General features: G+C 61.6%; 57 protein-coding genes (1 of these 57 only partly in view). 27 read left to right on the top strand and 30 right to left on the bottom strand.

Translation table 11 applies throughout. The features are described 5' to 3' along the window. A protein-coding gene (locus J4D25_RS23880; RefSeq protein WP_057712894.1) for a class I SAM-dependent rRNA methyltransferase crosses the window boundary here: on the bottom strand, nt 1-1,166 show its 5' portion. Its footprint begins 31 nt before the window's first position; 1,166 of the gene's 1,197 nt are visible here — the first part of the coding sequence; the start codon lies at nt 1,164-1,166; its stop codon lies beyond the left edge, outside the window. A 153-nt stretch (nt 1,167-1,319) separates the two neighbouring features. Here J4D25_RS23880 and J4D25_RS23875 point away from each other — a divergent pair, with 153 nt between their 5' ends. Together J4D25_RS23875 and mutM are read left to right on the top strand one after the other, a co-directional pair. Further along, entirely contained in the window at nt 1,320-2,189 is an 870-nt protein-coding gene (locus tag J4D25_RS23875) for an HDOD domain-containing protein (protein WP_057712895.1), read from the top strand. A gap of 42 nt (nt 2,190-2,231) precedes the next feature. Beyond that, a complete protein-coding gene (gene mutM, locus J4D25_RS23870; protein WP_057712896.1) occupies nt 2,232-3,044 on the top strand; it encodes a bifunctional DNA-formamidopyrimidine glycosylase/DNA-(apurinic or apyrimidinic site) lyase in 813 nt (270 codons plus the stop codon). Between the two features lie 135 nt (nt 3,045-3,179). Here the strand turns inward: mutM and J4D25_RS23865 are convergent, their stop codons facing one another. The 5 genes from J4D25_RS23865 to J4D25_RS23845 all read right to left on the bottom strand — a co-directional run bounded on the left by J4D25_RS23865 (nt 3,180) and on the right by J4D25_RS23845 (nt 7,938). After that, complete coding sequence (locus tag J4D25_RS23865) at nt 3,180-3,431, bottom strand: YfhL family 4Fe-4S dicluster ferredoxin (RefSeq protein ID WP_003195146.1); 252 nt, start codon at nt 3,429-3,431, stop codon at nt 3,180-3,182. A gap of 171 nt (nt 3,432-3,602) precedes the next feature. Next, nucleotides 3,603-4,082 carry a pantetheine-phosphate adenylyltransferase gene (gene coaD, locus J4D25_RS23860; protein WP_046039203.1) on the bottom strand — a complete coding sequence of 160 codons (480 nt, stop codon included), beginning with the start codon at nt 4,080-4,082 and terminating at the stop codon, nt 3,603-3,605. Between the two features lie 115 nt (nt 4,083-4,197). Continuing rightward, entirely contained in the window at nt 4,198-5,793 is a 1,596-nt protein-coding gene (locus J4D25_RS23855) for a GMC family oxidoreductase (RefSeq protein WP_057712897.1), read from the bottom strand. Between the two features lie 140 nt (nt 5,794-5,933). Further along, complete coding sequence (locus J4D25_RS23850; protein WP_057712898.1) at nt 5,934-6,479, bottom strand: hypothetical protein; 546 nt, start codon at nt 6,477-6,479, stop codon at nt 5,934-5,936. A 28-nt stretch (nt 6,480-6,507) separates the two neighbouring features. After that, entirely contained in the window at nt 6,508-7,938 is a 1,431-nt protein-coding gene (locus tag J4D25_RS23845; protein ID WP_057712899.1) for a coniferyl aldehyde dehydrogenase, read from the bottom strand. A 145-nt stretch (nt 7,939-8,083) separates the two neighbouring features. Here J4D25_RS23845 and J4D25_RS23840 point away from each other — a divergent pair, with 145 nt between their 5' ends. Both J4D25_RS23840 and J4D25_RS23835 read left to right on the top strand, forming a co-directional pair. Next, complete coding sequence (locus tag J4D25_RS23840; RefSeq protein WP_057712900.1) at nt 8,084-8,755, top strand: TetR/AcrR family transcriptional regulator; 672 nt, start codon at nt 8,084-8,086, stop codon at nt 8,753-8,755. A 32-nt stretch (nt 8,756-8,787) separates the two neighbouring features. Continuing rightward, nucleotides 8,788-9,642 carry a sulfurtransferase gene (locus J4D25_RS23835; protein ID WP_057712901.1) on the top strand — a complete coding sequence of 285 codons (855 nt, stop codon included), beginning with the start codon at nt 8,788-8,790 and terminating at the stop codon, nt 9,640-9,642. A 131-nt stretch (nt 9,643-9,773) separates the two neighbouring features. On the opposite strand, the gene J4D25_RS23830 is transcribed toward J4D25_RS23835, so the two are convergent. The 5 genes from J4D25_RS23830 to J4D25_RS23810 are packed head-to-tail and all read right to left on the bottom strand — an operon-like array spanning nt 9,774 to nt 15,121. After that, complete coding sequence (locus J4D25_RS23830; RefSeq protein WP_057712902.1) at nt 9,774-10,613, bottom strand: AraC family transcriptional regulator; 840 nt, start codon at nt 10,611-10,613, stop codon at nt 9,774-9,776. Between the two features lie 3 nt (nt 10,614-10,616). Further along, complete coding sequence (locus J4D25_RS23825; protein WP_057716541.1) at nt 10,617-11,615, bottom strand: hydrolase; 999 nt, start codon at nt 11,613-11,615, stop codon at nt 10,617-10,619. 56 nt (nt 11,616-11,671) lie between these two features. After that, entirely contained in the window at nt 11,672-12,283 is a 612-nt protein-coding gene (rsmD, locus tag J4D25_RS23820; RefSeq protein WP_057712903.1) for a 16S rRNA (guanine(966)-N(2))-methyltransferase RsmD, read from the bottom strand. Then, complete coding sequence (locus J4D25_RS23815) at nt 12,283-13,773, bottom strand: pitrilysin family protein (RefSeq protein WP_057712904.1); 1,491 nt, start codon at nt 13,771-13,773, stop codon at nt 12,283-12,285. Before J4D25_RS23815 ends, rsmD begins: the two co-directional genes overlap by 1 nt. Beyond that, on the bottom strand, nt 13,766-15,121 hold the full coding sequence (locus tag J4D25_RS23810; protein WP_057712905.1) for a pitrilysin family protein: 1,356 nt from the start codon (nt 15,119-15,121) through the stop codon (nt 13,766-13,768). Before J4D25_RS23810 ends, J4D25_RS23815 begins: the two co-directional genes overlap by 8 nt. A 342-nt stretch (nt 15,122-15,463) precedes the next feature. Here J4D25_RS23810 and ftsY point away from each other — a divergent pair, with 342 nt between their 5' ends. The 4 genes from ftsY to rpoH all read left to right on the top strand — a co-directional run bounded on the left by ftsY (nt 15,464) and on the right by rpoH (nt 19,667). After that, entirely contained in the window at nt 15,464-17,005 is a 1,542-nt protein-coding gene (gene ftsY / locus J4D25_RS23805) for a signal recognition particle-docking protein FtsY (protein ID WP_057712906.1), read from the top strand. Further along, on the top strand, nt 17,002-17,673 hold the full coding sequence (gene ftsE / locus J4D25_RS23800; RefSeq protein ID WP_007975383.1) for a cell division ATP-binding protein FtsE: 672 nt from the start codon (nt 17,002-17,004) through the stop codon (nt 17,671-17,673). The genes ftsY and ftsE overlap by 4 nt, the downstream gene beginning before the upstream one ends. Beyond that, on the top strand, nt 17,670-18,692 hold the full coding sequence (ftsX, locus tag J4D25_RS23795) for a permease-like cell division protein FtsX (RefSeq protein ID WP_057712907.1): 1,023 nt from the start codon (nt 17,670-17,672) through the stop codon (nt 18,690-18,692). Before ftsE ends, ftsX begins: the two co-directional genes overlap by 4 nt. A gap of 120 nt (nt 18,693-18,812) precedes the next feature. Next, the gene (gene rpoH, locus J4D25_RS23790) at nt 18,813-19,667 is read left to right on the top strand and encodes an RNA polymerase sigma factor RpoH (RefSeq protein WP_007975386.1); all 855 of its coding nucleotides are present in this window, start codon (nt 18,813-18,815) and stop codon (nt 19,665-19,667) included. A gap of 162 nt (nt 19,668-19,829) precedes the next feature. Here rpoH and mtgA read toward each other — a convergent pair whose 3' ends face one another. Beyond that, nucleotides 19,830-20,552: a monofunctional biosynthetic peptidoglycan transglycosylase gene (gene mtgA / locus J4D25_RS23785; RefSeq protein WP_057712908.1), complete on the bottom strand. Its 723-nt coding sequence runs from the start codon at nt 20,550-20,552 to the stop codon at nt 19,830-19,832. 74 nt (nt 20,553-20,626) lie between these two features. On the opposite strand from mtgA, the gene J4D25_RS23780 reads away from it, so the two are divergent. From J4D25_RS23780 to trmB, 4 genes are all read left to right on the top strand, one after another. Continuing rightward, complete coding sequence (locus J4D25_RS23780) at nt 20,627-21,007, top strand: DUF423 domain-containing protein (RefSeq protein ID WP_057712909.1); 381 nt, start codon at nt 20,627-20,629, stop codon at nt 21,005-21,007. 71 nt (nt 21,008-21,078) lie between these two features. After that, nucleotides 21,079-21,279: a sulfur carrier protein ThiS gene (gene thiS, locus J4D25_RS23775; RefSeq protein ID WP_198530228.1), complete on the top strand. Its 201-nt coding sequence runs from the start codon at nt 21,079-21,081 to the stop codon at nt 21,277-21,279. A gap of 60 nt (nt 21,280-21,339) precedes the next feature. Then, a complete protein-coding gene (locus J4D25_RS23770) occupies nt 21,340-22,134 on the top strand; it encodes a thiazole synthase (RefSeq protein WP_008019974.1) in 795 nt (264 codons plus the stop codon). Between the two features lie 9 nt (nt 22,135-22,143). Beyond that, nucleotides 22,144-22,869, top strand: coding sequence for a tRNA (guanosine(46)-N7)-methyltransferase TrmB (trmB, locus tag J4D25_RS23765; RefSeq protein WP_057712910.1), 726 nt, complete (start codon nt 22,144-22,146; stop codon nt 22,867-22,869). Between the two features lie 116 nt (nt 22,870-22,985). Here the strand turns inward: trmB and J4D25_RS23760 are convergent, their stop codons facing one another. The 10 genes from J4D25_RS23760 to J4D25_RS23715 all read right to left on the bottom strand — a co-directional run bounded on the left by J4D25_RS23760 (nt 22,986) and on the right by J4D25_RS23715 (nt 29,966). Further along, complete coding sequence (locus J4D25_RS23760) at nt 22,986-23,309, bottom strand: DUF3392 domain-containing protein (protein WP_057712911.1); 324 nt, start codon at nt 23,307-23,309, stop codon at nt 22,986-22,988. 9 nt (nt 23,310-23,318) lie between these two features. Further along, a complete protein-coding gene (gene hemW, locus J4D25_RS23755) occupies nt 23,319-24,524 on the bottom strand; it encodes a radical SAM family heme chaperone HemW (protein ID WP_057712912.1) in 1,206 nt (401 codons plus the stop codon). Next, on the bottom strand, nt 24,521-25,117 hold the full coding sequence (rdgB, locus tag J4D25_RS23750) for an RdgB/HAM1 family non-canonical purine NTP pyrophosphatase (protein ID WP_007987823.1): 597 nt from the start codon (nt 25,115-25,117) through the stop codon (nt 24,521-24,523). The genes hemW and rdgB overlap by 4 nt, the downstream gene beginning before the upstream one ends. After that, nucleotides 25,114-25,548, bottom strand: a complete 435-nt coding sequence (locus tag J4D25_RS23745) for a DUF4426 domain-containing protein (RefSeq protein WP_057712913.1) — start codon at nt 25,546-25,548, stop codon at nt 25,114-25,116. Before J4D25_RS23745 ends, rdgB begins: the two co-directional genes overlap by 4 nt. A 26-nt stretch (nt 25,549-25,574) precedes the next feature. Beyond that, a complete protein-coding gene (gene metW, locus J4D25_RS23740) occupies nt 25,575-26,195 on the bottom strand; it encodes a methionine biosynthesis protein MetW (protein WP_056726485.1) in 621 nt (206 codons plus the stop codon). A gap of 7 nt (nt 26,196-26,202) precedes the next feature. Beyond that, nucleotides 26,203-27,342 carry a homoserine O-acetyltransferase gene (locus J4D25_RS23735; RefSeq protein WP_008046479.1) on the bottom strand — a complete coding sequence of 380 codons (1,140 nt, stop codon included), beginning with the start codon at nt 27,340-27,342 and terminating at the stop codon, nt 26,203-26,205. A 181-nt stretch (nt 27,343-27,523) separates the two neighbouring features. Beyond that, nucleotides 27,524-27,820: a DUF167 domain-containing protein gene (locus J4D25_RS23730; protein WP_008046477.1), complete on the bottom strand. Its 297-nt coding sequence runs from the start codon at nt 27,818-27,820 to the stop codon at nt 27,524-27,526. Between the two features lie 4 nt (nt 27,821-27,824). Further along, entirely contained in the window at nt 27,825-28,415 is a 591-nt protein-coding gene (locus tag J4D25_RS23725; protein WP_057712914.1) for a YggT family protein, read from the bottom strand. Nucleotides 28,416-28,425: 10 nt separating this feature from the next. After that, complete coding sequence (gene proC, locus J4D25_RS23720) at nt 28,426-29,244, bottom strand: pyrroline-5-carboxylate reductase (RefSeq protein WP_057712915.1); 819 nt, start codon at nt 29,242-29,244, stop codon at nt 28,426-28,428. A gap of 35 nt (nt 29,245-29,279) precedes the next feature. Beyond that, nucleotides 29,280-29,966 carry a YggS family pyridoxal phosphate-dependent enzyme gene (locus J4D25_RS23715; protein WP_057712916.1) on the bottom strand — a complete coding sequence of 229 codons (687 nt, stop codon included), beginning with the start codon at nt 29,964-29,966 and terminating at the stop codon, nt 29,280-29,282. 56 nt (nt 29,967-30,022) lie between these two features. Here J4D25_RS23715 and J4D25_RS23710 point away from each other — a divergent pair, with 56 nt between their 5' ends. After that, nucleotides 30,023-31,057, top strand: coding sequence for a type IV pilus twitching motility protein PilT (locus J4D25_RS23710; RefSeq protein WP_057712917.1), 1,035 nt, complete (start codon nt 30,023-30,025; stop codon nt 31,055-31,057). Nucleotides 31,058-31,201: 144 nt separating this feature from the next. Here the strand turns inward: J4D25_RS23710 and J4D25_RS23705 are convergent, their stop codons facing one another. Further along, entirely contained in the window at nt 31,202-31,822 is a 621-nt protein-coding gene (locus J4D25_RS23705; RefSeq protein WP_057712918.1) for a C40 family peptidase, read from the bottom strand. 251 nt (nt 31,823-32,073) lie between these two features. Between J4D25_RS23705 and J4D25_RS23700 the strand changes: the two genes are divergently transcribed. Next, entirely contained in the window at nt 32,074-32,502 is a 429-nt protein-coding gene (locus J4D25_RS23700) for an NINE protein (protein WP_057712919.1), read from the top strand. A 115-nt stretch (nt 32,503-32,617) separates the two neighbouring features. Here J4D25_RS23700 and J4D25_RS23695 read toward each other — a convergent pair whose 3' ends face one another. The 7 genes from J4D25_RS23695 to gshB all read right to left on the bottom strand — a co-directional run bounded on the left by J4D25_RS23695 (nt 32,618) and on the right by gshB (nt 38,624). Continuing rightward, nucleotides 32,618-33,889: a dihydroorotase gene (locus tag J4D25_RS23695; RefSeq protein WP_057712920.1), complete on the bottom strand. Its 1,272-nt coding sequence runs from the start codon at nt 33,887-33,889 to the stop codon at nt 32,618-32,620. Continuing rightward, nucleotides 33,886-34,905 (bottom strand): aspartate carbamoyltransferase catalytic subunit, encoded by a 1,020-nt coding sequence (locus tag J4D25_RS23690; RefSeq protein ID WP_046039254.1) that lies wholly within the window; start codon nt 34,903-34,905, stop codon nt 33,886-33,888. The genes J4D25_RS23695 and J4D25_RS23690 overlap by 4 nt, the downstream gene beginning before the upstream one ends. Before the next feature lie 27 nt (nt 34,906-34,932). Then, nucleotides 34,933-35,436 (bottom strand): bifunctional pyr operon transcriptional regulator/uracil phosphoribosyltransferase PyrR, encoded by a 504-nt coding sequence (gene pyrR, locus J4D25_RS23685; RefSeq protein ID WP_057712921.1) that lies wholly within the window; start codon nt 35,434-35,436, stop codon nt 34,933-34,935. Nucleotides 35,437-35,515: 79 nt separating this feature from the next. Beyond that, nucleotides 35,516-35,953 carry a Holliday junction resolvase RuvX gene (gene ruvX, locus J4D25_RS23680; protein ID WP_056726497.1) on the bottom strand — a complete coding sequence of 146 codons (438 nt, stop codon included), beginning with the start codon at nt 35,951-35,953 and terminating at the stop codon, nt 35,516-35,518. Beyond that, a complete protein-coding gene (locus tag J4D25_RS23675; protein WP_057712922.1) occupies nt 35,953-36,525 on the bottom strand; it encodes a YqgE/AlgH family protein in 573 nt (190 codons plus the stop codon). The genes ruvX and J4D25_RS23675 overlap by 1 nt, the downstream gene beginning before the upstream one ends. A 181-nt stretch (nt 36,526-36,706) precedes the next feature. After that, entirely contained in the window at nt 36,707-37,606 is a 900-nt protein-coding gene (locus J4D25_RS23670; protein ID WP_057712923.1) for an energy transducer TonB, read from the bottom strand. 64 nt (nt 37,607-37,670) lie between these two features. After that, nucleotides 37,671-38,624 carry a glutathione synthase gene (gene gshB, locus J4D25_RS23665; protein WP_057712924.1) on the bottom strand — a complete coding sequence of 318 codons (954 nt, stop codon included), beginning with the start codon at nt 38,622-38,624 and terminating at the stop codon, nt 37,671-37,673. Between the two features lie 348 nt (nt 38,625-38,972). Between gshB and pilG the strand changes: the two genes are divergently transcribed. The 13 genes from pilG to mdcH all read left to right on the top strand — a co-directional run bounded on the left by pilG (nt 38,973) and on the right by mdcH (nt 55,322). Further along, nucleotides 38,973-39,377, top strand: coding sequence for a twitching motility response regulator PilG (gene pilG / locus J4D25_RS23660; RefSeq protein WP_057712925.1), 405 nt, complete (start codon nt 38,973-38,975; stop codon nt 39,375-39,377). Nucleotides 39,378-39,434: 57 nt separating this feature from the next. Then, nucleotides 39,435-39,800 carry a twitching motility response regulator PilH gene (gene pilH / locus J4D25_RS23655; protein ID WP_007897961.1) on the top strand — a complete coding sequence of 122 codons (366 nt, stop codon included), beginning with the start codon at nt 39,435-39,437 and terminating at the stop codon, nt 39,798-39,800. A gap of 10 nt (nt 39,801-39,810) precedes the next feature. Beyond that, the gene (locus tag J4D25_RS23650) at nt 39,811-40,350 is read left to right on the top strand and encodes a chemotaxis protein CheW (protein ID WP_057712926.1); all 540 of its coding nucleotides are present in this window, start codon (nt 39,811-39,813) and stop codon (nt 40,348-40,350) included. 156 nt (nt 40,351-40,506) lie between these two features. Continuing rightward, nucleotides 40,507-42,567 (top strand): methyl-accepting chemotaxis protein, encoded by a 2,061-nt coding sequence (locus J4D25_RS23645; protein WP_057712927.1) that lies wholly within the window; start codon nt 40,507-40,509, stop codon nt 42,565-42,567. A 37-nt stretch (nt 42,568-42,604) separates the two neighbouring features. Then, a complete protein-coding gene (locus tag J4D25_RS23640; protein WP_057712928.1) occupies nt 42,605-48,625 on the top strand; it encodes an Hpt domain-containing protein in 6,021 nt (2,006 codons plus the stop codon). Beyond that, a complete protein-coding gene (locus J4D25_RS23635) occupies nt 48,618-49,079 on the top strand; it encodes a chemotaxis protein CheW (RefSeq protein ID WP_057712929.1) in 462 nt (153 codons plus the stop codon). The genes J4D25_RS23640 and J4D25_RS23635 overlap by 8 nt, the downstream gene beginning before the upstream one ends. Before the next feature lie 232 nt (nt 49,080-49,311). Continuing rightward, a complete protein-coding gene (gene mdcA / locus J4D25_RS23630) occupies nt 49,312-50,982 on the top strand; it encodes a malonate decarboxylase subunit alpha (protein ID WP_057712930.1) in 1,671 nt (556 codons plus the stop codon). Further along, entirely contained in the window at nt 50,982-51,857 is an 876-nt protein-coding gene (locus J4D25_RS23625; RefSeq protein ID WP_057712931.1) for a triphosphoribosyl-dephospho-CoA synthase, read from the top strand. Before mdcA ends, J4D25_RS23625 begins: the two co-directional genes overlap by 1 nt. Continuing rightward, the gene (locus tag J4D25_RS23620) at nt 51,857-52,156 is read left to right on the top strand and encodes a malonate decarboxylase subunit delta (protein ID WP_057712932.1); all 300 of its coding nucleotides are present in this window, start codon (nt 51,857-51,859) and stop codon (nt 52,154-52,156) included. Before J4D25_RS23625 ends, J4D25_RS23620 begins: the two co-directional genes overlap by 1 nt. Then, nucleotides 52,149-53,000 (top strand): biotin-independent malonate decarboxylase subunit beta, encoded by an 852-nt coding sequence (locus J4D25_RS23615; RefSeq protein WP_057712933.1) that lies wholly within the window; start codon nt 52,149-52,151, stop codon nt 52,998-53,000. Before J4D25_RS23620 ends, J4D25_RS23615 begins: the two co-directional genes overlap by 8 nt. Next, nucleotides 52,997-53,800, top strand: coding sequence for a biotin-independent malonate decarboxylase subunit gamma (mdcE, locus tag J4D25_RS23610; RefSeq protein WP_057712934.1), 804 nt, complete (start codon nt 52,997-52,999; stop codon nt 53,798-53,800). Before J4D25_RS23615 ends, mdcE begins: the two co-directional genes overlap by 4 nt. After that, nucleotides 53,794-54,414: a malonate decarboxylase holo-ACP synthase gene (locus tag J4D25_RS23605; protein WP_057712935.1), complete on the top strand. Its 621-nt coding sequence runs from the start codon at nt 53,794-53,796 to the stop codon at nt 54,412-54,414. The genes mdcE and J4D25_RS23605 overlap by 7 nt, the downstream gene beginning before the upstream one ends. Then, nucleotides 54,411-55,322: a malonate decarboxylase subunit epsilon gene (gene mdcH, locus J4D25_RS23600; protein ID WP_057712936.1), complete on the top strand. Its 912-nt coding sequence runs from the start codon at nt 54,411-54,413 to the stop codon at nt 55,320-55,322. Before J4D25_RS23605 ends, mdcH begins: the two co-directional genes overlap by 4 nt. Nucleotides 55,323-55,370 lie beyond the last annotated feature (48 nt).

The raw sequence follows: 55,370 nt of genomic DNA, 5'->3' as shown, positions 1-55,370 counted from the left end.
CTCTTGATGTAGCGGGTTTCCGGGATGGCCGGATGCACCGGATGGTCCGGACCCTGGCCGCCGCGCTCTAGCATCTGGATATTGCGGTCCAGGTGACGGGCGCTGGTCAGCAGGATGTTCTGCAGGTCGTCTTCCGGCAGGTGCATCGAGCAGGATGCGCTGACCAGGATGCCGTCCTTGGTCAGCAGGCGCATGGCTTGCTCGTTCAGGCGGCGGTAGGCGCCTTCGCCGTTCTTCATGTCTTTCTTGCGTTTGATGAACGCCGGCGGGTCGGCCACGATCACGTCGAAGCGTTCTTCGCTGGCTTTCAGCTCTTTGAGGGCTTCGAACACGTCGCCTTCGATGCAGGTCATTTTCTCGGCGAAACCGTTCAGCGCGGCGTTGCGCTCGACGCCGTCGAGGGCGAAGGCCGATGCGTCGACGCAGAACACTTCACTGGCGCCGAATGCGGCAGCCTGCACGCCCCAACCGCCGATGTAGCTGTAGAGGTCCAGTACGCGCTTGCCCTTGGCATAAGGCGCCAGGCGTGCGCGGTTCATGCGGTGGTCGTAGAACCAGCCGGTTTTTTGACCCTGGATGACCGGGGCTTCGAACTTCACGCCGTTCTCTTCGAGGGCAACCCACTCCGGCACCAGGCCGAACACGGTTTCGACGTAGCGGTTGAGGCCTTCGGCATCACGGGCAGCGGAGTCGTTCTTGAACAGAATGCCGCTTGGCTTGAGCACTTGGGTCAGCGCCGCGATCACGTCGTCTTTATGGGCTTCCATGGTCGCCGATGCGATCTGCACCACCAGGATGTCGCCGAAACGGTCGACCACCAGGCCTGGCAGCAGGTCGGAATCGCCGTAGACCAGGCGATAGAACGGCTTGTCGAACAGGCGCTCGCGCAGGGACAGGGCCACGTTCAGGCGGTGCACCAGCAGCGATTTGTCCAGCGGCAGCTTGATGTCGCGCGACAGCAAACGGGCGCAGATCAGGTTGTTCGGGCTCATGGCGACGATGCCCAGCGGCTTGCCGCCGGCGGCTTCGAGGATCGCCTGGTCGCCGGCCTTGAAACCGTGCAAAGGCGTAGCGGCTACATCGATTTCGTTGCTGTAGACCCACAAGTGACCGTTGCGCAGACGACGGTCGGCGTTGGCTTTGAGGCGCAGGCTAGGCAGGGACATGTCGTCGCTCCGGAAAAAAGAGCGGGAGTATAGCGTGTTGAGGCCCCGGATTGGCCTGCAAGTGGACATGTGGCGAGCGTTGTCTTGCGATTTGGTATGTCGGATCCAACTTCATAAAGGTTAGAATCGCCGTCTCACCCAGAGTGTGCACACATGTCCCAAGAGCTGACTTCCGAACAGATCCAGCAAGCCCTGCAGGGCATCAGCGTACCGGCCCAGCCGCAAATCATGGTGGATTTGCAGATGGAGCAGTACATGCCCGACCCGGATCTGGAAGTCATCGCCAAGCTGATCTCCCAGGATCCGGGCCTTTCCGGTTCCTTGCTGAAAATCGTCAATTCGCCGTATTACGGCCTGAGCAACAAGATTGCCTCGATCCAGCGTGCGGTGAATCTGCTGGGCAGCCGCTCGGTCATCAACCTGATCAATGCACAGTCGATCAAGGGCGAGATGAATGACGACACCATAGTCACCCTGAACCGTTTCTGGGACACCGCTCAGGACGTGGCAATGACCTGTCTGACCCTGGCCAAGCGCATCGGCGTTGAAAATGGCGACGAAGCGTACGCCCTGGGTTTGTTCCACGACTGCGGCGTGCCCTTGATGCTCCAGCGTTTCCCCGACTACATGGGCGTTCTGGAGCAGGCCTATGCCAACGCCAGCGCCGAATGCCGGGTGGTGGACACGGAGAATCAGGTGTTCAATACCAATCACTCGGTGGTCGGGTATTACACGGCCAAGTCCTGGCGTCTGCCGGAACATGTGAGTGCTGCGATTGCCAATCACCACAATGTTCTGGCGATATTCAGCGATGAATCTTCGCGCAACAGTTCGTTGAAGAATCTGTTGGCGATCCTGAAGATGGCCGAGCATATTTGCGCGTCGTACCGGGTGCTGGGCAATCAGGCCGAAGATCATGAGTGGAACAGCATCGCGCCGCTGGTGCTCGATTATGTCGGCCTCTCGGACTACGACTTCGAGACCCTCAAACAGACGATCCGCGACCTCGGCACTCATCGCTGAGTGTCGGAACCTTCCAGGCCATGCGCCTGATCCGAGAGCACCATGCCTGAATTGCCAGAAGTCGAAACCACCCGTCGCGGTATCGCGCCGTTCCTGGAAGGCCAGCGGGTCAGCCGGGTGATCGTGCGTGAACGCCGCTTGCGCTGGCCAATTCCCGAGGACCTTGATGTGCGGTTGTCCGGGCAGCGCATCGTACTGGTGGAGCGGCGCGCCAAATACCTGCTGATCAATGCCGAAGTCGGCACCTTGATCAGCCATCTGGGCATGTCAGGCAATTTGCGTCTGGTGGAGGCCGGGCTGCCGGCGGCCAAGCATGAGCATGTGGACATCGAACTGGAGTCGGGTCTGGCCCTGCGTTACACCGACCCACGGCGTTTCGGCGCAATGCTCTGGAGCCTCGACCCGCTCAATCACGAATTGCTGATCCGCCTGGGGCCGGAACCACTGACCGACCTGTTCGACGGCGAGCGCCTGTTCCAGCTGTCCCGTGGGCGTTCGATGGCGGTCAAGCCGTTCATCATGGATAACGCGGTAGTGGTGGGCGTCGGCAATATCTACGCGACCGAAGCGTTGTTCGCTGCCGGGATCGACCCGCGCCGCGAAGCCAAGAGCATTTCCCGTGCGCGTTACTTGAAGCTGGCCATCGAGATCAAGCGCATCCTGGCGGCCGCCATCGAGCGCGGCGGTACCACGCTGCGGGACTTTATCGGTGGCGACGGTCAGCCTGGTTATTTTCAGCAGGAACTGTTCGTGTACGGCCGTGGTGGTGAGCACTGCAAGGTCTGTGGCACGGGCCTTCGGGAAGTGAAACTCGGGCAGCGTGCCAGCGTTTTTTGCCCGCGCTGCCAGAGCTGACAGTCAGTCAGATTTTCAGTGAGGCTGATGACGTCATCGCGAGCAAGCTCGCTCCCACAGGGGTTTTGTGAACGATGCAATTCCAGTGTGGGAGCGAGCTTGCTCGCGATGAGGCCCGAAAGAGCACTGCATCATTCAAGCCTTGCCGGTAATTTTCCGGTACTTCTCCATCAACTGTTCTTCAGTCTCCGGATGAGCTTCGTCCAGTGGAATGCAATCCACCGGGCAGACTTGCTGGCACTGCGGTTCGTCGTAGTGGCCGACACACTGGGTGCACAGGTTCGGGTCGATCACGTAGATCTCTTCGCCTTGGGAAATGGCGGCGTTCGGGCACTCGGGTTCGCAGACGTCGCAGTTGATGCAATCGTCGGTGATGATCAGGGACATGCTAACTCCAGCCGGGGCGGCAGGCCCGGGCGCAATAAACCAATGCGTCTAATTGTGCCGCATTGGCGCTGTGGGAGCGAGCTTGCTCGCGAAAAACCTGAGAACGCCGCGGGGTGTCAGGCTTCCCGCGTTATCGTTGACGTCCATCGCGAGCAGGCTCGCTCCTACAGTTTACTTCTTGAAGCGTTCGGTCAGTGCGTCCGCCACCACAGGGTGCACGAACTTGGTGATATCGCCGCCCAGGGCTGCGATTTCACGGACCAGCGTCGAGGAAATGAACGAATAACGCTCGGACGGGGTCAGGAACAGGCTTTCCACATCCGGCGCCAACTGGCGGTTCATGTTCGCCAGCTGGAATTCGTATTCGAAGTCCGACACCGCGCGCAAACCACGCAGGAACACGTTGGCATTCTTCTCTTTGGCGAAGTGCGCCAGCAGCGTCGAGAAGCCGACGACTTCAACGTTCGGCAGATGTTTAGTCACCTCGCGCGCCAGTTCTACCCGTTGTTCCAGAGGAAACAGCGGGTTTTTCTTCGGGCTCGCGGCGACGGCGATGATCACGTGATCGAACAGGCGCGAGGCGCGTTCGACCAGATCGCCATGGCCCTTGGTAATAGGGTCGAAGGTACCTGGGTACAACACTCGGTTCATCGCGTCGTCCTGGCGGGAATCCGTTGGGGAGTCGGATGGTATCGCAGCCTTCCCGGTCGGCCAAGTCGCCTGTTGGGTAAGAAAGCACTATAGACGATGGGAATTATCGTCATTTTCATGGGTTTTTTAAACGCTCGGCCAGGGATGTCGCCAGTTGCGCCGTCAGTCCGTAGACCGACAGCTGCGGATTGGCGCCAATGCTGGTGGGGAACAGCGAGCCGTCGTGGATCGACAGATTGCCTATTTGATGATGTCGGCCGAGGCTGTCGGTCACTGCGATTGTCGGGTCTTCACCCATGGCGCAACCGCCCATCACGTGGGCACTGCCCAGGCGTGTGCGATACAACTCCAGGCTCAGGCCGTCGATCAGCGTGCGCGCTTCGGCGAGGGTCTTCACGTAGCGGGCGTCGGCGTGCATCGGCATCACGGCCTTGGCGCCACCGGCAAACTGTATCTCGGCCATGGTATGGAACGCCCGGCGCAATCCATCCCAGGCGTAGGGTGATAGCTGATAGTCCAGCACCGGCGTGTCATCGCTGCGCAATTCGACGCTGCCACCGGGACTGTCCGGGTGAAAACCGTCCCGCAGCAACGCCAGCATGGCGTGGGTATGGGCCAGATTGGCCATGTGTTGCGAGTTTTCCTGACCGAAACCACCGAGCAAAGTCGTGGCCAGCGCCGGGTGCAGAGGAGGGACTTCCAGTTTGTAGGACATTTTGCCCGTGGTGCCGTCCTGCCATTGGAAATGGTCGGAGTAGATCGACTGCGGCGCGCCGTAGAAGGGGTTGACCACTTCGTCGAACAACGCGGCGGACATGTTTACCGGGTGCAGGAATGTGCGTTTGCCCAGGCGCTTGTGCGGGTCGGGTGCCCCGGAACGCATCAGCAAGGCCGGGCTGTTGATGCCGCCACCGGCCAGCACGAAATGCCGCGCCTTGACCGTGATGGTGCGTCCGGTCGGTGCGACGCAGCGTTCATCCATCGCCGAACATTGCAGGCCGGTGACCTTGTCGCCACTGATCGTGAGTTTTTCGGCGCGGGCCAGGTAAAGCAGCTCACCGCCTTTTTCCAGTGTCGCCGGAATGGTGGTGACCATCATCGATTGCTTGGCGTTGGTCGGGCAGCCCATGCCGCAGTATCCGAGGTTCCAGCAGCCGCGAACGTTGCGCGGGATGACGTGCCATGAGTAATTCAGTGCTTCGCAGCCCTTGCGGATCACATCGTTGTTGGCGTTGGGCGGCACCATCCACGGCGCGACGCCCAGGCGTTGCTCCATTTTCTCGAACCACGGCGCCATTTCCGCCGGGCTGTGGCCCTTGACGTTGTGCTCTTTGGCCCAGTGTTCCAGGGTCGGCTCCGGGGTACGGAAACTTGAGGTCCAGTTGATCAGCGTGGTACCGCCCACCGCCCGGCCCTGGAGGATGGTGATCGCGCCGTCCTTGCTCATGCGGCCAATGCCTTCCTGATAAAGGTTGGCGTAGGCCTCATCTTCGAGCAGCTTGAAGTCGCTGCTGGTCTTGAGAGGGCCTTCCTCGATCAGCAGTACCTTGTAGCCGGCTGCGCTGAGGATTTCGGCGGTGGTGCCGCCGCCGGCACCGCTGCCGATGATCGCCACGTCCGCTTCGAGTGTCAGGTCCTGGGTCAGTTGCGAGCCGTTGTAGGTTTTCCAGCCTCGGGCCATGCCTTCGCGGAACGGATCGGGTACGGGCATTTTCGGATTCTCTTTTTATTGTTGGAGTAGGCGGTGAAGCGGCTGACGCTATCGCGAGCAAGCTCGCTCCCACAGGGGACCTCCAGTGTTCACACGGTCAGTGTGGGAGCGAGCTTGCTCGCGATGGAGGCGACTCGGTATCAGACGGTTGGCGGCCCGGGATACCCGCAATGCGCCCACGATTCCTTGCGGCCGTACCAGGCCATCATCACCAGTTGCAGCAAGGAGCTGTGGCCCATGCGCAACAGGCTCAACGAGCTGTTTTCCCAGCGATCGAGAAAGGCTCGGATGTCGTTGGCACTGGCGTTTTCCCAACTGCCCCAGATCCCGGTCAGCGGTCCGCGGGTCACGGCCATTCCCAGCACATCGAACAGTTGTTGAGTCAGCTTGAGCATTTCCGGCGACAGGTGGGCCAGGCTGTAATCCAGGCTTTTCAGCGTGCCATCGACAGCCTCGGGCATCCGTTCGGCGGTCACGGCACCCTCGAGCATGACCGGGATCAACGCCCGCAAAAACAGCAGGTCGCCGCTGCGTAACGTGACGAAGCCATTGGCCGGGGCGCTCGACGAACAGCCGCTGAGGCTGGCTCCGAGTCCGGCGGTGGCGAGGAAAGCTGTGGCGCCGAGGCTGAATTTAAGCAACCCGCGCCGTGACAGCGCGGGTGTATCGGACAGGCTGGGGGTCATTATTGTTATTACCCGACGGTGATTATCGTTAGCGGATGAACAGTTTCTGGATCAGCTTCTGAATCGACTTGCCGTACGGCGGATAGATCAACTTCGCGGCGTTGAACCGTTGTTTGATCAACACGCCCTTGGCTTTGCTGAAGGTCAGGAACCCTTCATGTCCGTGATAGTGGCCCATGCCCGAGGCACCAATGCCACCAAACGGCATGTCGTCCTGGGCGACGTGCAGCAGGGTGTCGTTCAGGCACACGCCGCCGGAATGGGTTTCGTGCAGCACGCGCTGTTGTTCGCGCTTGTCGTAGCCGAAGTAATACAGCGCCAGTGGGCGAGGGCGCTGGTTGATGTAGGCAAATGCCTGCTCCAGATCCTTGTACGGCACGATCGGCAGCAGCGGCCCGAAGATTTCGTCCTGCATCACCGTCATCTCGTCCGTGACATTGAGCAGCAGGCTATGGCTCATGCGGCGGCCCTGGCCCTGGTCGAACAGCGGCATCAGCAACGCACCCTTGCTGGTGGCGTCGCTGACGTAACCGTTGAGACGCGCCAGTTGTCGCTCATTGATGATCGCGGTGTAGTCCGGGTTGTCGGCCAGCGTCGGATAAAACCCACGGACGGCTGTGCGATAGGCTTCGACGAAACCTCCGACGCGATTCTCCGGCACCAGCACATAGTCCGGGGCCACGCAGGTCTGGCCGGCATTCAGGGTCTTGCCGAAGGCGATGCGTTCGGCGGCGTCCTTGAGCGGCACATCCCGGGAAACGATGGCCGGGGATTTGCCGCCCAGCTCCAGGGTCACCGGGGTCAGGTTTTCCGCGGCGGCGCGCATGACGTGTTTGCCGATGCTGGTGGCGCCAGTGAACAGCAGGTGATCGAACGGCAGGCGTGAAAACGCCACGCCCATATCAGCCTCGCCCAGGACCACGCAAACCAGGTCTTCGGGGAAGATTCGCGCCAGCAGTTGCTTCATCAGCAGGCCGGTCGCGGGGGTCGACTCACTGAGCTTGAGCATCACCCGATTGCCCGCCGACAGCGCGCCGACCAACGGACCGATGGCCAGATACAGCGGGTAGTTCCACGGCACGATGACCCCGACCACGCCCAGCGGTTGGTAAACCACTTTGGCCGAAGCCGGCTGGAAAGCGGCGCCCACCTTGCGTCGCGAGGCTCGCATCCAGCCCTTGAGGTGTTTGCTGGCGTAATGGATGCCGTGCAGGCTGGGCATCAGTTCCGCGAGCAGGGTTTCATCGGCGCTGCGATGGCTGAAGTCCTGGCTGATCGCATCGATCAGGGCCTGGCGTTCATTGTTCAACAAATCCTTTAGCGCCTTGAGCCATTGCTGGCGCTGCGCGGCCGGTGGCATCGGGTTGGCGGCGTACGCGGCACGCTGGGCGTCGAACAGGGCCTGAAGCTCTTCCAGCGGCTGCTGTAGGTTCTGCAGGTAGGAAATTTCAGCAGTCATGGTCGGCTCCGGATTTATTGTAATGAAGCACTTTTTAGAGTCTATGCTCTAAAAAGTCAAATGACATCCTGGAACAGCTTTGTTTTATCCGCTCGCGGATAGATCTAAGATGCCCGTCAACGCACTCTGAATTAAAGCTCAAGCCATGGCCCCACGGATCAAAACCAGCGAGCGCATCGTGCAGAACAGCCTGGAGCTGTTCAACCAGCAGGGCGAGCGCAGCATCAGCACCAACCACATCGCTGCCCATATGGAGATTTCCCCGGGCAACCTGTACTACCACTTCCCGAACAAGCAGGCGATCATCGCCGTGCTGTTCAGCGAGTACGAAAGCCTGGTGGACAGCTTCCTGCGCCCGCCCCAGGGCCGTGCCGCCACGGTGGAAGATAAACGCTTCTACCTCAAGGAGCTGCTGTCGGCGATGTGGCGCTACCGGTTTCTGCATCGCGATCTCGAACATTTGCTCGACAGTGATCCAGACCTGGCCGACCGCTATCGACGCTTCTCTCAGCGCTGCCTGATACAGGGGGGGGCGATCTACGAAGGTTTCGTCGCCGCCGGCATCCTGAAGATGGACAAGGTGCAGATCGAATCCTTGACGCTCAATGCCTGGATCATCCTCACGTCCTGGGTGCGCTTCCTGTGCACCACGCGGGAGAACTCCAGCCACTTGAGCGAGCAGGCCATTAAACGCGGGGTGTATCAGGTGCTGGTGCTGGAGGCCGGGTTCGTTACGGACCAGGCCCGCGATGCGGTCAGCGCCTTGTTCGAAGAGTTTTACGTGCCCCTGGCCCAGGCACTGGAAGAAGTACAGTAGGATCAAGGCCGAGTTAATCACAGGAGCCCGCTATGCCCATTGCGCAACTGATCAGCCCGCAAGCACTGGACCTGAAAAAGGACCAGCCGGGGCTGGTGATTCTGGATTGTCGTTTTGCCCTCGAAGACCCGGATTACGGTCAGCGCAGCTATGCCGAAGGGCACATCGCCGGTTCGAGCTATGCCGACCTCGAGCGTGACCTGAGTGGCGCCGTGGTCAACGGCGTGACCGGGCGTCATCCGTTACCCGAGCCGGCGCAACTGATCGAGCGCCTGCAAGCCTTTGGCATCAATGCCGATAGCGAAGTGGTTCTGTATGACGACGGTCCGGGGGCCTATGCGGCGCGGGCCTGGTGGTTGCTGGCATGGTTGGGCAAGCGCGACGGTGTGTTCATCCTTGATGGCGGTCTGAAGGCCTGGCACGCGGCCGGTTTGCCGCTGAGCCTGGATGCGCCGGCGATTCCCTGTGGTTCCTTCACCGGCAGTCCTGATACGGCGTTGCTGATCAGTGCCGAGCAGCTGCAAAAGCGCCTTGCACGGCCGGAACTGACCCTGCTCGATGCCCGCGCACTGCCGCGCTTCAAGGGTGAGGTGGAACCGATCGATCCGATTGCCGGGCACATCCCCGGCGCCCAGTGTGCTGCGTTTACCGAGAACCTGGGCAGCGACGGACGTTTTCTGCCGGTCGATCAGCTCAAGCAGCGTTTTGCCGCGAAACTGGGCGATCGTTCGCCAAATGATCTGGTGGCGTACTGCGGTTCCGGCGTGACGGCGTGCCACAACCTGTTTGCGTTGTGTCTGGCCGGTTATCCGTTGGGTTCGTTGTATGCCGGGTCGTGGAGCGAGTGGATCAACGAGCCTGCGCGGGGCATCGCCACCGGCGAATGAACGCCACGAAACCTTGTGGGAGCGAGCTTGCTCGCGATGGGGCCATTACATTCAATATTGATGCTGATTGTTAAGCCGCCATCGCGAGCAAGCTCGCTCCCACGGGAATGGATGGGGTTTGTGAGACCTCATCAAGCCTCAAGTCCCCGCTTTGCACTGCGATACGCCCCCGGTCCAACCCCATACACCTGCTTGAACTGCCGGCTCAGATGGCTCTGGTCGGCAAACCCCAGTTGCATCGCGACTTCCAGCGGCAGACAACCACTTTGCAGCAACGCCCGCGCCCGGGCGATGCGCTGTTGCATCAGCCAGGTGTGCGGCGGCATACCGGTGGCCCGGCGGAACACCCGGGCGAAATGGAATGGCGAGAGATTGACCGCCGTCGCCAGCGCTTCCAGTGAGGGCGGTGCTGCCAATTGCGAGTGCAGCAATTCCTTGGCCAGGCTTACGGCACGGTGTTCCTTGCCGGGTTTGCCGGCATCAGGCACCGCCGCATGACGCTGCAACAGCGACAGCACCAGTTCACGCCAGACCGTTTGTTGCTGCAATGCGCTGGCGGGGCTTTCCAGCAAGCGGTGAAGTTGGCAGAAGCCGTTCACCAGATCCTGGTCGCGATACAGCGTGGCACCGAAGGCCGGCAAGTGGTGGGTTGGCAGTTCAAGTTCGGCCAGCAGCGAGGTCATCTGCCCGCTGTCCGGATAGAACGCCCGGTAAAGCCAGCCATCCTCGGTGCCTTTGTGACCGGTGTGCAGTTCATCAGGGTTGATCAGCACCAGCGTGCCGCTGCCCGCCAGGTGTTCGGCGCCGCGATAGCGATAACGCTGGGCGCCGGCCATGATCATGCCGATCACATAGCCGTCATGCACATGTGGGGCGAAACGATGGTCGATGTAGCGGGCGGACAATAACTCGACCCCGGCCAGTGGCGGGGTTTGCCAGAAGTGGATTGATTCGCCTTGGTCAGCGTCCATGATTCAAGAGCGCCCTATGGCGGCCAGCCACTCGGGGATGCGTCGTTCCAGGTAGTAACCCGGTTGCCTGAGCGTACCGTCGACGAAGCCGACATGCCCGCCATTGGCTTGCAGTTCGAATTGCGTGCAAGCGGACAACTCATCGACCTGCGGCAGGCTGTGGGGAAACACGAAGGGGTCGTCGGCGGCCTGAATCATCAAGGTCGGCGTACGAATTTCGCCAAGGAAATAGCGGCTGGAGGCACGGCGATAGTAATCCTCGGCATCGGCGAAACCGTGCAGGGGTGCAGTGACGCGTCCGTCGAAGTCCCAGAACGTGCGCATGTTTTCCAGGGATCCGAGGGCCGCCAGGGCTGCCAGGCCCTCCTCGCGTCCGTCATGCTGGAATTGCCGCTGCTTGTTCTTGATGTAGGCGACCATCTCGCGCATGAAATGCGCCTGGTAAACCTTGGAGAAACCTTGCCCGATACGGTCGGCGCACTGGTCCAGGCGGAACGGTACCGACACCGCCACGGCGCCCGTCACGCCGCTGTCGCTGCCGGTTTCGCCCAAATGCTTGAGCAGGACATTACCGCCTAGGGAGTAACCCACCGCATACAGTGGCGCGAGAGGCCGTTTGGCCCGCAAGTGCCTGATGGTTTCGGCCAGGTCTTCGCTGGCGCCGGAATGGTAGCTGCGCGGCAACAGGTTGGGTTCGCCCGAACAGCCGCGCCAGTTCAGTGCGACGCTCGCCCAGCCTCGGTCACCCAGGGCTTTTTGCATGCCGGCGACATAAGGCGAATTCGAGGACCCGGTGAGCCCGTGCAATACCAGCACCAACGGTGCGTCGGCGCTGTGCGGGCCGTGCCAGTCGAGATCGAGAAAATCGCCGTCTTCAAGCCAAAGACGCTCGCGTTCGCGACCGATGTGCACGGTTTTACGCCACAGCGGCCCCCACAAGGTTTGCAAGTGCGGATTGCCGAGGCCGAAGGCGGGGGTGAAGCGTTCTGGCGGATGAGACACGATCATTCTCGATGCAGCGGTGCGTAGCGGGTACGCACCTTTTTCAGGTCGGTCGGTTAACCGACGATCTCTGCCATACGTTGCCACAACGAGTAGTAGACGCGCCCGGATTTCTGCTCCCGGTGCAGGCGCCAGTTCTGCGGCAGGCCCAGGGTCGACGGCGCCGACTCGCTTTCGGTGTACACCCAGGCGTCTTCGGCCAGCCATTGGCGCTCTTCGAGCAACTTGCAAACGGCGGGCAGCAGGTTCTGGTTGAACGGTGGATCGAGGAACACCAGGTCGTAGGCCGTTGCGGTCTGGGTTTCCAGGTAGCGCAGGGCGTCGGCGGTCTGGACCTGGCCGTTGGTGCAGCGCAATGTGCCCAGGTGTTCCTTCAGGCTGGACACCGCGATGCTGCTGGCGTCCAGCGCCTGGCCCATGGCCGCGCCACGGGACAGGGCTTCGAGGAACAGCGCGCCGCTGCCGGTGAACGGGTCGAGCACCTTGGCGCCCGGCACGTAAGGCGCGAGCCAGTTGAACAGGGTTTCACGCACGCGGTCCGGCGTCGGACGCAGGCCCGGGGCGTCGGGGAAGCTCAGCTTCCGGCTGCGCCATTCGCCGCCGATGATGCGCAGCTGGTTCACGCCGTTGTGGACGTTGCGGGCAGGTTTTTTCGAATGAGTAGCCATTAATGCTCCGGAACCCCGAGCGGCTGCTCGGAAGGTTTATCAGTAGGGGCCGGTAACGGCTTTTGCGGCACGGTCGGGCCAGCGCTGACGATGACCATCTTGTTCGTGCTCAGGTGTTTGTTCATGGCGGCTTTGACCTGCTCGACGGTCAGGGACTGGGACTGTTGCATGAAGTCCTCCAGGTGACTCAACGGCAAGTTGTAAAAGCCGATGGCGCCCAGTTGGCCGACGATATCGGCGTTGCTGGCGGTGGACAGCGGGAAGCTGCCGGCCAGTTCACGCTTGGCGTCGTCGAGCTCTTTTTCGGTCGGGCCGGTTTTAAGGTAGTCGGCCAGCACATCCTGCACCAGTTTCAGGGTGCCCTCGCTCATCTCGGCGCGGGTTTGCAGGTTGATCATGAACGGGCCACGCGCCTGCATCGGCGTAAAGCCCGAATACACGCCGTAAGTCAGGCCACGCTTCTCGCGCACTTCGCTCATCAAGCGGGTGCCGAAGCCGCCGCCACCGAGAATCTGGTTACCCATGGACAATGCCGCGTAGTCCGGGTCATCGCGATCGATGCCCAATTGCGCGAGCATCAGGTTGGTCTGCTTGGACGGGAACTCGATATGGCCGACGCTGGCCTTGGGCTCAGCGGGTTGCGCAATTTTCGGCAAGGCCGGGCCTTTGGGCAGGGCGCCGGAAACCTGGGCGGCAATCGCTTCGGCTTCCGTGCGGGACAGGTCGCCGACCAGTGCGATCACCACGTTACCGGCTGCGTAGGCTTTCTCGTGGAAAGCACGCAGCTGTGCCTGGGTAATCGCCGGTACGGTTTTCGCCGTGCCGTCGCTGGCGTGTGCATACGGGTGATCACCGTACAAGCGGTTCATCAGCTCCAGGCTCGCCAGTTTGCCGGGGTTCTGTTTCTGGTATTCGAAACCGGCAAGCATCTGGTTCTTGATGCGGGCCAGCGAATCGGCAGGGAAAGTCGGCTTGCCGATGACTTCGGCGAACAGCTTCAGGGCCGGCTCGCGCTTGTCCTTGGCACTCAGGCTACGCAGCGAAGCGATTGCCATGTCCTTGAACGCGCCGTTGCCGAAATCGGCGCCCAGGCCTTCGAAGCCCCGGGCAATGGCACCGACGTCTTTACCGGCCACGCCTTCGTTGAGCATGGCGTTGGTCAACACCGCCACGCCCGGTGCATCGCCGTCCTGGCTGCTACCGGCAGCGAAGATCAGGCGCATGTCGAACATCGGCAGCTCATGGGCTTCGACAAACAGCACCTTGGTGCCTTCGGCGGTGTTCCAGGTCTGCACGTCCAGCTTGCGGTGGTTCGGTGCCTTGCCGTTGAGTTCGGTCAGCGACTGCAGTTTCTGACTGGCCTTGGCCTTGTCGAGGGCTTCGCTGGCATTGGTTTCGACAGAGCGCGACAAATAGAACGCTGCGGAACCGATAACGGTGACGGCGATCAGGCCGATCAGGGCCAGGCGGGAGGGTTTACGCTCACTCATGAGTCGTCTCCAGAGGCAGTACATGGGCGACGCTGAGACGTTCGCGAGTGAAATACAGCTTGGCGGCTTTCTGGATATCTTCCGGCGTGACGCTTTCCAGATCGGCCAGTTCGGTGTCCATCAGTTTCCATGACAGGCCGACTGTTTCCAGTTGGCCGATGGCGGTGGCCTGACTGGTGATCGAGTCGCGCTCGAAGACCAGGCCGGCGATGACTTGTGCGCGTACGCGCTCCAGCTCTTCAGCGGTTGGCGCCGTGGTTTTCAGCTGGTCGAGCAGCTTCCACAAACCGGCTTGCGCCTGGGCGATGGTCTTGTGTTTCTGCGAGTTTGGCGATGCCGACAGGGTGAAGAGACTGTCGCCACGGGTATAGGCGTCGTAACTCGACGAGCCACCGGACACCAGTTCTTCTCCGCGCTCCAGTTGCGTCGGGATGCGTCCGCTGTAGCCGCCGTCGAGCAGTGCCGAGATCAGGCGCAGGGCATTGACCAGGCGCTTGTCTTCGGCTGTGGCGATGCTCGGCACGTTGAAGGCCAGCATCAGGCTAGGCAGTTGGGTCTGCACGTGCAGGGTGATCTGGCGCTCGCCCGGTTCGGCCAGTTCCAGCGGTTTTTTCGCGGCGGGCACTTCACGCTTGGCGATCGGGCCGAAATAGCGTTGGGCCAGGGTTTTGACTTCGTCCGGGGTGACATCGCCAACCACCACCAGCGTGGCGTTGTTGGGCACGTACCAGGTTTCGTACCAGTGGCGCAGCTCTTCGACTTTCATCCGCTCAAGGTCGGCCATCCAGCCGATGGTAGGCGTGTGATAGCCGCTTGCCGGATAAGCCATGGCCTTGAAACGCTCGTAGGCCTTGGCCATCGGCTTGTCGTCGGTGCGCAGGCGACGCTCTTCCTTGATGACCTCGATTTCCTTGGCGAACTCGTCGGGCGGCAGGCGCAGGCTGGCCATGCGGTCGGCTTCCAGTTCGAAGGCCACGCCCAGGCGATCCCGGGCCAGCACCTGGTAATAGGCGGTGAAATCATCGCTGGTGAATGCGTTCTCTTCGGCGCCGAGGTCGCGCAGGATCAGCGAGGCTTCGCCGGGGCCGACTTTCTCGCTGCCTTTGAACATCATGTGTTCCAGGGCGTGGGACAGGCCGGTATTACCCGGTGTCTCGTAGCTGGAGCCGACCTTGTACCAGACCTGGGAAACCACCACGGGTGCACGGTGGTCTTCACGCACGACCACCTTCAGGCCATTGTCGAGGGTGAATTCGTGGGTGGGTTGCGGGTCGGCAGCCAGAGCCGAAAGGGGCAGGCAAACTGTGCTGAGCAGCAGGCCTGCGGCGCGGCGGGCAAGAGCATTCATTCGTTTTCAAACCTTTGGGGCTGCCCGCTTGTTCTTAGCGTCAGCGGGCGAGAGGGTGCTAGGATACTGATCCGTTTTACTGGCGGCCACGCCTATCAGGCCTTTGCGTTTGATCAGGTTGTATGGGTTTGCAGCAGAAGGTTGGAATTTATCAACTAAACTCTGCTTTTTCGCCGATTTTGCTGCTTTAGTCCTTCGTAAAAACGTTTCCGTGAGGTGCCGTTCGCACCTCGACAAAATGTTGCGCGTGAACAAGCTGGGTCAATCGCAGTCTGTTCTGCATCGAATATTTATTTGCCGGGGCGCCATTGGCGCGTCGCTACCGTGAGATAGCCGTCCTCCATGTTTGGTTCCAACGACGACAAGAAGACCCCAGCTGCGGCTGGCGAGAAGAAAAGCCTGTTCGGATGGCTGCGCAAAAAGCCGCAGGAACCCGTCGTCGAACAGCCACCAGCCATTCCTGAACCAGCGCCGACGCCGGTCCCGGTAATAGAAGAAACGCCCGCGCCGGTTGTTCTGCCGATTGCCGAGCCGTCGCTGCAACCCAAGGTTGAAGCCGTTCCCCAACCAGTCAGCGAAATCGTCACCGAACAGCCTCCGGCCCCGGCGGCCGAACCGTGGTTGACCCTGCCAGTGGCCGAAGAACCCGTGGCATTGGTCGAAAATGACCTGGCTCCTCACGTGACACCACCGATTCCGGCTCCGGCAGCGTTTACGCCAGCCCCGGTTCACGCGCCTGTGGTCGAACCGATTGTTGAGCCAGTCGTCGTGGCCGAGCCTGTGCCCGTTGTCAGCCAGCCAGAGGTTCCGGTATTCGTTGCTCCGGTTGCTCCGGTTGCTCCGGTTGCTCCGGTTGCTCCGGTTGCTCAAGCACCGGCACCCGCTCCGATTCCTGAGCCGATCGCGGCGCCCGTCGAAGCCCCGGTCGAGCCGGTACGCACCGAAGAAACCAAAGCCGGTTTCTTCGCCCGCCTCAAGCAGGGCCTGTCCAAGACCAGCGCCAGTATCGGCGAAGGCATGGCCAGCCTGTTCCTGGGCAAAAAGGTCATTGATGACGAGTTGCTCGAAGACCTCGAAACCCGTTTGCTGACCGCCGACGTGGGTGTCGAAGCCACCTCGGTGATCATTCAGCGCCTGACGCAGAAGGTTGCGCGCAAGGAGCTGGCCGATGCCGATGCCCTGTACAAATCCCTGCAAGCCGAGCTGGCAGCGATGCTCAAGCCTGTCGAGCAGCCGCTGAAAATCGCCTCGCAAAACAAGCCGTTCGTGATTCTGGTCGTCGGCGTCAACGGTGCCGGCAAGACCACCACCATCGGCAAGCTGGCGAAGAAACTGCAGCTGGAAGGCAAGAAAGTCATGCTCGCCGCCGGCGACACCTTCCGTGCCGCGGCGGTGGAGCAATTGCAGGTATGGGGTGAGCGCAACAAAATCCCGGTGATCGCGCAGCACACTGGCGCCGACTCGGCCTCGGTGATCTTCGACGCCGTGCAGGCCGCCAAGGCCCGTGGCATCGATGTGCTGATCGCCGACACCGCCGGCCGTCTGCACACCAAAGACAACCTGATGGAAGAACTGAAAAAGGTTCGCCGGGTGATCGGCAAGCTCGACGCCGACGCACCTCACGAAGTGCTGTTGGTGCTTGACGCCGGGACCGGCCAGAACGCCATCAACCAGGCCAAGCAATTCAACCAGACCGTCGAACTGACCGGCCTGGCGCTGACCAAGCTCGACGGCACCGCCAAAGGCGGGGTGATTTTCGCCCTGGCCAAGCAATTCGGCCTGCCGATCCGCTACATTGGCGTCGGCGAAGGCATCGACGATTTGCGTACCTTTGAAGCAGAACCCTTTGTCCAGGCATTGTTTGCCGAGCGGGAGCGTTCATGATTCGTTTCGAACAGGTCGGTAAGCGCTACCCGAACGGTCACGTCGGCTTGCATGAGCTGAGCTTTCGAGTCCGTCGTGGCGAGTTCTTGTTTGTCACCGGCCATTCCGGCGCCGGTAAATCCACGCTGTTGCGCCTGTTGCTGGCGATGGAACGCCCGACCAGCGGCAAGTTGCTGCTCGCCGGGCAAGACCTGAGCACCATCAGCAACGCGCAGATTCCTTTCTTGCGTCGGCAGATCGGCGTGGTGTTCCAGAATCACCAGTTGCTGTTCGATCGCACGGTGTTCAATAACGTCGCGTTGCCTTTGCAGATCCTGGGGCTGTCCAAGGCCGAGATCGCCAAGCGCGTGGACTCGGCACTGGAGCGCGTGGCGCTGTCGGATAAAACCGATCTGTACCCGGGTGACCTGTCCACCGGTCAGCAGCAGCGCGTCGGCATCGCCCGCGCCATCGTTCACCGTCCGGCCTTGCTGCTGGCGGATGAGCCGACCGGTAACCTCGATCCGCGCCTGGCCGCCGAGATCATGGGTGTGTTCGAAGACATCAATCGCCTGGGTACCAGCGTGCTGATCGCCAGTCACGACCTGGCCCTGATCGCCCGCATGCGCCATCGCATGCTGACCTTGCAACGCGGTCGATTGATCGGTGACGGGGAGGCCGCGGTATGAGTGCAACGCGTAGCCCCAAGGTTTCCGAGCGTGTGGCCCCGAAGGCCGCCGATCCGCAACCGCAAAAGAAAAAACACGACGATGACGACGGGCCGGACTTTGCCACGTTGTTCCGCGCCTGGATCGAAAGTCATCGCGCCAGCCTGGTGGACAGCCTGCGCCGCCTGGGCAAGCAGCCTATCGGCAGTTTCTTCACCTGCATGGTGATGGCGGTGGCCCTGAGTTTGCCCATGGGGCTGTCACTTTTGCTAAGTAACGTCGAGCGTCTGGGTGGTTCCTGGCAGCGTGCGGCGCAGATTTCCCTGTATCTGGACCTTGAGGCCAAGCCGGCGGAAGGCGAAGCGCTGCGCGATCAGATCAAGGGCATGCCTGGCGTCGCCGAGGCCGAATACGTTGGCCGGGATCAGGCGCTGGAAGAGTTCCAGCAACAGTCCGGGCTGGGCGAGGCGCTCAAGGAGTTGCCGGAGAACCCGCTGCCGGGCGTGGTCCTGGTGACGCCGACTGAAGTCGACAAGCCGGCTCTTGAAGCATTAAGACAAAAACTATCCGAGCTGCCGAAGGTACAACAGGCGCAACTTGATTTAGTCTGGGTCGAGCGTCTGGCAGCCATCCTCAAGCTGGGTGACCGTTTTGTCTTCGGTCTGACTGTGCTTCTGGTTTCTGCATTACTTTTGGTGATAGGCAATACCATTCGTCTTCATATTGAAAACCGCCGCACAGAGATAGAAGTGATTAAACTGGTCGGCGGCACTGACAGCTATGTGCGCAGGCCCTTTCTGTATATGGGTGCGCTGTATGGCTTCGGTGCGGGGATTCTGTCCTGGGGCGTTCTGGCGTTCGGCCTTGATTGGCTGAACGACGCGGTGGTGGGGCTGGCCGGTTTGTACGGCAGTGATTTCGCGCTGGCTGGAGTGCCAGTTGCCGACGGTCTGTCTCTCTTGCTTGGCGCGGTGCTGTTGGGGTATATCGGTGCATGGATTGCAGTCGCACGCCACCTGAGGGAGCTTGCGCCTAAGTAGTATCATTTTGCTCGTATTGACCTTTCAGCGTTTATGGGTTTTAGGGAACTTGTCTTTCGGTTTCCGGTCAATTTTCGCAGTGCTGAACTGCACGAGTTTGTAAGTCGGAGGTTTTTTCGTATGACCAATTCTTTGCAACCTGCATATGCTCTGGTCCCGGGTGCGAACCTGGAGGCCTATGTGCACACCGTCAACAGCATTCCATTGCTGTCGCCGGAGCAGGAGCGTGAACTGGCCGAGAGTCTCTATTATGAGCAGGATTTGGGGGCGGCTCGGCAGATGGTGCTCGCCCACCTGCGTTTTGTCGTACATATCGCCCGTAGCTATTCCGGCTACGGTCTGGCTCAGGCTGACCTGATCCAGGAAGGCAACGTCGGCCTGATGAAGGCCGTGAAGCGCTTCAACCCGGAAATGGGCGTGCGCCTGGTGTCCTTTGCCGTGCACTGGATCAAGGCGGAAATCCACGAGTTCATCCTGCGCAACTGGCGCATCGTGAAAGTCGCGACCACCAAGGCCCAGCGCAAGCTGTTCTTCAACCTGCGCAGCCAGAAGAAGCGTCTGGCCTGGCTGAACAACGAAGAAGTCCATCGCGTAGCGGAAAGCCTGGGTGTAGAGCCTCGGGAAGTACGCGAGATGGAAAGCCGCCTGACCGGCCATGACATGGCCTTCGATCCGGCTGCCGAAGCGGACGACGACAGTGCATTCCAGTCGCCGGCCAACTATCTGGAAGACCACCGGTACGATCCGGCCCGTCAACTGGAAGATGCCGACTGGAGCGACAACTCCAACCACAACCTGCACGAAGCGCTGGAAGTGCTGGACGACCGCAGCCGTGACATCCTCTACCAGCGCTGGCTGGCGGAAGAAAAAGCCACGCTGCACGACCTGGCGCAGAAGTACAACGTGTCGGCCGAGCGTATTCGTCAGCTTGAGAAAAGCGCGATGAACAAGCTCAAGTTGTCGATCGCTGCGTAACTGGCGAGCAGGCAATAAAAAACGCCCCGATCATTGATCCTGTGGGAGCGAGCTTGCTCGCGATGAGGCCCGAACATTCAATATAAAAGTTGAATGTCAGGCCGTCATCGCGGGCAAGCCCGCTCCCACAGTGGTTTTCAGGGTCTGAAAAATTGGGATCAGTTATTGGGCCCAAGGCGCCCGGCGCGAATCGTTCAGCCCGACCAGATAGCTGTCGCCACCTAACTGGCTCATCTGTCGCCGAATCCAGCCTGCGCGTCGCGCCACGTAAGCGGTCGGATGGCTTGCACTCCACACGCGAGGGTTGGGCAGTACGGCGGCCAACAAGCTCGATTGCTGACGGCTGAGGTTCCTGGCGCTCACGCCAAAGTGATGCCGGGCCGCCGCTTCGGCACCAAACACGCCGTCATCCCACTCGACACTGTTGAGGTACACCTCAAGAATCCGTTGCTTGGGCCAGAACACTTCGATCAGTCCGGTGAACCAGGCTTCCAGGCCTTTACGCAGCCAGCTGCGACCAGACCACAGGAACAGGTTTTTCGAGACTTGCTGGCTGAGGGTGCTGGCGCCACGGATCGAACCGCCGCGCTCGTTATGGGCAAACGCCGCCTGAATTGCGCCGATATCGAAGCCCCAGTGCTCCGGGAATTTCTGGTCTTCGCCGGCAATCACCGCGACTTTCAGGTCATCGGAGATTTCGTCCCAGGGTTTCCAGGTCCGTTGCAGGTCGATGGGTTCGCCGTCAAACCAGGATTCGATCTTGCGCTCGACCATCAGCGTCGTCCCCGGTGGCGGCACCACGCGAAAGATCAGCACCAGCAATACGCTGCCACCCATGAACCAGAGCACGGCCTTGGAGAAATGACGGAAATAGATACGCAGCATAGAGATGGCTTGGCCGAACCCGTTGAGCGGGCCATTATACAGACCCTTTGGATCGAAACTGACTGGAGTTCTGCATGCTGCGTGGCTTTCTGATGCTGGCCGCTTTTTTCGGCTTCACCGGTGTCGGTCTCGGGGCCTTTGCCGCCCATGGCCTGAAAAACCGTCTGACACCTGAATATCTGACGATTTTTCATACCGGCGTCACTTATCAACTGGTGCACACCCTGGCGCTGCTGGGCGTGGCGCTGCTGGCCACGCAGATTCCCGGCCGTTTGCTCACGTGGGCCGGCGCATCCTTTGCCATCGGCATCCTGCTGTTCTCCGGCAGCCTGTACGTGCTCACGCTGACGGGTATCAGCAAGCTTGGCATTGTCACCCCGTTCGGCGGCCTGGCCTTCCTCGCGGGCTGGCTCTGCCTGGGCCTCGCCGCCTGGCGCTTGCCGCTGACCACTTGACGCTTATTGCTGACCTTTAGGTCACGATCGGGCTAGAATGCCAGCCCCTAAAAATGATGGCGGCATCCGGCATGCGCATTCAGTTGAACGGCGAATCCTTTGAACTGCCCGACGGTGAAACCGTTGCGGCCCTGCTGACCCGTCTGGACCTGACCGGTCGCCGGGTGGCGGTCGAACTCAATCTGGATATCGTCCCGCGCAGTCTGCACGCAGACACCACGTTGAACGACGGCGACAACGTCGAAGTGGTGCACGCCATCGGCGGCGGCTAGCAGCCTCGCCCCAGTGGCCACAGAATTCTGCAAGTACCTCACCCCTACAGAGGATTTCCCATGAGCATCGTTCGCAGCGACAAGCCTTTCGTCCTGGCCGGTCGTACTTACCAGTCGCGTTTGCTGGTCGGTACCGGCAAGTACCGTGACATGGAAGAAACCCGCCAGGCCATCGAAGCCTCGGGTGCCGAAATCGTCACTTTCGCCGTACGCCGCACCAACCTTGGCCAGATCGAGGGCGAGCCGAACCTGCTCGAAGTGCTGTCGCCGGATCGCTACACCTTCCTGCCGAACACCGCCGGTTGCTATGACGCTATCGAGGCCGTACGCACCTGCCGCCTGGCTCGTGAGCTGCTCGATGGCCACAACCTGGTCAAGCTGGAAGTGCTGGCGGATCAGAAAACCCTGTTCCCCAACGTGATCGAAACCCTCAAGGCCGCCGAAACGCTGGTCAAGGAAGGCTTCGACGTGATGGTTTACACCAGTGACGACCCGATCATCGCCCGTCAGTTGGCGGAAATCGGTTGCATCGCGGTGATGCCGCTGGCCGGTCTGATTGGCTCCGGTCTGGGGATCTGCAATCCATATAACCTGCAGATCATCCTCGAAGAAGCCAAGATCCCGGTGCTGGTGGATGCTGGTGTCGGTACTGCTTCCGACGCCACTATCGCCATGGAACTGGGTTGTGATGCCGTGCTGATGAACTCGGCCATTGCCCACGCCCAGCAGCCGGTCATGATGGCCGAAGCCATGAAACATGCGATCGTCGCAGGCCGACTGGCCTACCTCGCCGGCCGCATGCCGAAAAAACTCTATGCCAGCGCCTCTTCGCCGCTGGATGGTCTGATCAAGTAAGAGCCATTGATGACTGAATCGAACGACACGCCTATCCAGACGGAAGAAGGCGACGAGCGCCAACACCGCCGCATCAAGAGTTTCGTGATGCGCGCCGGGCGCATGACCGAAGGCCAGCAAAAGGGCCTGGAGCAGGGCACTCCGCTGTTCGTGCTGCCGCTGGCCGACGCGCCGGTGGATTTCGACCAGGTGTTCGGTCGCTCGGCACCGCGCTCGCTGGAAATCGGTTTCGGCATGGGCCATTCGCTGCTGGAAATGGCAGCGGCTGCGCCGGATCAGGATTTCATTGGCGTTGAGGTTCACCGTCCGGGTGTCGGTGCGCTGCTCAATGGCGTGCTGACACAAGGCCTGACCAACCTGCGGGTCTACGATTGCGATGCGATCGAAGTGCTCAACCGCTGCGTGGCCGATAACAGCCTCGATCGCCTGATGCTGTTTTTCCCGGATCCGTGGCACAAGAGCCGTCACCACAAGCGTCGTATCGTTCAGGCGTCCTTCGCTGAGTTGGTGCGCAGCAAATTGAAAGTCGGCGGCATTCTGCACATGGCCACTGACTGGGAACCGTACGCCGAATACATGCTGGAAGTGATGAACGTCGCGCCGGGTTACCGCAACCTCGCCGAAGACGGCAAGTGCGTACCACGCCCGGCCGAGCGCCCGATCACCAAGTTCGAACGCCGTGGCGAACGTCTTGGGCATGGGGTGTGGGATCTGAAGTTCGAAAAACTGGCGTAAACCTGTGGGAGCGAGCTTGCTCGCGATGGCGGCCTGGCAGTCAACAGAGATGTTGGATGTTATGGCCTCATCGCGAGCAAGCTCGCTCCCACAGTTGTTTTAGGGTGTGGCTGAGATCAGCGGCGGTCAGCGACCACGCCAATCAACACCAGCACCACCAACAACACCGGCGCCAGGCTGTAGTTGTTGAACTGGCTCAAGCCGCGCACGACCCACGGCGTGGCGTAGATCAGCGCCGCGCCGCTGCCGATCATGCACAGCAGAGACATCAGCGGCACGCGCAAGGCGCCGGCGATGCTGCCCAGGAGTTGCTCGACCCAGCCTTTGAAATCCGCACCAAACAGCACCAGCAGGCAGCCCACCAAGGCCAGGGCGATTTCCGAGAGGTTGCTGCGGCTCCAGCGAGACACAGTGGCAAGCAGGTCGAGTACCAAATCCATTCGATTTCCTTATGTCAGAAATTTCTGCAGCAAGTCGTTGAGGAAGAGTTGTCCGCGCTCGGTGGCTACCAGACGTGAAGGTTCGACCTGCAACAGGCCGCTTTGTTCGGCTTCACGGCGGCCTTCAGCGAGGCTTTCCAGCGTCATGCCGGTACGTTCCGGGTACAGCCGCGATTCGACGCCTTCAGTCAGGCGCAGCGCGTTCATCAGGAATTCGAACGGCATCTCTTCATTGGTCAGCGCTTTCTCGCCGGCCTTAAAGCTTTTCGCCGGATTCAGGTAATCCTTGGGCAGGCGGGTCTTCCAGGTACGAATGATGCGCCCGTCCGGATGGCTGAGCTTGCCATGGGCGCCGGCGCCGATGCCAATGAAGTCGCCAAAACTCCAGTAATTGAGGTTGTGGCGCGCCGGGCGACCGGGCAGGGCATAGGCCGAAACTTCGTATTGAACGTAACCATGTTCAGCCAGCAGTGCTTGCCCGGCCTCCTGAATGTCCCACAGCGTGTCGTCTTCCGGCAGAGTCGGTGGCTGGTTCCAGAATACTGTGTTCGGTTCCAGGGTCAGTTGATACCACGACAGGTGAGTCGGTTTCAGGGCGATGGCTGTGCGCAAGTCCGCCAAGGCATCGTCCAGGGACTGATTCGGCAAGCCATGCATCAAGTCCAGGTTGAAGTTGTCGAACCCGGCCTGCCGCGCCATACCGGCGGCGCGTACGGCTTCGTCACCGTTGTGAATCCGTCCCAAGGCCTCGAGCTTTTCTTGCTGAAAGCTCTGAATACCGATCGACAGGCGATTGATCCCCAGTTTCCGGTACGCCACGAACTTGTCTTGCTCGAACGTCCCCGGATTGGCTTCCAGCGTGATTTCGATGTCGCTGGCAAACGGAATGCGCTGTTCGACGCCTTTGAGCAAACGACCCAGCGAATCAGCGCTGAACAGGCTTGGCGTGCCGCCACCAAAGAAAATCGAGCTCAGCTCACGACCATAAACGGCGTGCAGGTCCTGATCGAGATCGGCCAGCAATGCGTCGACGTACTCTTCTTCCGGCAGCACGGGGCTGGCCGTGTGGGAGTTGAAGTCGCAATAAGGGCATTTGCGCACGCACCACGGGATGTGGATATACAGCGCCAGCGGCGGCAGCACAGGCAGGGCCGCCCGAGGCGATAGAGCATCGCCGCCGAAGATCAGCGGCGACGCGGATGATTCACGGATCATTTCAAGCCCAGACGCTGGCGCAGCAGATCCATTGCACGGGCGCGGTGGCTGATCTGGTTCTTGTCGCCTGGGCTCAGTTCGGCGCTGGAGCAATCGCGCTCCGGCACCCAGAACAGCGGGTCGTAGCCAAAACCGTGTTCGCCGCTGGCCTGGGTCAGGATTCGCCCGTGCCACAAACCTTCGCAGAGGATCGGCAACGGATCATCGGCGTGGCGCACCAGTGCCAGCACGCATACGAACTGCGCGCCACGTTCGGCTTCAGGCACGTCTTTCAACACGTCGAGCAGCTTGGCGTTGTTCGCCGCATCGCCCTTGCCATCGGCATAACGCGCCGAGTAGATACCGGGCGCGCCGCCAAGGAAATCCACCGCCAGCCCGGAATCGTCGGCCAGCGCCGGCAGGCCGGAAATGCGCGCGGCATTGCGGGCCTTGAGGATGGCGTTCTCGACGAACGACAAACCGGTCTCTTCGGGCTCGACGCTGCTGAACTCGCCGATCGAGCGCAGGTGCACCGACTCGCCGAGCATGGCCTGGAGTTCCTTGAGTTTGCCGGCGTTATGGCTGGCCAGTACGAGTTGCGTGAAGTTGATCATTGGCCAGGGAAGAGCTCTTGGTTGAAATTGATGGTGTTGATCTTGTCGCCGGTCTGCACCTTGATGTTGAAGGTGCGGATTTCCTGCTGCGGTACCGGGTATTGGGCGATGTAGTAAATCGCTCCTTGCTCGGTGACCTGCTTGAAGTTCAGTGTGTAGCTTTGGCTGGTCAGGTCTTTGACGGTGCCGCTGACGTCGGCCGCCATCGGCGTGCCGGCCTTGATCACTGAAATGTTGATCACGCCCTGATCCTTGCTGCGGGTCAGCTGGGCAGCCTTGGCAACGTCCGGTAGCAGGTAGGTGGAGTTGAAGGTGTTGTAGTGCACCGTCACGTCACCGAAGGTTTCCTTGCGTTCGCTCTTGATGGCGTCGGCGGCCATGGCGGTGACGCTCAGGCAGGCAGTGAGTAGAAACAACGCTAGACGACCCATGATCGTTCTCCTTGAAGTAGGGTGGATCAGACCGCGACCTTGTGGTCGGAAAGTCCCGGACTGCTGACGCGGTAGATACCGATCTCACCTAACAGATTAGGCCATAGCTTGCTGGCCCACCCGTGCCGATGCTGTTGATCCACGGCCAGCCGATCAATGACCTTCGCTTCACGTTCGCGACACAAGGCTTCAAAGTCGGCGAAGGTGCAGAAGTGAATGTTCGGCGTGTTGTACCAGGTGTACGGCAGGAACTCGGAAACCGGCATGCGGCCCTTGCTCGCCAGGTACCAGCGGCACCGCCAGTGGCCGAAGTTGGGGAAGGTGATGATGCACTGGCGACCGACGCGCAGCATTTCCTCGAGGATCCTGTCCGGGTAGTGCACCGCTTGCAGCGCCTGGGTCATGACCACGACATCGAAACTGTTGCTGGCAAAGTTGCCCAGGCCCTTGTCCAGGTCCTGTTCGATGACGTTGATGCCCTTGGCCACGCACTCGGCGATATTGTCGGCGTCGTTTTCCAGGCCATAACCGGTGACTTGCTTGTTATCGCGCAGCCAGGTCAGCAGTTCGCCATCGCCGCACCCGAGGTCGAGCACGCGGCTGCCGGCGGGGATCCATTCCTGGATGATTTCCAGATCAGCTCTCATGGCTTTCTCACAACGTAATGCGGTTCATGTAATTGCCGAATGCCTGCAGGTAGCGCGGGATCGGAATCAGGAAGGCGTCGTGGCCTTGCGGAGCGTCGATCTCGAGGTAGCAGACGTCCTTGCGCGCGGCCATCAGCGCGTCCACCAGTTCCCGCGAGCGGGCAGGGGAGAAGCGCCAGTCGGTGGTGAACGACATCACGCAGAACTTGGCCTTGGCGCCTTCAAAGGTTTTCGCCAGGTTATCGTCGAAGTTCGCCGCCGGATCGAAGTAGTCGAGCGCTTTGGTCATCAACAGGTAGGTGTTGGCATCAAAGCGCCCGGAGAACTCCTCGCCCTGATAGCGCAGGTAGCTTTCCACCTGGAACTCGACGCTGTGGAAGTCGTAGTTGAGCTTCTCGCTCTTGAGCCCGCGGCCGAATTTCTCGCCCATGGAGTCGTCGGACAGGTAGGTGATGTGCCCGACCATCCGCGCCAGCATCAGGCCGCGCTTGGGGATCACGTTGTGTTCCTGGAACGAACCGCCGTGGAATTCCGGGTCGGTGAGGATCGCCTGGCGCGCCACTTCGTTGAACGCGATGTTCTGCGCCGACAGCTTGGGTGCCGAGGCGATGGCCAGGCAGTGACGGATGCGGTCAGGGTAAGTGATGCTCCATTGCATCGCCTGCATGCCGCCGAGGCTGCCGCCGATCACGGCCGCGAACTGGGCGATGCCGAGACGGTCCGCCAGACGCGCCTGACTGTGCACCCAGTCTTCCACGGTCAATACTGGAAAGTCGGCGCCGAACGGCTTGCCGGTGTCCGGGTTGATACTGCTCGGGCCGGTGGAACCGTTGCAGCCGCCGAGGTTGTTCAGGCTGACCACGAAGAACTTGCTGGTGTCGATCGGCTTGCCGGGACCGATGCAGCTGTCCCACCAACCGGGTTTGCGGTCGTCGGCGCTGTGGTAGCCGGCGGCGTGGTGATGGCCGGACAGGGCGTGGCAGATCAGCACGGCGTTGCTCGCCGTGGCGTTGAGCGTGCCGTAGGTTTCGTAGATCAGGTCATAGGCCGGGAGCGAGCGACCGCAGGCCAACGCCAGGGGTTCGCTGAAGTGCGCCACTTGCGGCGTTACCAGACCAACAGAATCGGGGGGAAAGGCAGCTGGCATCGACCCTGCTCTCATTGAAATGAGGCGTAAGTCTAAAGACCGCTGGGGTTAGCGGCAAGCAACGATCGGGCCTGATTTCATTCAGCAGAACCGCGGTGCGGCCTTCGCGAGCAAGCCCGCTCCCACAGGATTGATGCGGTCCATGTGGGAGCGAGCTTGCTCGCGATGAACGATGACGCGGTCAGCCTGCGGGACGCACCAGATCAGGCAAGTCCGGCAACTTCTTCGGCGAGCAGATTCGCACCCGTTTCTGCCGGTTCAACTCGCCACTGATCAGGCTGACCTGGCTCTTGGACACGCCAAAGGCCTTGGCCAGAAACGCCATCAGATACGCGTTGGCCTTGCCCTCGACCGGCGGCGCGGTCAGGCGGATCTTCAGGCGATCGCCGTGCAGCCCGCAGAAGTCATCACTGCGGGCTGCCGGTTGCAGGTGACACTCCAGAATCAGGTCGTCACCGTCCCAGCGAAACCAGCTCACCGGGTCAGATCAACACGCGGAGGATTTGCGGCATCATGGTCATGGCGGCGAGGTTGTTGATCACCAGCATGTCGATCAGCTTGAGTGCCAGGAACGCAAAGATCGGCGACAGATCCAGGCCGCCCAGGCTCGGCAGGAACTTGCGGAACGGCGCCAGGGCCGGTTCGCAGACGTCGTTCACCAGTTCGGCGCCCGGGTTATGGCTGCCCGGGGCGACCCAGGACAGGATCACGCTGATGATCAGGGCGAAGAAGAAAATCTTCATGAACAGCGCGGTCACGCCAATGATCGACCAGATCAGCAATTGCAGCGGGTTGCCGATGGTGCCGTAGGTCAGCAGCAGGGTCAGGGCCATCAGCGCCAGTTGCACCAGGATCGCCAGCACCAGCGAGGACATGTCCAGGCCGAATACGCTCGGGATGATCCGGCGCAGCGGCTTGAGCAGCGGCTGGGTGGCCTTCACGATGAACTGGCAAATCGGGTTGTAGAAGTTCGCCCGCACCAGTTGCAGTACGAAACGCATCAGCACGATCAGCAGGTACAGGCTGCCGAGGGTTTGCAGCACGTAGACCGCTGCAGTATTCAATCCAATCATGAAAAGCTCCTTATTGACCCAGTTGTTCGGCCATCTCGGCCGAGCGATGCGCGGCAGCGCCGAGTGCTTTTTCGACCAAGGCTTCAAAGCCATTGGCCTGGAACGACTTGATTGCAGCTTCCGTGGTGCCGGCAGGCGAGGTGACACGGCGGCGTAACTCGGCCGCGTCGACGTCGCTGGAGACCGCCATATGTGCGGCGCCCAGGGCGGTTTGCAGGGTCAGTTGCGCAGCGATGTCCGCCGGCAGGCCGAGCTTCACGCCGGCGGCGGTCATGGCCTCGATCAGCAGGAAGAAATACGCCGGGCCCGAGCCGGAAACGGCGGTGACGGCATCCAATTGCTGCTCTTCATTCAGCCATAGGGCGATGCCGACCGCGGACAGCAGTTCCTGGGCCTGCTGACGCTGTTCGGCTGACACTTCGGTTGTTGCGAACAGACCGCTCGCACCCTGACGTACCAGCGCCGGGGTGTTGGGCATGCAGCGCACGATCGGCTGGGCGCCGAGCCAGTTGTTCATGCTGGCGCAGGTGATGCCTGCGGCAATCGAAACCACCAGTTGATGGGGCTTGAGGCTTGGGCGAATGGCTTCGCACACGGCTTTCATCGCCTGGGGTTTGACCGCCAGCACGACCACGTCGGCACCGTCGATGGCCTGGGCGTTGTCGGCAAAGGTTTCTATGCCGTGTTCAGCGCTCACGCGGGCACGGGTTTCTTCGCCCGGATCGCTGGCGCGGATCTGTGCTGCTTCCAGACCCTTGGCCCGCAGGCCGCCGATCAGACTGGCGGCCATGTTGCCGGCACCGATAAAGGCAATACGTGTCTTGCTCATGTCAGGTCCTTATAAGGAGAAGAGTCAGCCATTTTTCAAGGCTGGCCGTAGTCGCGGGCGCCAAACAGGGCGGTACCGATCCGCACCCAAGTGGCGCCTTGGGCGATGGCCGATTCGAGATCGTGGCTCATGCCCATGGAAAGTGTGTCGAGCGGCAGGTTCAGGCTGGCTTGCAGGCTTTGCACGGTAGCGAAAGCGGCATCCTGGGTGGCGCGATCTTCCGTCGGCTCGGGGATTGCCATCAACCCGCGCAGTTTCAGGCGCGGCAGGGCGCAGATGGCATTGGCCAGGGCCGGCAGATCGGCCGGGGTGCAGCCGGACTTGCTGGCCTCGCCGCTGACATTGACCTGAATGCAGATGTTCAAAGGCGGCAAATCGGCGGGACGTTGTTCGGACAGCCGTTGTGCGATTTTCAGGCGATCCACGGAATGCACCCAGTCGAAGTGCTCGGCGATAGCGCGAGTCTTGTTCGATTGAATGGGGCCGATGAAGTGCCAGATCAAGGGCAGGTCGGCCAGTTCGAGTTGCTTGCCCAACGCTTCCTGAAGGTAGTTCTCGCCAAAGTCGCGCAGGCCGGCGGCGTAGGCTTCACGCAGGTCTTGAGCGGGTTTGGTCTTGCTCACAGCCAGCAACTGGACGCTGTTTTCGGCGCGGTTCGCGGCAAGTGTTGCAGCATGTATGCGCGAACTAACCTGAAGAATGTTGTCTGCTATGGTGGACATCAAGAGGCGCCAACGGTCTGAAAGTTCGCGGCATTCTACTGGAATTGAGAGGCGCTATGGATATCACTGAGCTGCTGGCATTCAGCGCCAAACAGGGGGCATCCGATCTGCACTTGTCCGCCGGCCTGCCGCCGATGATTCGCGTCGACGGTGATGTGCGACGCATCAATTTGCCGGCCCTGGATCACCAACAGGTGCAGACTCTGATCCATGCCATCATGAATGACGCCCAGCGGGTGGACTTCGACAAGCATCTGGAAACCGACTTTTCCTTTGAAGTGCCCGGCGTGGCGCGCTTTCGGGTCAATGTGTTCAACCAGAACCGTGGCGCGGGCGCGGTGTTTCGCACCATCCCGTCAAAAGTGCAGAGCATGGATGAGCTGGGCATGGGCGACGTGTTCCGCAAGATGACCGACGCTCCCCGTGGCCTGGTGCTGGTAACCGGCCCGACCGGTTCCGGCAAGTCCACCACGCTGGCGGCGATGATCGATTACCTCAATACCCATCGCCATCACCACATCCTCACCATCGAAGACCCCATCGAGTTCGTTCACGAGTCGCGCAAATGCCTGATCAATCAGCGTGAAGTCCATCGTGATACCCGTAGTTTCGCCACCGCCTTGCGTTCGGCACTGCGGGAAGACCCGGATGTGATCCTGGTGGGGGAGATGCGCGACCTGGAAACCATTCGCCTGGCGTTGACCGCGGCCGAAACCGGCCATCTGGTGTTCGGCACGCTGCACACCACATCGGCGGCGAAAACCATCGACCGGGTGGTCGATGTGTTTCCGGGGGACGAAAAGTCGATGGTGCGCTCGATGCTCTCCGAGTCGCTGCTGGCGGTGGTGTCCCAGACCCTGGTGAAGAAAATCGGCGGCGGACGCGTCGCGGCCCACGAGATCATGCTGGGGACATCGGCGATCCGGAACCTGATCCGCGAGGACAAGGTGGCGCAGATGTACTCGGCGATTCAGTCGGGAGGGTCGTTGGGGATGCAGACGCTGGATATGAGCTTGAAGGACCTGGTGACCAAGGGGTTGGTCAGTCGTGACCATGCGCGGGAGAAGGCGCGGTCGCCGGATAATTTTTGAGGAAGATTTGAGGTGCTTTCAAGGGTCTCTTCGCGAGCAAGCTCGCTCCCACAGGGGAGTGCATTCCAAAGTGGGAGCGAGCTTGCTCGCGAAGGGGGTCATCATGTTCAAGCACTTTCCAAGGGCATTCCCCGGAAATTCAAATCAGCGCTGAACAACCCGCAACGCATTCTGTTCTTTCGGCAGAACCCGCTTGGCAACCACGTAGTGGTTTTCCCAGTACGGTTTCTTCAAAGTGTCGATGGATACCGACTTGCCACGACGTGGCGCGTGGATGAAGCGGTCGTTACCCAGGTAAATGGCAACGTGATTGACCCGACGACTCTTGATGTTGAAGAAAATCAGGTCGCCCGGCTTCAGGTCGTTGCGATCGACTTTCTCCCCATGACCGCTGGCCATGGCGTTGGAGGTGCGTGGCAGGTCGAACGTGGCGTCGTTGAACGCGTATTTCACCAGGCCGCTGCAATCGAAGCCTTTGCTTGGGCTGCTGCCGCCCCAACGATAAGGGGTACCGAGGACGTTCACCGCGCGGCTAAGCACGTCGCTGCTTTCCTTGGTGCCCATCGGTGGAACCAGGCCGCTTTTGCTGCTGGCCAGGCTTGGAGCATATTTAGCGGATTTCTTGTCTTTGCTCGAAGGAGCAGAGGCATGGGATTTTGGGGTGTAACCATTAACGTTTGGAAGACGTTGCTCACGATTGGTGGCGTGGGCGGCCAGTGGCATCAAAAGGCAAATGGTTAGCCATGTCTTGAAAAATGAACGCATTAGGCAAGGCTCTTAATAGGTTGGCGCGCAACTTTATAACAGCTTTTTTGCCGCTTCCGAGGCCGTTGGTCGATTCAATCCGGGGGGCAATGGTGGCAAAAAAGCGGCAAAATGGTGCAATTGTCGGACAGGAGTCCGGTGTTACAAGGCTTTGACGGGAGTGAAGGTAGCACTTGCCATACGTCGGGTGCCTGTAAAAAAGTCACAAAGAATTAAAGAATATTTATCTATCGTGTGAATCGAGGTCATTCATGAACCCCTATCAACAGGCTGTCCAGCAGCAAGACACCCACAGCAAAGTGATCGGTTACCTGCTGTGGATTTTCGGTTTTACCGGGGCTCACCGCTTCTATTACGGCAGGCCGGTGACCGGGACGATCTGGTTCTTCACCTTCGGCTTGCTGGGGATCGGTTGGCTGATCGACCTTTTCCTGATCCCGTCCATGGACCGTGAAGCGGACCTGCGGTTCACTGCAGGCCCCGTCGAATACAACGTGGCGTGGATCCTGCTGACGTTTCTCGGGGTGTTCGGCGTGCACCGGATGTATCAGGGGAAATGGATCAGCGGGTTGCTGTACCTGTTGACGGGCGGGTTGTTCTTTCTCGGGGTGCTGTATGACTTCTGGACGTTGAATGACCAGGTTTCTGTGCGTAATGCGCAGAATAGAGGCGCCTTCTAAATCTTCTTCGCGAGCAAGCCCGCTCCCACATTTGATCTTTGGTGTTCACAAATACTGTGTTCATCGCAGAACCAATGTGGGAGCGGGCTTGCTCGCGAATGCAGGCGACGCGGTCTTAAGCCTGGTGGCTGATCCGTCCATCCACTAGGGTGTAACGCACCACACCCGGCAGGCTGTGGCCAATGAACGGGCAGTTTTCGCCCTTGGACAGCCATGTTTCACCGGCCACGGTCGAGGCCGCAGGGTCGAACAGCACGATGTCCGCCGCGCCACCTACCGCCAGTTTGCCTGCCGGCAGGCGCAGGGCCTCTGCAGGGCCGGCGCTCAGGCGCTTGATCAGTGTCGGCAGGTCCAGCAAGCCGTCTTCGACAAGGGTCATTGCCAGTGGCAATAGCAGTTCAACGCTGCTGATGCCTGGCTCGGTCGCGCCGAACGGTGCTAGTTTGGCGTCACGCTCATGGGGTTGGTGATGACTGGAGATGGCCGAGATCACGCCCGACTTCACCGCTGCGCGCAGGCCGTCGCGGTCGGCGCGGGTGCGTAGCGGTGGCTGGACGTGATACAGGCTGCTGAAGTCGATCAGGGCTTCGTCGGTCAGGATCAGCTGGTACAGGGCGACATCCGCTGTCACCTTCAGGCCCCGGGCCTGGGCCTGGGCGATCAGCTCTACGCCGCGTGCGCTGGTGAGCTGGCTGAAGTGCGCGCGCACGCCGGTCTGTTCAACCAGCAGCAGATCCCGGGCCAGGGCGACGGTTTCAGCGCTTTCCGGGATGCCCGGCAGGCCAAGGAAGCTGGCGGTCGGGCCTTCGTGAGCCAGGCCGCCCTCGGCCAGGTCGTAATCCTGGGAGTTGAAAATCACCGTCAGGTCGAAAGTCGCTGCGTAGTCCAGCGCGCGGCACAGGGTGCGGGTGTTGCGGAAACTCTCCAGGCCGTTGCCGAAGGCCACGCAACCGGCATCGCGCAATGCTACGAGCTCTGCCAGCTGTTCACCGTCCAGGCCTTTGCTCAGGGCGCCAATCGGGAAGACTTTGGTGTTGCCGGCCTCGCGGGCACGGTCGAGGATCAGTTCGGCCACCGCCGAGGTGTCCAGCACCGGTTTGGTCTTTGGCGGGCAGCACAGGCTGGTCACACCGCCAGCCGCCGCTGCGCGGGTTTCGCTGACAATCGAGCCTTTGCGGCTGTAACCCGGCTCGCGCAGGGCAACGTTGAGGTCGACCAGGCCGGGAGCGGCCACCAGGCCTTTGGCGTCAATCGTGTCGACGGCGACAAAACCGGCTGGCGCCGCGCCAAGGGCGACGACTTTGCAGGCTTCAATGTGGATATCGGTCACTTGATCCAGGCCACTGGCCGGATCGATCACGCGGGCGCCGAGAATGCTGAGCTTCACTGGGCTTTCTCCTGCTCGAATTGGCCTTGTTCGAATTGGCGTTGCGCAGTCTGCCCGCTCATGGCCATGGACAGTACCGCCATACGAATGGCGATCCCGTAGGTCACCTGGTTGAGGATCACCGAGTGCGGGCCGTCGGCCACTGCTGACTCGATTTCCACGCCACGGTTGATCGGCCCCGGGTGCATCACGATGGCATCGGGCTTGGCGCCGGCCAGGCGCGCGGTGGTCAGGCCGAACAGGCGGTAGAACTCGCCTTCGCTCGGCAACAGGCCGCCGGTCATGCGTTCACGCTGCAGGCGCAACATGATCACCACGTCGACGTCCTTCAGGCCTTCGGTCATGTCGGTGTAGACCTTCACGCCGTATTGCTCGATGCCGATCGGCAGCAGGGTTTTCGGCGCAATCACGCGAATATCCGGGCAACCCAGGGTTTTCAGGGCCAGCATGTTCGAGCGCGCAACCCGCGAGTGCAGGATGTCGCCGACGATGGCCACCGAAAGGTTTTCGAACCCGCCCTTGTGCCGGCGGATGGTGAGCATGTCGAGCATGCCCTGGGTCGGGTGAGCGTGCCGGCCGTCACCGCCGTTGATGATCGCCACTTGTGGGCAAACATGTTCGGCGATGAAGTGCGCGGCACCCGAATCGCCGTGGCGCACGACGAACATGTCGGCAGCCATGGCTTCCAGGTTGCGCAGGGTGTCGAGCAGGGTTTCGCCCTTGCTTGCCGACGATGTCGACACGTTGAGGGTGATCACGTCCGCCGAGAGGCGCTGGGCCGCCAGTTCGAAGGTGGTGCGGGTACGGGTGGAGTTCTCGAAGAACACGTTGCACACGGTCTTGCCGCGCAGCAGCGGGACTTTCTTCACGGCCCGGGCGCCGACTTCAAGGAAGGAGTCGGCAGTGTCGAGGATTTCCGTCAACAGTTCGCGGCGCAAACCGTCGAGCGAGAGGAAGTGGCGCAGCTGGCCCTGATCATTGAGCTGCAGCGGGCGCTTGGTTTCTAGAGGCGTCATCGCAAGGGGGACTCTCAATAGGGCGAATTAAAGGGCGAGGTCTTGCAGTTCGAGCGCGAGCTCGGGACCGGACAGCTTCACCCGTTCGTGGGCCGCCAGCGACAGGGTCGCGCCAACCACGTTCGGGCGGATCGGCAGTTCGCCGGCGTCCAGGTCCAGCAGGCACACCAGCGTTACGCTGGCCGGGCGGCCGTAGTCGAAAAGTTCGTTCATGGCGGCGCGGATGGTCCGGCCGCTCATCAGCACGTCGTCGATCAGCACCAGGTGCTGGCCTTCGATCTCGAACGGCAACGCCGAAGGGCGAACCTGCGGGTGCAGGCCGTTCTGGCTGAAATCGTCGCGGTAGAAGGACACGTCCAGGGTGCCGAGGGGGTCATTGCTGCCCAGCTCCTTGAGCAGAGCCTGGGCCACCCAGACGCCGCCGGTGCGGATGCCGATGAAACGCGGGTCGCTGATGCCTCGTTTGGCCAGATAGGCGTCAAGTCGGGTCGCCATCTGGCTGATCAGTTCGGCGGGATTGGGCAGGCTCATGGTTGCTCCTTCTTGGGCCCGAGCCAGCCTGTGCGGGAAGTGGCTCGGGTTGTAGCTAAGAGAGACGCACAGCGGCTCTTCAGGATTCAAACAGTGCGGTGTTTTCGTCGAGCCAGCCTTGTAGCAGCAGGGCGGCGGCGATGGCATCGACCGGATTGTCGCGGTAACTGCCTTTCTGGCCGCCACGAGCCAGGCGTTCGCCCTTGGCCTCGAAGGTGGTCAGACGTTCATCGTGGGTATAGAAGGGCAGGTTGAAGCGGCCGTTCAGGCGCCGGGCGAACTTTTCCGCGCGGGCGCACATGTCGCTGGGCGTACCGTCCATGTTCAACGGCAGGCCGACCACCACGGCATCGGGTTTCCACTCTTTGATGAGGGCTTCGACCTGGTTCCAGTCAGGAATGCCGTTCTGCGCCTTTAGGGTGCACAGCTCGCGGGCCTGGCCGGTAATCACCTGGCCGACCGCAACGCCGATCTGTTTGGTGCCGTAGTCAAAACCCAGAATCAGCTTCAGGGCCATCAGGCGTGCCCCGCCTGGCTGGTCAGCAGGCTGAGGTTGACGCCCAGGTGTTTGGCGGCCGCTTCCAGACGCAGTTCGCTGCTGGTGTTGAACAGGATGTCCGCGTCGAATGGGCAGTTCAGCCAGGCGTTCTGCGCCAGTTCGGCCTCCAGTTGCCCGGCTTCCCAACCGGCGTAGCCGAGGGCGATCAGGCTTTTTGCCGGGCCGACGCCGTCAGCGATGGCGAACAGCACGTCCTGGGAGGTCGACAGGGCCAGCTCGTCTTCCAGATCAACGGTCGCCTGGAAGCTCTGGCCCTTGGGGTGAAGGACGAAACCGCGATCGGTCTGCACCGGGCCACCGATGAAGATCGGTACATGCTGGCAGAGCGCTGGAGGTTCTATTTCCGGGCGCAACTGCTCAAGGATATCGGCCAGGTTCAGATCTTGCGGACGGTTGACCACCAGTCCCATGGCGCCATTGGCCGTGTGCTCGACGATGTAGGTCAAGGTGTGCGCAAAGTTCGGGTCGGCCATGTGCGGCATGGCGATCAGGAATTGATGCTTGAGGTAGCTGGGGCTGACGTTTTTCATGACCGCTAGTGTGGCGTTCGAGGGGCGAACTGACAAGCTGGGGATGCCGCAATTTGGCTGTCGACACGGATCAAATGTGGGAGCGGGCTTGCTCGCGAAGACGTCGTGTCAGTCTACATCTATATTGAATGACTGACCGCATTCGCGAGCAAGCCCGCTCCCACAGGGGGTTTGCTGTGAATCAATTGCTTGAGAGTCTATCCCCTCGGGCAAATTTCCAGGTGCGGATGATCTCCAGCCGGTCAATATCCGACAAATCCCCGGTAAACGGTGCAAACGGTGCCGCCAGCCGGACGATCCGTTGCGCCGCCTGGTCCAGCAGCGGCTGACCTGAAGATTCCAGCACCAGCACTTCATACAGTGAACCATCACGGTTGATCGACACCATCAAACGCAAGTTGCCGTAGATCTGTTTGCGCCGCGCTTCATCGGGGTAGTTGAGGTTACCGATGCGCTCGACTTTCTTGCGCCATTCGTCCTTGTACCAGGCGCCCTTGTCGCGCATGGTCGAGGCCGCGCTCAAGCGGTGAATGCGCGGGCGCTTGGCGTACAACTGTTGTTCGGCGGCCAGTTCCGCTTCCAGGCTGGCGATGTCGCTGGACAGTTGCTCGCTGTCGAAGGTCGGCGCCTGGACCTGGGTTTTTACCTCGGTCTTGGGCTCCTCGGTCTTGGCGGGGGCTTTTTTCGGCTTCGGCGCCACGGTGGTCACGGCAGCCTTGGGCGGGGCTTCCTGCACTTCAGGCTTGGCAGCCGGCGGTGGCGTGACTTTTTGTACCTTGTTGTCCTGGAACGGCGCGACCTCGGTGGTCTTGGGAATCGCCTTTTTATCCAGGGTGCCGCTACCTTGCTGATTCTCCTGGGCCAGGAAATCGGCTTTCTCGGGCTTTTTTTCGCTTTTGAAGGTGGCGAGGGTGATTTCCAGGGTTTTGCTGATCTGTTTGGGCTCGACCACTGCAAACCCGACACCCAACAGCAAGGCCAGGTGGATCAGCGCTGCCAGAAACAGGGTAAAACCGAGGCGATCGACCGGGCGCACGCCACGGTGGGCGAGTTCGGCAGGCAGATCGGACGGGAGTGTCATGACAAGGAAACCAACATCGCGTTTTCACAGGCCGCGCATGATAACGCAATGTTGGTTTGGCTAATCAACGTGCCTTGAGCTTCTGATCGATGGCATCCATCAGCATGCCGCCGATGTCGGTGCCAAACGCGTTATCAATCTCGCGAATGCAGGTCGGGCTGGTGACGTTGATCTCGGTCAGGTGCTCGCCGATCACGTCCAGGCCAACGAACAACAGGCCTTTTTCACGTAAGGTCGGGCCGACTTGCGCGGCGATCCAGCGGTCCTTGTCGGTCAGCGGGCGGGCTTCGCCACGCCCCCCGGCAGCGAGGTTGCCACGGGTTTCGCCCTGGGCCGGAATCCGCGCCAGGCAATAATCCACAGGCTCGCCATCGATCATCAGGATGCGCTTGTCGCCATCGACGATAGCCGGCAGGTAACCCTGGATCATGATTTGCTGCTGACCATGCAGGGTCAGGGTTTCGAGGATCACCGACAGGTTCGGATGCCCTGCAGTGTGACGGAAGATCGAAGAACCGCCCATGCCGTCAAGCGGCTTGAGGATCACATCGCCATGATGGTCGGCGAATTCGCGCAGCACGTCAGGGCGACGGCTGACGATGGTCGGCGGCGTGCACTGCGGGAACAGTGTAGCGAACAGCTTCTCGTTGCAGTCGCGCAGGCTTTGCGGCTTGTTGACCACCAGCACGCCGGCGCGCTCGGCTTGTTCCAGCAAATAGGTGGAGTAGACGAACTCCATGTCGAACGGCGGATCCTTGCGCATCAGGATCACGTCCAGATCGCTCAGCAGTGCGTCGCTTTCGGCGCCCAGTTCGAACCATTTTTCCGGGTTGGCGAACACCTGCAACGGACGCATCCGGGCTCGGGCCTGGCCTTCGCCCTGATACAGGTCGCGCTGTTCCATGTAGAACAGCTCCCAGCCACGCTTCTGCGCGGCCAGCAGCATGGCCAGCGAGCTATCCTTTTTATAGGAAATGCTGGCGATAGGGTCCATGACAATCCCGACGCGAACGCTCATGGGTGTTTCCTCGAAATTTGGGGGGCTATGTCGATCTCTGTAGGAGCGAGCTCGCTCGCGATGAACCCGAGAACAACACGCTTATCCAGCCAGCACGCGTTATCGTTGACGGCCATCGCGAGCGAGCTCGCTCCTACAAAAGATCAGCGTATAAAAGTGGCGTCAGAGTGGCGCTGAGTGTGTTCCCGGTCAAGGAAAAACCACCTTGCGGGTCGGCCGATAGATTGGTGTTGGAGACTGTGCTAAAAAGGCTGCCATGTCGTGCCGGCCCTTGAGCACCAAGGGTTTCGAGCCGCGTTAACCGGCAAACGGACAATTTGTTTCGCAAAGGCGACGGTAGAGCATTTTATGGAACAGCACCCCAGCGCCTTGAAGGTCATGGTGATCGACGATTCGAAGACGATCCGTCGCACCGCCGAAACGCTGCTCAAGAACGTGGGTTGTGAGGTCATTACGGCCATCGACGGTTTTGATGCCCTGGCCAAGATTGTCGACAACCATCCCTGCATCATCTTTGTCGACATCATGATGCCGCGCCTGGATGGTTATCAGACCTGCGCCCTGATCAAGAACAACAGCGCATTCAAGTCCACGCCAGTGATTATGCTGTCGTCCAAGGATGGGCTGTTCGACAAGGCCAAGGGGCGCATCGTCGGCTCCGACCAGTTTTTGACCAAGCCTTTCAGCAAGGAAGAATTGCTTGATGCGATCCAGGCCCATGTTCCTGGCTTCGCCGCCGTTTTGCCGCAGTAGGACACGCACAGTGACGCTCGGCCATCGGGCCAGGCGTCGACAAGAATGGGGAAGACCATGGCACGTATTCTGATCGTCGATGATTCGCCGACCGAAATGTACAAACTGACCGGCATGCTGGAAAAGCACGGTCATGAAGTGTTGAAAGCCGAAAACGGCGCCGACGGCGTGGCCCTGGCCCGCCAGGAAAAGCCCGATGCGGTGCTGATGGACATCGTCATGCCAGGCCTCAATGGCTTCCAGGCCACCCGCCAGTTGACCAAGGACCCGGAAACCGGGCACATCCCGGTGATCATCATCACCACCAAGGATCAGGAAACCGACAAAGTCTGGGGCACGCGCCAGGGTGCCAAGGACTACCTGACCAAGCCGGTCGATGAAGACACCCTGATCAAGACCCTGAACAACGTGCTGGCCGGTTGATCGTCAGACCATGAACGAGTCGCTGACGGCTTTCGAACTGCTGCTGCAGATCGACCAGCGCTGTCGTCTGCTGGCGGCGGACTTGCCATCCCAGCCGGCCCGGCGGGACAGTTGGAGCGGCATCGGTTTTCGCCTGGGCGAGCACTGGTATGTCGCGCCCATGAGCGAAGTCAGCGAAGTCTTGCACGAGCCGCGCTGCACTCAGCTACCAGGGGTCAAACCCTGGGTCAAGGGTGTCGCCAACCTGCGTGGACGTTTGCTGCCGGTCATGGACTTGTGCGGCTTCTTCGGGCACGAGCTTTCGGCGGTGCGTCGACAGCGGCGGGTGTTGGTGGTGGAACATGAAGAGGTGTTTGCCGGGTTGCTGGTCGATGAGGTCTTCGGCCTCCAGCACTTTGCCCGGGACAGCCTGGAGCCGGTACCGGCAGACGAATTGAAGGGGCCGGTGGCGACGTTCGTCAAAGGCCGGTTTCAGCGTGAGCAGTGCTGGCAGGTGTTCAGCCCGTTTGCGTTGACGCAGTCCCAGGGGTTCATGAGCGTCGCGGTGTAGTTGGAGCAACAGAGAACCTTGTGGGAGCGAGCTTGCTCGCGATGACGGACTTGCAGCCAGCATTAATGTCGACTGACACACCGCTATCGCGAGCAAGCTCGCTCCCACAGGTTCCTCGGTAAGTCTTGGAAGGTGTGGGTTAACAGGCGAGGACCGATGATAAAAGCAAAAGCAGGCAAGCCAATGGAAGGGTCGCGCAGCCGGTCGCAGATTATCGTGCTGTTCATCGCGCTGATTGTCTTCATCATGCTGCTGTTCGCCAACTTCGCGTACCTCAACACCCAGGCTATCTACGACAAACAGTACATCGGCCACGCCGGCGAACTGCGCGTGCTGTCCCAGCGTATCGCCAAGAACGCCACCGAAGCCGCCGCCGGCAAGGCTGCCGCGTTCAAGTTGCTCAGCGATGCGCGCAACGATTTTGCCCGGCGCTGGGGTTTTCTGAAGAAGGGTGACCCGGCCACGGGCCTGCCGCCGGCCCCCGCCACCGTGCGTCCGGAGATGCGCGCGGTGCAACAGGACTGGGAGCGGCTGCTGAAGAACACCGATGCGATTCTCTCCAGCGAGCAAACCGTACTGTCGCTGCATCAGGTCGCCGCGACCCTGGCCGAAACCGTGCCGCAGTTGCAGGTCGAGTACGAGAAAGTCGTCGAGACTCTCCTGCAACGGGGCGCCCCGGCGGCCCAGGTGGCCATGGCCCAGCGCCAATCGCTGCTGGCCGAGCGGATCCTCGGCGCGGTCAACACGGTGTTGGCCGGCGACGAAAATTCACAGCAGGCCGCCGATGCGTTCGGGCGTGACGCAACGCAGTTCGGCAAGGTGCTCAACGGCATGCTCCAGGGCGACCCGGCGCTCAAGGTCAGCCAGGTCGAAGACCGCGACGCCCGTGCGCGACTCGCGGAAATCTCCGAGCTGTTCGAGTTCGTCTCGGGCTCGGTGGACGAGATCCTCGAAACCTCGCCGGAGCTGTTCAAGGTACGCGAATCGGCCTCGAACATTTTCAGCCTGTCGCAAACCCTGCTCGACGAAGCCTCACACCTGGCCAGCGGTTTTGAAAACATGGTCGGCGGGCGAACCACCGACACCATTGGCGGCTATGTGCTGGGCCTGTTGGCGCTGGCTTCGATCATCCTGATCGGTTTGGTGATGGTGCGCGAAACCAATCGTCAGTTGCGCGAGACCGCCGAGAAAAACGAGCGTAACCAGAACGCGATCATGCGTTTGCTCGACGAGATCGAAGACCTGGCCGACGGCGACCTCACCGTGACGGCCTCGGTAACCGAAGACTTTACCGGCACCATCGCCGACTCGATCAATTACTCCGTCGACCAGTTGCGCGATCTGGTCGCGACCATCAATCTCACCGCCGGCCAGGTGGCCGCCGCCGTGCAGGAAACCCAGGCCACTGCCATGCACCTGGCCCAGGCGTCGGAGCACCAGGCCCAGCAGATTTCCGAAGCGTCGATGGCGATCAACGACATGGCCGAGTCCATCGACCAGGTGTCGGCCAACGCGGCGGAATCTTCGGCGGTTGCCGAACGCTCGGTGGAAATCGCCAACAAGGGCAACGAGGTGGTGCACAACACCATCCACGGCATGGACAACATTCGCGAGCAGATTCAGGACACCGCCAAACGCATCAAGCGCCTGGGCGAGTCTTCCCAGGAAATCGGCGACATTGTCAGCCTGATCGATGACATTGCCGATCAGACCAATATCCTGGCCCTCAACGCGGCCATCCAGGCGTCCATGGCCGGTGACGCCGGTCGCGGTTTCGCCGTGGTCGCCGATGAAGTGCAGCGCCTGGCCGAGCGCTCGTCCGCCGCCACCCGGCAGATCGAAACCCTGGTGCGGGCGATCCAGACCGATACCAACGAAGCGGTCATCTCCATGGAACAAACGACGACCGAAGTGGTGCGTGGCGCCCGTCTGGCGCAGGATGCCGGTGTGGCCCTGGAAGAAATCGAAGGCGTCTCCAAGACTCTTGCGGCGTTGATCCAGAGTATTTCCAATGCGGCGCAACAGCAGACGTCGTCGGCCGGTCAGATTTCCCTGACAATGAACGTGATCCAGCAGATCACCTCGCAGACATCGTCGGGTTCCACCGCCACGGCCGACAGCATCGGCAACCTGGCGAAAATGGCCAGTCAGTTGCGTCGTTCAGTGTCCGGTTTCACCTTGCCGGATGCCAAGGCGCAGGTTGTGGATAAAGCTTGAACCGCCCATGGGTATCTGAATTGTGATTGGAGTGGTTATGGGTGATCGGCACGACTATGTGGCCCTCGAGTGGGTCAAGGGCGAGATTGCCGAAACGCTGAAACAGGCTCATCACGCGATTGAGAACCTGCTCGATGACCCGCAGGCGACGCAAGCGCTGGATGCAAGCCTTTCGTGCATCCATCAGGTTCACGGCAGTTTGCAGATGGTCGAGTTCTACGGCGCGGCGTTGCTCGCCGAAGAAATGGAACAACTGGCCATGGCCTTGCAGGGCAACCGTGTCAGCCATCGCGACGAGGCGTTGCACCTGTTGATGCAGGCCCTGGGGCAGTTGCCGATCTACCTGGACCGGGTGCAAGGCGCGCGCCGCGACTTGCCACTGGTGGTGTTGCCACTGATCAACGATCTGCGCAGCGCCCGCGGCGAAAGCCTGCTGTCGGAAACCAGCCTGTTCAGCCCGCAATTGCCCGAGTTGCCAGCGTTGGACGCACAAGCGCTTACGCAGTTGGAACCGGCCGAATTGCCCAGTGTGCTGCGAAAGCTGCGGCAGATGCTGCAAATGGCGCTGGTCGGATTTTTGCGCGAACAGGACAACGACACCAACCTCGATTACCTGGCCAAGGTATTCACCCGCCTTGAAGCACTGTGCGACAACGCCCCCCTGAGCCCGTTATGGCAGGTGGCATCGGCGCTGGTCGAAGGCATGCAGGGCGGTGCGATCGCCAATAGCCCGGCCTTGCGCAGCCTGTTCAAGGATGCCGACAAGGAACTCAAGCGCCTGCTCGAACAAGGCATGCCCGGTATCAACCAGCCGGCCCCGCCGGAGCTGCTCAAGAGTTTGCTCTTCTATATTGCCAAGGCCGAACATCCCACCGGGCAGATGCTGACCATGAAAGAACGCTACTCACTGGACGACGCGCTGCCCGACAGCGTGATGGTCGATGAAGAACGCGCGCGCCTGGCCGGTCCCGACCGCGACGCCATGCGCTCGGTGCTGGCTGCACTGTGCGAAGAGCTGGTGCGGGTCAAGGAGCGCCTGGACCTGTTCGTGCGCAGTGACCGCCAGCACACTTCCGACCTCGACAGCCTGCTGGCGCCGCTGCGGCAAATCGCCGACACCCTGGCGGTCCTGGGCTTCGGCCAGCCGCGCAAGGTGATCATCGATCAATTGGCGGTGGTGCTCAGCCTCGCTCAGGGCCAGCGCGAACCCAACGATGCGATCCTCATGGACGTTGCAGGGGCCTTGTTGTACGTCGAAGCGACGCTGGCCGGCATGGTCGGTACCGTGGAGCCGGAGAGCCAGGACGACAACCGCCTGCCCACCACCGACCTGACGCAGATCCATCAGATCGTGATCAAGGAGGCCCGTATCTGTTTGCAGCAGGCCAAGGACATGATCGTCGACTACATCGACGCCGATTGGGACCGCCAGCACTTGCAGGCGTTGCCGGCCTTGCTCACCCAGGTGCGCGGGGCGCTGGCGATGATTCCGTTGAGCCGGGCGGCGAGCCTGGTCGAAACCTGCAACCACTTTATTCGTGAGCACCTGTTGCTCGAGCCGGGTCAACCGGGCTGGCAGGAACTGGACAGCCTGGCCGACGTGATCACCAGCATCGAGTACTATCTCGAACGCCTCGGTGATGACCCGCAAGCGCAGGGCGAAAACCTGCTCGATGTCGCGGAAAAAAGCCTGGCGAACCTCGGTTTTTTCCCCAGTGAGCAGCATGTGCCAGTGCTTGATGATGTGCTCAAGCCGACCCAGGCGCAGGTCATGCAGATGATGCAGGAGCTGGAGAATCCACAGGTCGTCCAGACCTTGGCCGATGTGCTCGCCAGTCCGGTTTCGACTCTGAATCCGCCCGCGCTGAACACCCCGGGCAGCCTGCTGCCGCCACCCGCAGGCGAAGAGCCGGTGGACGAAGAACTGCGCGAAGTGTTCCTCGAAGAAACCGACGAAGTCCTGGAAATCCTGCGCGATTACTTGCCGCGCTGGTCCGCCAACCCAGACAACCGCTCGGCCCTGAGTGAGTTGCGCCGCGCCTTCCATACCCTCAAGGGCAGTGGCCGCATGGTGCGCGCCCTGGTGCTGGGCGAGCTGGCCTGGGCCGTGGAAAACCTGCTCAATCGCGTACTGGAGAACAGTGTGGAACCGGGTGCTACGGTGCAGCAACTGATCGGCGATGTGCTGCATCTGCTGCCGGAGCTGGTGGCTGAATACGCCGCCAACGCCCAGCGTCAGCGCAACGATGTCGATCAGTTGGCCGCCCGCGCCCATGCCCTGGCCAAGGGCGATGAACCGGTGTCCGATGAGGATACGCAAGATGTCGCGGCCCTCGATCCGCTGTTGCTGGAGATCTTTCGCAAAGAGGCCGAAACCCACTTGGGCAGCCTCAATCGCTTCCTTGATCAGGCCGCCGAGCATGTGCCGTTGCAGGCCAGCGACGAATTGCAGCGCGCCTTGCACACCCTCAAGGGCAGCGCCTCGATGGCGGGCGTGTTGCCGATTGCCGAACTGGCCGCACCGCTGGATCAACTGGCCCGGGAATACAAGGCGCACCTGATCGCACTGGATCTGGATGAAGTCGAATTGTTACTGGAGGCAGAAGGACTGTTTCGCCTCGGCTTGCGCCAGCTCAAGCGCGATCCGCTGGCGGAAATTCCCGGTGCCCGGGGTTTGACCGAGCGAGCCAGGGCGCAGCTGGCCGAGCGCCTGGAAAACCTCCTGAGCACACCGAACACCGGGCTGCGAATCAAGCGCGACCCGCAACTGATCAACAACTTCCTCGCCCAGGGCATGGACATCCTGCTGGACGCCGAAAGCCTGTTGCAACGTTGGCAGCAACACCCCGGCGAACGTCAGGAGCTCAGCGCGCTGCTGGACGAATTGACCACCCTCGGCGAAGGCGCCCATCTGGCCGACCTGCACCCGGTGGACGAGTTGTGCGAAGCGTTGCTCGACCTGTACGGTGCCGTGGAAGAAAGCAGCCTGGCGGTCAGCGAGCGGTTTTTCCATGAAGCACAGGGTGCCCACGAAGCGCTGATAAACATGCTCGACGAACTGGCCGCCGGTCAGGAAGTCAGCCCGCAACCGCAACGGATCAGGGCCTTGCGCGAGCTGCTCGACGAGAGCCTTGACCCGTCGGCCATGGGCCTGATCCGCAGCGATGGCAGCCGAAGCCTGAGCATCCGCGAACTGGGTTCTGCCACCGAGGAACTTGAGCGCACGCTACCCCCTGCCCCTGTAGGAGCGAGCTCGCTCGCAATGGACTCAAATGCACCGCGCTTATCCAATGACAACGCGTCATCGTTAACGCCCATCGCGAGCGGGCTCGCTCCTACAGGAGAGGGGCGCGAACTGGACGATGAAATCGTTGCGATCTTCCTTGAAGAGGCGGTGGATATCCTCGAAAGCGCCGGTCAGGCCTTGCAGCGCTGGTTGCGCGACTCGGACAACGCCGCGCCGCTGTCGTCCCTGCAACGGGATTTGCACACCCTCACAGGCGGTGCGCGCATGGCCGGGGTCGGGCCGGTCGGCGATCTGGCCCATGAGCTGGAAAGCCTTTACCAGGGCCTGGTGGACCGTCGTTATGCCTTCAGCGATTCACTGGCGGTGCTGCTCAAACAGAGCCATGAGCGACTGGCGTTGTACCTTGAACAGTTGCAACTCAACCAGCCGCTGGACGATTCCCGTGAGCTTATCGAAGCCATTCGTGCCTACCGTCAAGGGCATGCGGGTATCGCCGAGGGGGCCCGACAGGCGACCGGCAGTGACGCGGCTGCGCACGATACGGAATTGCTGGAGATCTTCCTCGAGGAAGGTTTCGACATTATCGAAAGCTCCGGGGCGGCGCTTGAGCGCTGGCAGGCCCAGCCTTCGAGTCGTCAGGAAGTGGAAACCCTGCTGCGCGACCTGCACACCCTCAAGGGCGGTGCGCGCATGGTGGAAATCGCCGCGATTGGTGATCTGGCCCATGAACTGGAGTTCCTCTACGAAGGCCTGTCCACCGGCGTGCTGCAACCGACGGAGCCGTTGTTCGCGCTGTTGCAGCGCAGCCATGACCGCCTGGCGCAGATGCTCGATGCGGCCCGCGCCGGTGAGCCGATGCCGCCGGCCGATCGCTTGATCGATGCGATCAAGAACTTCAGCCATCCGGCCGTGCCGGAAACGCCCGCGTCGGTTGCGCCGTCGGCCACGCCCAAGCCCGAGCCGCTGGCGCCGCCGTCCGATGCCGGCGCGGACATGGTCAAGGTCTCGGCGGAGTTGCTCGACGATCTGGTCAACCTGGCCGGTGAAACATCGATCTTCCGTGGCCGAATCGAACAACAGGTCAACGATGCGCACATCGCCCTGAATGAGATGGAAACCACTATCGAGCGGATGCGCGACCAGTTGCGCCGCCTCGATACCGAAACCCAGGGGCGGATCCTCAGCCGCCAGCAAGTCGAGGCCGAACGCCTGGGCTACGAGGAATTCGACCCGCTGGAAATGGACCGCCACTCACAGTTGCAGCAACTGTCCCGGGCATTGTTCGAGTCGGCTTCTGACTTGCTCGACCTCAAGGAAACCCTCGAGCGACGCAATCAGGACACGGAAAACCTCCTGCAACAGCAGGGCCGCATCAACACCGAACTGCAGGAAGGCCTGATGCGTACGCGCATGGTGCCGTTCGAACGCATGCTCCCGCGTTTGCAGCGCATCGTCCGGCAGGTGTCCAGCGAACTGGGCAAGGACGTGGACTTCATCGTCGACAACGCCGAAGGTGAAATGGACCGCAGCGTTCTCGAACGTATGGCCGCGCCGTTGGAACACATGCTGCGCAACGCCGTCGATCATGGCCTGGAGTCCGTTGAAGTGCGGTTGGCGGCGGGGAAGCCGGCCAAGGGGAAAATCACCCTCGATCTGCTGCGCGAAGGCGGCGACATCATTTTCGACATCCGCGACGACGGCGCCGGTGTACCGCTGGACGCGGTGCGGCGCAAGGCGATCAAGCGCGGCCTGCTCGCCCCGGACAGCATCATCAGTGATCACGACGTGTTGCAGTTCATCCTGCAACCGGGGTTTTCCACCGCCGAAAAAATCACCCAGATCTCCGGGCGCGGCGTCGGCATGGACGTGGTGCACGAAGAGGTGCGACAACTGGGCGGCACCATGAGCATCGACTCGGTGCCCGGGCAGGGCGTGCATTTTCGCATTCGCCTGCCGTTTACCGTATCGGTCAACCGGGCGTTGATGGTGCAGTGCGGTGAGGACCAATACGCGATCCCGCTCAATACCATCGACGGCATCGTTCGCGTTCTGCCCAATGAACTCGAAGGGTATTTCCGCTTCGATTCGCCAACCTACGAATACGCCGGCCAACATTACGAGCTGTGCTATCTGGGTGAGCTGCTGAAAACCAGCCCGCGCCCGAAGCTGTTGGGCCAGAGCCTGCCATTGCCGGTGTTGCTGGTGCAGTGCAACGAACGGCACATCGCGGTGCTGGTGGATGCCATGGCCGGCACTCGCGAAATCGTGGTCAAGAGCCTGGGGCCGCAATTTGCGGCGGTGCAAGGGGTGTCCGGGGCGACGATTCTCGGGGACGGCCGGGTGGTGCTGATTCTGGATTTGCTGGCGCCGATCCGCGCCATGCAGGCCCGTGTGCCCCAGCGTCCGGCCGGGCAAGAGGTCGAGGCCGAACCGCATCGGCCGCTGCTGGTGATGGTGGTCGACGACTCGGTCACCGTGCGCAAGGTCACCAGCCGCTTGCTCGAACGCCACGGCATGAGCGTGCTGACCGCCAAGGACGGAGTCGATGCCATGCTGCTACTGGAAGAGCACATGCCCGACCTGATGCTGCTGGACATCGAGATGCCGCGCATGGATGGCTTCGAAGTCGCGACCCAGGTGCGCAACGACGAACGCCTGCAACACCTGCCGATCATCATGATCACCTCCCGCACCGGACAGAAACACCGCGACCGCGCCATGGCCATTGGCGTCAACGACTACCTTGGCAAGCCGTACCAGGAATCGGTGCTGCTCGAAAGCATCGCCTTGTGGAGCAAGACCCATGCTTGAGCACCGCACCAGCAACCTCACCGGCCTGCTGCTGCCGTTGGCCGACCGCAACCTGATCCTGCCCAACGTCGCCGTTGCCGAGCTGATCGATTACCAGCAGCCGGGGACGTTCGACCTCGACACGCCGCCGTGGTACCTGGGCCTGGTGACATGGCGTGACCGGCAGATTCCGCTGCTGAGTTTCGAGTCGGCATGCGCACAGAAAATCGTCATCGGCGAGCGCGCGCGGATCGTCATTCTCAACGCCCTGGGCGGGCGCACCGAGCTGAAATTCATCGCCCTGCTGGTGCAGGGGATTCCGCGCTCCTGCAAGCTCGATAGCCAGTTGAGTTACGTGGATGTGCCGTTGTGTCCGCTGGAGCAGGCAGCGGTGCAGGTGGGCGAGCAAGTGGCCAAGGTGCCGGATCTGCTGGCGCTGGAGGCGTTGTTGGTGGATGCCGGATTGACCATCTGATCGCGGTCTTGCGTTGACTGCACCGGCCTCTTCGCGGGCAAGCCCGCTCCCACAGTTGATCTGTGGTGAACACAAAACCCTGTGGGAGCGGGCTTGCCCGCGAAGAGGTCCGCATGAACGACGCAGATCTCGATCATTAACCTGAGCGTAACGATCCACCACTCTGCTTGATTGATACCCCCAACCAACACTCCTAAGGTGACCCCCACGACAGCGAACCCGTGGAGTGGTCATGACAACAACAATATCCCCCGACTCGCGATGGACGCGGCGGCGCAGCGAAAAGCAGCGGCGCCTCGAGCTGGTGCGAGGTCTTGCCGACGGTGTGGTGTTGCCCACCGACAACATCGTCGCGGCGCTTGAAGCGCTGATTCTGCCCGGCGACCGCGTGGTGCTCGAAGGCAACAACCAGAAGCAGGCGGATTTCCTTTCCCGTTCCCTGGCCAAGGCCGACCCCGCGAAGCTGCATGACCTGCACATGATCATGCCCAGCGTCGGCCGCGCCGAGCACCTGGATCTGTTCGAACGGGGCATCGCCCGCAAACTCGACTTCTCTTTCGCCGGCACCCAGAGCCTGCGCATCAGCCAGTTGCTCGAAGACGGCCTGCTGGAAGTCGGCGCGATCCACACCTACATCGAACTCTACGCACGGCTGGTGGTGGACCTGATTCCCAACGTCGTGTTGTCGGCCGGGTTCATGGCCGACCGCGCCGGCAACATCTACACCGGGCCGAGCACCGAAGACACCCCGGCGCTGATCGAACCGGCGGCCTTCAGCGACGGCATCGTCATCGTCCAGGTCAACCAGTTGGTGGACGACGTCAGCGACCTGCCGCGCGTCGACATCCCCGCGTCCTGGGTCGACTTCGTGGTGGTGGCCGACAAGCCGTTCTATATCGAACCGCTGTTCACCCGCGACCCTCGGCACATCAAGCCTGTGCACGTGCTGATGGCGATGATGGCGATTCGCGGGATCTACGAAAAACACAATGTGCAGTCGCTCAACCACGGCATCGGTTTCAACACCGCTGCCATCGAATTGATCCTGCCGACCTACGGCGAATCCCTCGGCCTCAAAGGCAAGATCTGCCGTAACTGGACGCTCAACCCGCACCCGACGCTGATCCCGGCGATTGAGAGTGGTTGGGTCGAAAGCGTGCATTGCTTTGGCACCGAACTGGGGATGGAGAACTACATTGCGGCGCGGCCGGATGTGTTCTTTACCGGGCGCGACGGCTCCCTGCGTTCCAACCGGATGTTCAGCCAGCTGGCCGGGCAATACGCCGTGGACCTGTTCATCGGCGCGACTTTGCAGGTCGATGGCGACGGCCATTCTTCCACCGTCACCCGCGGGCGCTTGGCCGGTTTCGGCGGCGCACCAAACATGGGCCACGACCCACGCGGTCGTCGCCATGGCACGCCGGCCTGGCTCGACATGCGCAATACCGATGTGGCCGAGCCGATGCTCGAACGCGGCAAGAAACTTGTGGTGCAGATGGTCGAGACCTTTCAGGAGGGCGGCAAACCGACCTTCGTCGAAACCCTCGATGCGGTGGATGTGGCGAAGAAAAGCGGCATGCCACTGGCGCCGATCATGGTCTACGGCGACGACGTCACCCACTTGTTGACCGAAGAAGGCATCGCCTACCTGTACAAGGCGCGCTCACTGGAAGAACGCCAGGCGATGATCGCCGCCGTCGCCGGAGTGACCGCCATCGGCCTGCGCCACAACCCCAAAGACACCGCGCGCATGCGCCGCGAAGGCCTGATCGCCTTGCCCGAAGACCTCGGCATCCGCCGCACGGACGCCACCCGCGAACTGCTCGCGGCGAAAAGCGTGGCCGATCTGGTGGAGTGGTCCGGTGGCCTCTACAACCCGCCCGCCAAGTTCAGGAGCTGGTAATGCACGCACTTAACCTGCAACCAAAAAGCCTGAGCCTGGCCGAACGGCTGGCGGACCTGGCAGTGGATGCGCTGATCGACGAGGCTGATCTGTCGCCGAAACCGGCACTGGTCGACCGTCGCGGCAATGGCGCCCACACCGATTTGCACCTGGGGCTGATGCACGCCTCGGCTCTGTCCTTGTGGCCGGCCTTTAAAGAAATGGCGGAAGCCGCCATCGAGTTCGGCGAGATCGGCTTGCCCCTGCGCGAAGCCGTGGGCCGCATCGGTCGCGAAGGTGAGCAAGCCATGCTCGACACCACCGGCGGGGTGAACACCCATCGCGGGGCGATCTGGGCCTTGGGCTTGCTGATCACTGCCGCTGCACTGGAACCTCAATCCTGCAACGCCAATAGCGTGGCGTTACGGGCGGCGCGGCTGGCCCTGCTCGACGACCGTTTTGCGCCACGTCCGCTCAGTCACGGTGCGCAAGTCGCCCAACGCTACGGTGCTCGCGGTGCCCGTGAAGAAGCGCAACTGGGTTTTCCGGCGGTGACCCAACGTGCACTGCCACAACTGCTGCGCAGCCGCGCCGCCGGTCATGGCGAGCAGAACGCCCGGCTCGACGCACTGTTGGCGATCATGACGAGTCTGGCCGACACCTGCGTGCTTTACCGCGCCGGTGAAGAAGGCCTGCACACCATGCAACTGGGCGCCCGGGCGGTGCTCGATGCGGGCGGCAGCGCCAGCCTCGGCGGACGTCGCCGCCTGCATGAGCTGGACCAACAACTCATCGCGTTGAATGCCTCGCCCGGTGGCGCTGCCGACCTGCTCGCAGCCTGCCTGTTCATCGACCGTATCGCGTCTGGCGACGGCCTTATCCAGGGAGTGTTTTGATGGAAACCTTATCCTTTGAATTCCCCGCCGGGCAGCCGCCACGCGGTCGCACCCTGGTGGGTTGTGTCGGCTCTGGCGATCTGGAAGTGCTGATCGAACCGGGTCAGGCCGGCAAGTTGACGATCAATGTGCAGACCTCGGTCAACGGCAGCGAACAACGCTGGCGGCATCTGTTTGCACGGATGTTCGACGGTCAGACACCGCCGGCGATGGACATCGACATCCACGATTTCGGCGCGACACCCGGCGTGGTGCGTCTGCGTCTGGAACAGGGCTTCGAGGAGATCGGCCATGACTGACAGCGCATCTTTGCTCAACAAGCACAGCTTCGTCGAACTCGGTGCCCGGCAACGGGCCAAGGCCCTGCTCGATGCCGGCACCTTCCGCGAACTGCTCGACCCCTTTCAACGGATCATGTCGCCGTGGCTGTCGCGCCAGGGCGTGGTGCCGCAAGCCGACGACGGCGTGGTGATCGCCAAGGGCAATCTCGATGGTTTGCCGGTGGTGATCGCGGCCATCGAAGGCGCGTTCCAGGGCGGCAGCCTCGGTGAAGTCGGCGGAGCAAAAATTGCCGGCGCGCTGGAACTGGCCGCCGAAGACAACCGCAACGGTATCCCGACCCGCGCCGTGCTGCTGCTGGAAACCGGCGGCGTGCGCTTGCAGGAAGCCAACCTCGGCCTGGCGGCAATTGCCGACATCCACGCGGCGATTGTCGATTTGCAGCAATACCAACCCGTGGTCGGTGTGGTGGCGGGCAGCGTCGGTTGCTTTGGCGGCATGTCGATTGCCGCCGGGTTGTGCAGCTATCTGTTGGTGACCCAGGAAGCGCGGCTCGGCCTGAACGGCCCGCAGGTGATCGAACAGGAAGCCGGACTCGAGGAGTACGACTCCCGCGACCGGCCTTTCATCTGGAGCCTGACCGGTGGCGAGCAACGCTTCGCCAGTGGTCTGGTGGATCGCTATGTTGCCGACGACGTGGCGCAGATCCGCCAGCAGGTGGGTGAGTTACTCCAGCAAGGATTGCCAGCGCAACCGCGTAGCCAACAGGCCGGGTTGTTCCTGCAACGGTTGGCGCGTCTGGATGCCGAACCGCAAATCGAGCCGTCTGTGGTTCGCGATCTGTACCAAGGAGAACGCCCATGAGTTCGTATTCCCTGCGAGGCTTGAACTGGTTCAACGCCTTGAGCGCCGGAGCGAAAGCGGTCGAGGGTTTGCCGGCTTCGCTGAAGGTCGCGGACGCCGTGCTGGGCGATCAGCCTGTGCGTTTCCTCGCGGTGGTGGCCGACCCGGAAAACCGCTTCGTCCGTGCACGTAACGGCGAAGTGGGTTTGCTCGAAGGCTGGGGCCTGGCCAAGGCCGTGGATGAAGTCATCGCCACCGATCAAAACAAGGCACGCAAGCGCGCTCTGATCGCCATCGTCGACGTGCCGAGCCAGGCTTACGGTCGACGGGAGGAAGCCCTCGGCATTCATCAGGCGCTGGCCGCTGCGGCGGGCAGTTATGCCCGTGCCCGTCTGGCCGGTCATGCGGTGATCGGTTTGCTGGTGGGCAAGGCGATGTCGGGCGCGTTTCTGGCCCACGGCTATCAGGCCAATCGCTTGATCGCCCTGCGCGATCCGGGAGTGATGGTGCACGCCATGGGCAAGGCGTCGGCGGCGCGTGTGACCTTGCGCAGCGTCGAAGAGCTCGAAGCCTTGGCTGCCAGCGTGCCGCCGATGGCCTATGACATCGACAGCTATGCCAGCCTCGGGTTGCTGTGGGAAACCTTGGCGGTGGAGAAGATCGAGCAGCCGACGGCGGCGGATCTGGCGCGGGTGACCGAGTGCCTGCATCAGGCGATTGACGATGTGGCCGCCGCTGGCCGTGATCTGAGCGGTCGGCTGGGTGCGGCCAATCGGGCGGCGTCGAGCAAGGTTCGTCAATTGCTGAGAGCGCAGTGGTGAGCAGGCTACTGGCTCACGACCTGCTGTGGGGCATGACCCCGCAGCAGTTGCCTGCGGATGCGCCTGCGTGGGTGATCGAGTCGATCAGTGCCGGCCAGCCGGTGGTAGTCCGTCGCGCCTTGAGCGCGGCGAGGCAGGTGGCGGTGGGCGTGCGCGGGCCGTTGCGCGAACAGCGATTTGCCGCGGTGATGGACGTCGCCGCCATCACCCGGCGGGTGCAGCCGGAAGAGCTTCGCCATGTTCAAGGCCGGCGCGATTTCCCGGCGCTGCGTGCCTTGGCGCAACTGCGTTCGCACCTCGATGACAGTGGTTGGGTCTGGGGTGTCAGCGGCAGCGCCGGGTTCGAGTTGGCCAGTGGGTTTGCCGCTTTGCACGAGGGCAGCGACCTCGACCTGATCCTGCGTACGCCACGTCCATTGAGTCGTGTCGACGCGCAGGCGTTGGTGGCCATTCTTGATGCCGTCGTGTGCCGCGTGGACCTGCAACTGCAGGCACCGTCGGGCGCCGTTGCCTTGCGCGAATGGGCCGGTGCTTCGTCGCGGGTCCTGCTGAAAAATGCCATTCAAGCCACCCTGGTGACTGATCCGTGGAATCCACAGGAGCAAGCAGCATGAGCAGCTTGCTGGTGTTCCCCGGCCAGGGCGCGCAACAGCCCGGAATGCTGGCGCGTTTGCCTCGGGAAACGTTGAACGAGGCGAGCGACCTGCTCGGTGAGGATGTGACGCAGCTGGATTCTGCCGAGGCGTTGCAGTCGACGAGGGCGGTTCAGCTTTGCCTGCTGATCGCCGGCGTCGCTGCTTCACGCCAGTTGGGCATGGCGCCGGACTACGTGGCCGGCTTGTCGATCGGCGCTTACCCGGCAGCGGTGGTGGCCGGTGCCTTGGGTTTCAGCGATGCGCTGCATCTGGTCAGCCTGCGCGGTGAGCTGATGCAGCAGGCTTATCCACAGGGCTACGGCATGACCGCGATCATCGGTCTGGACCTGGCCACGGTGGAAGGATTACTGGCCCGGGTGCACAGCGCGCAAATGCCGGTTTATCTGGCCAATATCAACGCCGATAACCAGGTGGTGATTGCCGGTAGCGACGCGGCGATGAAAGCGGTGGCCGGGTTGGCGAAAGGTTGCGGAGCGGGCTTGGCCAAGCGTCTGGCAGTGGGCGTGCCGTCCCACTGCCCATTGCTTGAGGCGCCCGCGCAACGGTTGGCCGAAGCCTTCGCCAAGGTGCCGCTGCACACCCCGAAGATGGGCTACCTGAGCGGCAGTCGCGCGCGTCCGCTGATCAAGCCTGAAGCCTTGCGTGACGACCTGGCCTTCAACATGTGCCGCATCGTCGATTGGCGCGGCACGGTACAAAGCGCCTACGAGCGCGGCGTACGTCTACAGATCGAACTGCCGCCCGGTGCGGTGCTGACCGGACTGGCGCGCCGGGTGTTCGAGCAGGGCACCGTGATTGCCTTCGACGGTGCACGGCTCGACACCTTGCAGGCGCTGATGCGTGAGGAGGGAAGCCGCCACCCTTAGATCATCTGACTTAAGGCTTCGCACAACAAAAACAACATTCGAAATGCA

This window comes from Pseudomonas sp. GW456-L13 (assembly GCF_017350115.1).
GTDB classification, from domain to species: Bacteria; Pseudomonadota; Gammaproteobacteria; order Pseudomonadales; family Pseudomonadaceae; genus Aquipseudomonas; species Aquipseudomonas jessenii.
This window is presented reverse-complemented; position numbering and strand designations above follow the sequence as displayed.

Excerpts from the sequence above, each read along its gene's own strand:
- J4D25_RS23875 (WP_057712895.1), top strand. The coding sequence starts at position 1,320 with ATGTCCCAAGAGCTGACTTCCGAACAGATCCAGCAAGCCCTGCAGGGC.
- mutM (WP_057712896.1), top strand. The coding sequence starts at position 2,232 with ATGCCTGAATTGCCAGAAGTCGAAACCACCCGTCGCGGTATCGCGCCG.
- J4D25_RS23865 (WP_003195146.1), bottom strand. The coding sequence starts at position 3,431 with ATGTCCCTGATCATCACCGACGATTGCATCAACTGCGACGTCTGCGAA.
- coaD (WP_046039203.1), bottom strand. The coding sequence starts at position 4,082 with ATGAACCGAGTGTTGTACCCAGGTACCTTCGACCCTATTACCAAGGGC.
- J4D25_RS23855 (WP_057712897.1), bottom strand. The coding sequence starts at position 5,793 with ATGCCCGTACCCGATCCGTTCCGCGAAGGCATGGCCCGAGGCTGGAAA.
- J4D25_RS23850 (WP_057712898.1), bottom strand. The coding sequence starts at position 6,479 with ATGACCCCCAGCCTGTCCGATACACCCGCGCTGTCACGGCGCGGGTTG.
- J4D25_RS23845 (WP_057712899.1), bottom strand. The coding sequence starts at position 7,938 with ATGACTGCTGAAATTTCCTACCTGCAGAACCTACAGCAGCCGCTGGAA.
- J4D25_RS23840 (WP_057712900.1), top strand. The coding sequence starts at position 8,084 with ATGGCCCCACGGATCAAAACCAGCGAGCGCATCGTGCAGAACAGCCTG.
- J4D25_RS23835 (WP_057712901.1), top strand. The coding sequence starts at position 8,788 with ATGCCCATTGCGCAACTGATCAGCCCGCAAGCACTGGACCTGAAAAAG.
- J4D25_RS23830 (WP_057712902.1), bottom strand. The coding sequence starts at position 10,613 with ATGGACGCTGACCAAGGCGAATCAATCCACTTCTGGCAAACCCCGCCA.
- rsmD (WP_057712903.1), bottom strand. The coding sequence starts at position 12,283 with ATGGCTACTCATTCGAAAAAACCTGCCCGCAACGTCCACAACGGCGTG.
- J4D25_RS23815 (WP_057712904.1), bottom strand. The coding sequence starts at position 13,773 with ATGAGTGAGCGTAAACCCTCCCGCCTGGCCCTGATCGGCCTGATCGCC.
- J4D25_RS23810 (WP_057712905.1), bottom strand. The coding sequence starts at position 15,121 with ATGAATGCTCTTGCCCGCCGCGCCGCAGGCCTGCTGCTCAGCACAGTT.
- ftsY (WP_057712906.1), top strand. The coding sequence starts at position 15,464 with ATGTTTGGTTCCAACGACGACAAGAAGACCCCAGCTGCGGCTGGCGAG.
- ftsE (WP_007975383.1), top strand. The coding sequence starts at position 17,002 with ATGATTCGTTTCGAACAGGTCGGTAAGCGCTACCCGAACGGTCACGTC.
- ftsX (WP_057712907.1), top strand. The coding sequence starts at position 17,670 with ATGAGTGCAACGCGTAGCCCCAAGGTTTCCGAGCGTGTGGCCCCGAAG.
- rpoH (WP_007975386.1), top strand. The coding sequence starts at position 18,813 with ATGACCAATTCTTTGCAACCTGCATATGCTCTGGTCCCGGGTGCGAAC.
- mtgA (WP_057712908.1), bottom strand. The coding sequence starts at position 20,552 with ATGCTGCGTATCTATTTCCGTCATTTCTCCAAGGCCGTGCTCTGGTTC.
- J4D25_RS23780 (WP_057712909.1), top strand. The coding sequence starts at position 20,627 with ATGCTGCGTGGCTTTCTGATGCTGGCCGCTTTTTTCGGCTTCACCGGT.
- thiS (WP_198530228.1), top strand. The coding sequence starts at position 21,079 with ATGCGCATTCAGTTGAACGGCGAATCCTTTGAACTGCCCGACGGTGAA.
- J4D25_RS23770 (WP_008019974.1), top strand. The coding sequence starts at position 21,340 with ATGAGCATCGTTCGCAGCGACAAGCCTTTCGTCCTGGCCGGTCGTACT.
- trmB (WP_057712910.1), top strand. The coding sequence starts at position 22,144 with ATGACTGAATCGAACGACACGCCTATCCAGACGGAAGAAGGCGACGAG.
- J4D25_RS23760 (WP_057712911.1), bottom strand. The coding sequence starts at position 23,309 with ATGGATTTGGTACTCGACCTGCTTGCCACTGTGTCTCGCTGGAGCCGC.
- hemW (WP_057712912.1), bottom strand. The coding sequence starts at position 24,524 with ATGATCCGTGAATCATCCGCGTCGCCGCTGATCTTCGGCGGCGATGCT.
- rdgB (WP_007987823.1), bottom strand. The coding sequence starts at position 25,117 with ATGATCAACTTCACGCAACTCGTACTGGCCAGCCATAACGCCGGCAAA.
- J4D25_RS23745 (WP_057712913.1), bottom strand. The coding sequence starts at position 25,548 with ATGGGTCGTCTAGCGTTGTTTCTACTCACTGCCTGCCTGAGCGTCACC.
- metW (WP_056726485.1), bottom strand. The coding sequence starts at position 26,195 with ATGAGAGCTGATCTGGAAATCATCCAGGAATGGATCCCCGCCGGCAGC.
- J4D25_RS23735 (WP_008046479.1), bottom strand. The coding sequence starts at position 27,342 with ATGCCAGCTGCCTTTCCCCCCGATTCTGTTGGTCTGGTAACGCCGCAA.
- J4D25_RS23725 (WP_057712914.1), bottom strand. The coding sequence starts at position 28,415 with ATGATTGGATTGAATACTGCAGCGGTCTACGTGCTGCAAACCCTCGGC.
- proC (WP_057712915.1), bottom strand. The coding sequence starts at position 29,244 with ATGAGCAAGACACGTATTGCCTTTATCGGTGCCGGCAACATGGCCGCC.
- J4D25_RS23715 (WP_057712916.1), bottom strand. The coding sequence starts at position 29,966 with ATGTCCACCATAGCAGACAACATTCTTCAGGTTAGTTCGCGCATACAT.
- J4D25_RS23710 (WP_057712917.1), top strand. The coding sequence starts at position 30,023 with ATGGATATCACTGAGCTGCTGGCATTCAGCGCCAAACAGGGGGCATCC.
- J4D25_RS23705 (WP_057712918.1), bottom strand. The coding sequence starts at position 31,822 with ATGCGTTCATTTTTCAAGACATGGCTAACCATTTGCCTTTTGATGCCA.
- J4D25_RS23700 (WP_057712919.1), top strand. The coding sequence starts at position 32,074 with ATGAACCCCTATCAACAGGCTGTCCAGCAGCAAGACACCCACAGCAAA.
- J4D25_RS23690 (WP_046039254.1), bottom strand. The coding sequence starts at position 34,905 with ATGACGCCTCTAGAAACCAAGCGCCCGCTGCAGCTCAATGATCAGGGC.
- pyrR (WP_057712921.1), bottom strand. The coding sequence starts at position 35,436 with ATGAGCCTGCCCAATCCCGCCGAACTGATCAGCCAGATGGCGACCCGA.
- ruvX (WP_056726497.1), bottom strand. The coding sequence starts at position 35,953 with ATGGCCCTGAAGCTGATTCTGGGTTTTGACTACGGCACCAAACAGATC.
- J4D25_RS23675 (WP_057712922.1), bottom strand. The coding sequence starts at position 36,525 with ATGAAAAACGTCAGCCCCAGCTACCTCAAGCATCAATTCCTGATCGCC.
- J4D25_RS23670 (WP_057712923.1), bottom strand. The coding sequence starts at position 37,606 with ATGACACTCCCGTCCGATCTGCCTGCCGAACTCGCCCACCGTGGCGTG.
- gshB (WP_057712924.1), bottom strand. The coding sequence starts at position 38,624 with ATGAGCGTTCGCGTCGGGATTGTCATGGACCCTATCGCCAGCATTTCC.
- pilG (WP_057712925.1), top strand. The coding sequence starts at position 38,973 with ATGGAACAGCACCCCAGCGCCTTGAAGGTCATGGTGATCGACGATTCG.
- pilH (WP_007897961.1), top strand. The coding sequence starts at position 39,435 with ATGGCACGTATTCTGATCGTCGATGATTCGCCGACCGAAATGTACAAA.
- J4D25_RS23650 (WP_057712926.1), top strand. The coding sequence starts at position 39,811 with ATGAACGAGTCGCTGACGGCTTTCGAACTGCTGCTGCAGATCGACCAG.
- J4D25_RS23645 (WP_057712927.1), top strand. The coding sequence starts at position 40,507 with ATGATAAAAGCAAAAGCAGGCAAGCCAATGGAAGGGTCGCGCAGCCGG.
- J4D25_RS23640 (WP_057712928.1), top strand. The coding sequence starts at position 42,605 with ATGGGTGATCGGCACGACTATGTGGCCCTCGAGTGGGTCAAGGGCGAG.
- J4D25_RS23635 (WP_057712929.1), top strand. The coding sequence starts at position 48,618 with ATGCTTGAGCACCGCACCAGCAACCTCACCGGCCTGCTGCTGCCGTTG.
- mdcA (WP_057712930.1), top strand. The coding sequence starts at position 49,312 with ATGACAACAACAATATCCCCCGACTCGCGATGGACGCGGCGGCGCAGC.
- J4D25_RS23625 (WP_057712931.1), top strand. The coding sequence starts at position 50,982 with ATGCACGCACTTAACCTGCAACCAAAAAGCCTGAGCCTGGCCGAACGG.
- J4D25_RS23620 (WP_057712932.1), top strand. The coding sequence starts at position 51,857 with ATGGAAACCTTATCCTTTGAATTCCCCGCCGGGCAGCCGCCACGCGGT.
- J4D25_RS23615 (WP_057712933.1), top strand. The coding sequence starts at position 52,149 with ATGACTGACAGCGCATCTTTGCTCAACAAGCACAGCTTCGTCGAACTC.
- mdcE (WP_057712934.1), top strand. The coding sequence starts at position 52,997 with ATGAGTTCGTATTCCCTGCGAGGCTTGAACTGGTTCAACGCCTTGAGC.
- mdcH (WP_057712936.1), top strand. The coding sequence starts at position 54,411 with ATGAGCAGCTTGCTGGTGTTCCCCGGCCAGGGCGCGCAACAGCCCGGA.